The following is a 57,671-nucleotide window of genomic DNA, read 5'->3' as shown; positions in this document are numbered from 1 at the left end:
CTGACGGTTCCAACGAACGCGAGCGAAACCAGAAACCTGATCGCGCTTTTCGAGTTTGATCCTGATGTCGATGAGTTGGGGCACTATTGGGGGCAGTTGGTTACGGATGATTCATCATTAGCCGTCTTGTCGGCTGAGCAACGGACCGCCATTCGGCAGGTTACTCAGCGTGTTACCCAGAACACCAGACTGCTGGACATGTTGTACCGCGAAACGGGACGCGCCGTTGCGACACACGAAAATGCCGCCGAGCGGATCGTCGCGTTGGTCAAGCATCCGGTGGCCCAGGCCTGTGCCAGGGAGATTCTGGAAGCGTCGGACTGGTTCGGCGCGCATCCCGGGCAGAACGTCTCTGCGCAAGATCTCGAGCAACTGCTGGTCACCAGCCTGTTGCTGGATCTTTATCCGTCTCTAGGTAGCACCGGGGACCGCAAGAGTCTCGGTGGTTTCGCTTTATATGCGCCGAGCAACGTAGAGCGGTCGCCGGCCATGGTCCGCGAAGAGCTGCAAGCCTTTCTCTATACCAAGGGCTGGGTTGATCCTGCGGCGGCGCCACTGGCGTGTCATCTGCTGCTGGCGGACATTGCGCCGGAATTTCTGGTCAGGGGCGTGCCATCGTCGATGACGTTGGGCTCGGTTGCCTGGGTAACCTTTTGCCATGGCGTTGCCTTGGCGGAAGCGGTCAGGAAGGGCGCGTCGCGTGTGCTGACGTATGCGCAAATCATGGCGTATGTCGAACTGGAGCCTGTCAGCGAGCCGCTGTCCCGACTGCGGGATTTGGCAATGATCGATCCGATCGTCGACTGGGCCCTGATCAACAGCGTTATCAGCGCAAGCGAGCTGACTCAAGCGGCAAAGGACAGCACCGAGCGGGCCATCACCGCGTTCCAGGCATATGCGGAAAACTTCACCCATCTGGCGCGCGTCTATTCCATCCCGATGCCCAACCGCGAAACCATCGCGCGCGAAGCCTTGCAAGGCGCGGTGCCGGAGTGTGATTTTCTCGACGATAAAGTGCTCTATCAACACCCCGGCCTTTATGCGTCCTCCAACCCCATGTCCATGGTCGAGTTGCACATGTCGGCGGATCTGGAAGGTGGCCAGTGGGATTTTCCTGCGGTCTTTCCCGATAAAGTTATTTCCGGGACCCCTGATTTGTTGGCCGGTATCACCCATTACAAAAGACCAACTCAGTACGACCCCTCCGTCACTAGCCTTTATAGTCGCTTTCCAAGGTTGCGAAGCCTGCCCCCCAACAATGTCGAGTACCATCGCCAATTGCGCGATTATCTCGGCCAGTTGAATAACGCGCTGGCGAGCAACATCAAGTTGGCCCTTTCACACATGCTTCCTCATGATCTGGACGTCTTTCTGAACGGAAAAATCAGCTTTTTTACCGTTCGTCTTCCGGCCACCAGAACCGAGTCTTTCTTTTCAATATCGCCGGTCCCTGTTTCAACGACTTACGAAACCCGGCAAGGTAGCGATGCTGTCAAGGGACGCTTCGGCATTGTCATGTTTGCTACTCACGCAAACACGGCGGTGTGTTATGAGTTGTTTACCTTGCGGGGTGAGTTACGGAGAAACAACACGCTCGCCTCGCTGATCATCTCAACAGGCAAATTGCGAACGGCCGCGAGAATGGATTTCGCCGGGGACCTGAATGCGCCGGAACGACCTGTGCCCCCCGAATGGTTGCCTCTTTCTGTTATTGAATATACCGACGGCGTTTTCGCCGGGAATGACGCCAGCAGCGACATGGCAATTATTGAAAAACTGGGCGAACTCCCCGCGCCACTGCAAGTAACGGCTCGCCAGCAGAGTACTTATATAAATGTTGGCAATCCGCAACTGGCGCGAATTGCGGCGTTCGTTGTGAACAATCATCCGTTGCGCACGTTGGACGAAATCGAGTTGATGGCCACCGTGCCGACAGCGCTTGAAACCGAACGCAAAAAAGGCGAAGAGACTGCCGATTACATCGTGAATCTGGTGGTTCCGTTCAAAAAGTGCATCGAGGATTTGTCTTCCGGAGAGCACAACAAGGTCGTAGACGGGATCTACGGTTGCGTCATGGACGCCATGGCGTTGGGCGGGGCATTCGTGGGGGCGGGCGCCAAAGCGCTGAGCATCTCGTCGAAGGCGATCTCCCTGTCGTCCAAAGGCGCCCGTCTGACCAAACTGGCCTTTGTCACCTCCATTTCCCTCTTCAACCCCGTGGATGATGTACCAACGGTGTTTTATGGTGCCGGCAAACTCATCCATAAGGGCGCGTTACGTTTCAGCAGTCAGGCTGAAGCGCTTCTTGGACTGGCGAAGTCCCAGTTGGGCAGACTCCATGGCAGCCACAAATCCTATGACCTGCTCCGCGCCGCCAGTCACGTCCACACCGGACAGGGTAGCTGGCGGCCACGTGGTGCAGTGGGTGAGACCCTGTCAGTGGTGGCCGCGCGCAACCAACTCCAATGGTATGCCCTCGACCGCCTGGGCAAAGCCTGGGGGCCCAAACTGGAGCACTTTGCCTACATGGCGCCTGTCGCCTTGCCGCGCCCAACCAAGACATTGCCTGTCAGTTACACCCGACAGTTCATTGAACAAAGTCTGCCGCGAGCCCGGACTAAAATCGAAAACGCAATCAATGCCTTGATCCGCCGTGACTTTGAGGCGCAGCGCACGTTGGTCGCGAGGCTGCTGATGGGAAGCGATTCGAATGAAGCAATCAATCAGTTATTGAATTATTTGAGAGCGGTCAGGGCGGACTTCGCGGGCGTTTCCATCAGTAACTTCGTCCTTGATCCACTCAAGGACACCCACCACATTGCCGCTTTCGACACGAACGCTTACCAGCAGTGGAAAGGCGCAACCGGGCAATCCGACGCGAAGTTCGTTGAAATCTACACCGTCAATCTCAACCGTCACTTCATCGGCCAGGGTTTCAACCTTGACGTCGTCGCAGACGACTTGATCCATGAGCTGTTTCACGGACCTGCGCAGATCGGTGATGTCGCCTATGCCCGCGACGCCGGCAACGTTGGGGGTGGCCAGTCGCTGGACGTGGCGTCGCTGTTGAACCTGGCCTCCGGACAGCTTGCGGTGACAGATGGAGGCATTGCCCGTCACGCCCGTTCCAAAGCCTTTGAAAACGCCGACTCACTGGCGGTGGTCACTTCGCTGCTGAGCCAGTTGTACACCGACGAAGGCGGGTTTGACCGCAACATGTCCCTCCTTCGGAGCACGCTGGAAGCAAACCCCGAACGTGCGATTGTCGATCCGGTGCTGATCACGCTGAACAAACCCGTGACTGCGCAGAGGTTTGCACAGGGCACGGCAGCCCCGGCCCGAGCGTTCGATCGAACCGTTTAAAAAGCCAGTTCCGGCCGATCCCGAAATTGCTCCAGCGCCTCGGGATTGGCCAACGCATCGGTGTTCTTCACCTTCTGCCCATGCACCACGTTCCGCACCGCCAGCTCGACGACCTTGCCGCTGATGGTCCGTGGGATATCGGTCACCGCGACAATCTTCGCCGGTACATGCCGGGGTGTGGTGTTGGCGCGGATGACCTGGCGGATCTGCTGCTGCAAAGCTTCATCCAGTTCGACGCCGTCGCGCAACTTCACGAACAGCACCACCCGCACGTCATCCTGCCATTGCTGACCAATGGCCACGCTGTCCAGCACCTGTGGGACCTTCTCCACCTGACGATAGATTTCCGCGGTACCGATGCGCACGCCGCCCGGGTTGAGCACCGCGTCCGAGCGGCCGTGGATCATCATCGCGCCGTGGGGCAGCTGTTCGGCGTAATCGCCCTGGGCCCAGACGCCGGGGAACTGGCTGAAATATGAAGCGTGCAGCTTCTCCTGCTGCGGGTCGTTCCAGAAACCAATGGGCATCGCCGGGAAGTGCCGGGTGCACACCAGTTCACCTTTCTCGCCGATCACAGGCTTGCCGTCGTCATTCCAGACTTCGACCGCCATGCCCAGGCTTTTGCCCTGGATTTCGCCGCGACGCACGGGCTCAAAAGGATTGCTGTTCACAAAGCACGAAACGATGTCGGTACCACCGGACATCGAGGCCAGGCACAGGTCGCTCTTGAGGTCGCGATACACGTAGTCGTAACTCTGCGGCGACAGCGCGGAACCGGTGCAAAGCAGGGTTTTCAGGCTGCTCAGGTCATGGCTTTCGCGCGGTTTGATCCCATGGGTTTCCAGGGTGGCGATAAATTTTGGACTGGTGCCGAAGACGCTGATGCGTTCATCGTCGATCAGGTCGATCAAACGCCGGGGGGCCGGATGGAACGGCGAGCCGTCGTACAGCACCACTGCACTGCCCACGGCCAGGGCAGAGACCAGCCAGTTCCACATCATCCATCCGCACGTCGTGTAGTAGAACAAACGGTCGCCGGGGCCGAGATCGCAATGCAGGCCGTGCTCCTTGACGTGTTGCAGCAACACGCCGCCGGTGCTGTGGACGATGCATTTCGGCACGCCGGTGGTGCCGCTGGAGTAGAGGATGTACAGCGGATGGGCGAACGGCACGGGGACGAAATCCGGCTCGCCACCGATGTCGTAAAAATCATCCCACAGCGTCACGTTGGCTCGGGTGTGGAACTGTTCGATGCGTGCCTGTGGTCGGGCATAGGGCACCAGGATCAACTGTTGCAAGGATGGCAGGCGATCGAGGATTTCATTGACCTTGGCGGTCTGATCGATGTCCTTGCCGGCGTAGCGATAACCGGCGCAGGTGATGAGCACTTTTGGTTCGATCTGGCCGAAGCGGTCGATGACGCCCTGGGTGCCGAAGTCCGGTGATGAGCAGGACCAGATCGCCCCCAGGCTGGTGGTGCCGAGCATGGCCACCAGAGTTTGCCAGGTATTGGGCATGCACGCGGCGACACGGTCGCCGAGGCCGACGCCAGCGGCTTTCAGACTGTTTTGAAAACCGGCGACATGCTCGGCGAGTTCCGCCCAGGTCAGGTGTTCACGCTGGCCGTTCTCGCCAATCGCAATGACCGCCACGGCATCGTCGCGACGGCGCAGCAGGTGCTCGGCGAAATTCAGGGTGGCGCCTGGGAACCACTCGGCGCTGGGCATTTGCGCGCCTTCCACCAGCACTGCGTCCGGCTGATCGTGGAAACGGATGTCGAAGAAGTCGACGATCGCCTGCCAGAAAGCTACGCGCTGATCGATGGACCATTGGTGCAGGGCGGGGTAGTCGTCGAGGTGAATGTGGTGCCGCTTAATGATGAAGCGCCGGAAGGCCTCCATGCGGGTTTTGCTGATGCGCTCGGCGCTGGGTTGCCAGAGGATGTCGGACATGGCTTGCCTCTTCTTCTATTTTCAGATTCATTCGCGGGCAAGCCTCGCTCCTACAGGTTTTGCGTCGTGCCACAAATCCGGCTGCAACCACAAAACCTGTGGGAGCGAGGCTTGCCCGCGAAGAACGATAACGCGGTTTACTGCCGAATTACTGCGCCAACCACCCACCATCAATATTCCACGCCGCGCCGCGCACCTGGCTGCCGGCCTCACTGCACAAGAACAACACCAGTTCGCCCAATTGCGGCGGGGTGACGAATTCCAGCGACGGCTGCTTCTCCGCGAGCAAATCATGCTGCGCCTGTTGCGGCTCGATCCCGGTCGCGATGCGTGCATCAATCTGCTTCTGCACCAGCGGCGTCAATACCCAGCCCGGGCAAATGGCGTTGCAGGTCACATTGGTCGTTGCCGTTTCCAGCCCGACGACCTTGGTCAAGCCGATCACGCCATGTTTGGCCGCGACATAGGCGGCTTTACCCACCGAGCCCACCTGGCCATGCACCGAGGCAATGTTGATGATCCGGCCCCAACCTTTGGTGCGCATGCCCGGCAGGCTCAAGCGGGTGCTGTGGAACACCGACGACAGGTTGATCGCAATGATCGAGTCCCAACGTTCCACGGGAAAGTCTTCTACCGCCGCTACGTGCTGGATACCGGCGTTGTTCACCAGGATGTCGACGCCGCCGAACTCACGCTCGGCATAAGCAATCATGTCGGCAATCTGCACCGGGTCGCTGACGTCGGCCGGGTGATGGCCGACCTTGCCACCGAATTGCTCGACCTCGGCAATCACCTTGGACGCATCGCCGAAACCGTTGAGAATCAGATTGGCGCCAGCCTTGGCCAGGCTCAGGGCAATGCCCAGGCCGATGCCGCTGGTGGAACCGGTGACCAGTGCAGTCTTGCCCGAAAGAGTCGTCATGAATACCTCACACAATGCCAGTGGCGTAGAAAGTACCGATCACCACAAAAACCGCCAGGGTCTTGATCAGCGTAATACAGAAAATATCTTTGTAGGCTTCACGGTGGGTCAGGCCGGTGACCGCCAGCAGGGTAATCACTGCGCCGTTGTGCGGCAGGGTGTCCATGCCGCCACTGGCCATCGCAGCCACTCGGTGTAGCACTTCCAACGGAATGTTGGCAGCGTGGGCCGCAGCGATGAAGTCATTGGCCATGGCCGCCAGCGCAATGCTCATGCCGCCCGACGCCGAACCGGTGATGCCGGCGAGCAGGGTCACGGTAATCGCTTCGTTGACCAACGGGTTGGGAATGCTCTTGAGCCAGTCGGCCAATACCAGGAAGCCCGGCAAGGAGGCGATCACCGCACCAAAACCGTACTCCGACGCGGTGTTCATCGCCGCCAGCAATGAACCGCTGACTGCACTTCGACTGCCCTCGGCCAACTTGCCGCGAATCGCCTGGAAGCCGAACACCAGCACCATGATGATGCCGACCAGCAAGGCCGCTTGCACTGCCCAGATCGCCGTGAGCTTGGCGATTTCGGTGGTGACCGGCGCGGCCATGCCCGGCAGTGCGAGGCTGTGGGTCTTGCCATACCACTGCGGAATCCACTGGGTAAACAGCAGGTTCATGATGCCGACTGCCAGCAACGGCGACAGGGCAATCCATGGATTCGGCAGTTTGATGTCGGCCGCGGTTTCCGGCTCGTTGCGCAGTTCGGTGCCATAACCTTCACCGGCGGCCTGCGCCTTGTTGCGCTGGCGTTGGAGAAACAGCATGCCGGCGCAGACTACGAAGATCGCGCCGATTACACCCAGCCACGGCGCCGCCCACGCGGTGGTGTTGAAGAAGGTGCTGGGGATGATGTTCTGGATCTGCGGGGTGCCGGGCAGGGCGTCCATGGTGAACGAAAACGCACCGAGGGCGATGGTCGCCGGGATCAAGCGCTTGGGGATGTTGCTCTGGCGGAACATTTCAGCGGCAAACGGGTAGACCGCGAACACCACCACAAACAGCGACACGCCGCCGTAAGTCAGCAGGGCGCAGACCAACACGATCACCAACATCGCCTGACGTGTACCGAGCAACCGAATCGCTGCCGCGACGATGGAGCGTGAGAATCCCGACAGCTCAATCAGCTTGCCGAACACCGCGCCGAGCAGGAACACCGGGAAATACAGTTTGATGAAGCCGACCATTTTCTCCATGAACACCCCGGTGAAGGCAGGGGCGACGGCGGAAGGGTCGGTGAGCAAGACGGCGCCGAGGGCGGCAATCGGGGCGAAGAGAATAACGCTGTAGCCACGGTAAGCAGCCAGCATCAGCAGCGCGAGGGCTGCCAAGGCAATGATCACACTCATGGTGTGTCTCCTGGATTGTTATTTTTGTAGGGTGGGACTTTTGTGGGAGAGGGCTTTAGCGAGATTCGTGCCATTTGTTTAAGGCATTGAAATATAAGGATATTTAATTATTTATAAGGTGATTCTGAATGATTTGTCTCTTATTCGAGATTTTTTTGCGGCTGTGAGAGTGCCTTCGCGGGCAAGCCTCGCTCCTGCATGATTTGCGGTCGTCCGCACAAACAAGAGCGCCTTGGTCCCGTAGGAGCGAGGCTTGCCCGCGAAGAGGCCCTATCTACCAATAGAGATCAGTGTCTCTTTAGGGAGACTCGGCAATCCCTAGCGCCACCATCTTCTTATACAAAGTCGACCGCCCCAGCCCCAGCCGCGCCGCCGCTTCAATCACCTTGCCCCCGCATTGCGCCAGGGCAGATTCAATCAATTGCCGGTCAAACCGCTCCCGCGCCTCGCTGAACGTTTCCTGCGCAACGGCCTCAACGACCCTCGGCGCCACACGCGTCACTGGTGTGAACGTCCCGATTGCCGCGCGGATGTCCCCTGCATTCAGCACCAGGTCATCACTGAGCAGCGCCGCGCGTTCCAGCACGTTGCGCAGCTCACGGATATTGCCCGGCCAGGCGTGATGCGCCAGCAGGTCCAAGGCTTCGGTGTTCAGCTCATGCTGGCTGCGAAGTTCCTCAAGGATCGCTTCACTGAGCGCTGGCAAGTCATCAAGACGATCGCGCAGAGGCGGCACGTTGATCGGCAGCACGTTGAGCCGGTAGTACAAGTCCGCGCGAAATTCGCCGCGCTTGATCGCCGCTTCCAGGTCCGTGGAGGTCGCTGCAATCACTCGCACATCACTCTGGATGACCTCATTGGAACCGACCGGCTCGAATTCCTTTTCCTGCAAAACGCGCAGCAACTTGCTTTGCAGCGGCAGCGGCATGTCGCCGATTTCATCGAGAAACAGCGTGCCGCCCTGGGCGATCTGCAACTTGCCGGCCCGGCCCTTGCGATCGGCGCCAGTGAAGGCGCCCGGCGCGGTGCCAAAGAATTCGGCTTCGAGCAACGACTCGGGAATCGCTGCGCTGTTGATGCTGACGAAGGCTTTGTGCGCGCGGGGTGAAGCGCCGTGGATCGCCTGGGCCAGCAGCTCCTTGCCGGTGCCGGTTTCGCCGAGCAACAGCACCGGTGACTCGGCACTGGCACTGCGCCGGGCGCGGCGTTTGACTTCCAGGCTGGCGGCGCTGGTCCCGATGAAGTGGGCGAAGTTGTATTTGGTCTGCCGCGACCGCAGCAACGAGCGGGTAGAGGCCAGTTCTTCCTGCATGCTCAGGTAGCGTTTGAGCATCGGAGACAGGCTGTGCAATTCGTCGAACAGCGCAAAACCAATGGCGCCGATGACGGCGCCCGCGTCGTCGTGGATCGGCAAGCGCATGACCACCAGGGGTTCTTTCGGCGTGTCCTGCATATCCAGCAAAATCGGGCGACCGGTGCGAACCACCTCACGTAGCAAGCTGCCCGGTATCACGCTTTCGCACGCTTTGCCGATGGCCACTTCGGCTGATTCCAGGCCGAAGCGGCGGGCATAGCGCTCGTTCATCCAGACGATATTCGCGTCGCGGTCGACAATCACCGTGCCCTCGCTGGATTGCTCGATGATCTCGAACAGCGAACGGATCGCCAGCAAGCGAACGCGCTGGTAGTCCTTGAGGCTTTCGGTGGTGTTCATGGGTTTCATGTCCAGAATGTGTGTTGTCTTGGCGGGCCTCTTCGCGGGCAAGCCTCGCTCCTGCAGGGTTTGTGTCGAGCCACAAATTCAGCGATAACCACCAAACCTGTGGGAGCGAGGCTTGCCCGCGAAGGCCGCGACGCGGTTCATCGATGTGGACGCGATTATGCCTACCGCGTATGCGCCGCCGCCAACAGCTCTTTGGTGTACGGATGCTGCGGCGAATCGAATACGTCGTGGCTGGCACCGCTTTCTACCACTTTGCCGTCCTTGATCACGATCATGTCGTGGGCCAGGGCACGTACCACCGCCAGATCATGACTGATGAACAGGTAGGTCAGGCCGTGTTTTTCCTGAAGTTGGCGGAGCAGGGCGACCACTTGTTTCTGCACGGTGCGATCCAGTGCCGAGGTCGGTTCATCGAGCAGAATCAGCGCCGGTTTCAGCACCAGCGCCCGGGCAATGGCGATGCGCTGACGCTGGCCACCGGAGAACTCGTGGGGATAGCGATCACGGCTTTGCGGGTCGAGGCCGACTTCTTCCAGTGCACGAATCACTTCGGCTTTGCATTCATCAGCGGTCAATTGGCTATGCACTTCAAGCCCTTCGCTGATGATCTGCGCCACGGACATGCGTGGACTGAGACTGCCGAAGGGGTCCTGGAACACCACCTGCATCTTCTTGCGCCATGGCCGCAACTGCTTTTGCGTCAGACCGTCCAGTGCCTCGCCCTGAAAGCGAATGCTGCCTTCGGAATCGAGCAAACGCAGAATCGCCTGGCCCAGGGTCGATTTGCCCGAACCGGACTCGCCCACGATGCCCAGGGTCTTGCCACGCTGAATGTTGAGGCTGATGCCGTCCACCGCGTTCAGATACGTCTTGCGCTGGAACAAGCCGCCACCGAGGGCAAACTGCACGCGCAGGTTGTCCACTTCCAGAACGTTCTCGCGCTCGTCCCGGGGCAGGGCTTCGCCTTCCGGTTCGGCGTTCAGCAGCACGCAACTGTAGGGATGTTTCGGTTCGGTGAAGATCGTTTCGCAGGTGGCCTCTTCGACGATTTCCCCGGCCTTCATCACGCACACACGCTGAGCGATGCTGCGCACCAGATTGAGGTCGTGGCTGATCAACAGCAGCGACATGCCGAGACGCTGTTGCAGGGACTTGAGCAGAATCAGAATCTTGCGCTGCACTGTCACGTCCAGCGCCGTGGTGGGTTCGTCGGCGATCAGCAACTGCGGCTCGCACGCCAGGGCCATGGCGATCATTACCCGTTGCCGCTGGCCACCGGACAGCTGATGGGGATAGGCCTTGAGCCGCTCTTTGGGTTTCTGGATGCCGACCAGTTGCAGCAACTCCAGAATCCGCGCTTGCGCCGCGTTGCCCGTCAGGCCTTTGTGCACCAGCAGGGTTTCGCCGATCTGCTTTTCGATGCTGTGCAACGGGTTGAGCGAGGTCATCGGTTCCTGGAAGATCATCGCGATCCGGTTGCCGCGTAGCTCACGCAACACCTGGGGCGGGGCACCGAGCAATTCCTTGCCGCGATAGCGAATGCTGCCCGTGGTCCGGGTGCCGGTCTCGGGCAGCAGTTGCAGGATCGAGTGGGCGGTCACCGATTTGCCGGAGCCCGATTCGCCGACCAATGCCAGGCATTCGCCGGGATGGATGTCCAGGCACAGATTGCGCACCACCGTCTGGCCATTGAAGGCCACGCTGAGGTCACGGATTTCGATCAGGTTGGTACTCATATCTACAGTCCGCGTCAGGATCGGGGATCAAAGGCATCGCGCAACGCCTCGCCGATAAACACCAATAAGGAAAGAATCAGCGCCAGGGTGAAAAACGCCGTCAGCCCCAGCCACGGCGCTTGCAGGTTCTGCTTGCCTTGCCCGATCAGCTCGCCCAGCGATGCGCTGCCGGCCGGCATGCCGAAGCCGAGAAAATCCAGGGCCGTGAGGGTGGAGATGGCGCCGGTGAGAATGAACGGCAGGTAGCTCAAGGTCGCGTTCATGGCGTTGGGCAGGATATGCCGGACAATCACTTTTCGATCCGTGAGGCCCAGCGCCCGGGCGGCTTTGACGTATTCCAGATTGCGCCCGCGCAGGAACTCGGCGCGCACCACGTCGACCAGCGCCAGCCAGGAAAACAGCGCCATGATCCCCAGCAGCCACCAGAAATTCGGTTCGACGAACCCCGACAGAATGATCAGCAAGTACAGCACCGGCAGACCGGACCAGACCTCCAGCAAGCGTTGACCCAGCAGGTCGACCCAGCCGCCGTAATAACCTTGCAAAGCGCCGGCGGCGATGCCGATCAAGGCACTGACGAAGGTCAGCATCAACGCAAACAGGATCGACACCCGTGCGCCGAAAATCACCCGGGCCATGACGTCCCGCGACTGGTCGTCGGTGCCCAGCCAGTTGACGCTGGAGGGCGGGCTCGGCGCCGGTGTATTGAGTTCATAGTTGGGCGTGTCATCGCTGAACGGGATCGGCGGGAACAGCATCCAGCCGCCGTCCTTGTGAATCAGCTTTTGCACGTAGTCGCTGCGATAGTCAGCCTGGAACGGCAGTTGCCCGCCGAACTCCTGCTCGGTGTGGCGCTTGAATACCGGGAAGTACCACTGGCCCTGATAACTGACCACCAGCGGTTTGTCGTTGGCGATCAACTCACCGCCCAAGGTCAGCAGAAACAGGCCAATGAACAGCCACAGCGACCACCAGCCCCGACGGTTTTTCTTGAAGCGTTCAAAGCGGCGACGGCCTAACGGCGAGAGCTTGAACATCAGGCGTTCCTCGCGGCAAAGTCGATACGCGGGTCGACCAGGGTGTAGCAGAGGTCGCCGATCAGTTTTATCAAAAGCCCGAACAGCGTGAAGATAAACAGCGAGCCGAACACCACCGGATAGTCCCGCGACACGGCAGCCTCATAGCTCATGCGCCCCAGGCCATCGAGGGAGAAAATCACTTCGATCAGCAGCGACCCGGCGAAGAACACGCTGATGAACGCCTGGGGAATCCCCGACACCACCAGCAACATCGCATTGCGGAACACATGGCCGTACAGCACGCGTCGTTCGCTCAAGCCTTTGGCCCGTGCGGTGACCACGTACTGGCGCGTGATTTCATTGAGGAACGAGTTCTTGGTGAGGATCGTCAGCGTGGCGAAACCGCCGATCACCAACGCCGTCACCGGCAGCACCAGGTGCCAGAAATAGTCGGCGATCTTGCCCACGGTCGACAGCGATTCGAAGTTGTCCGACACCAGTCCGCGCACCGGGAACCAGTTCAGAGAGGTGCCACCGGCGAAGACCACGATCAGGAACATCGCGAACAGGAACGCCGGCATCGCGTAACCGATGATGATTGCCGTGCTGCTCCAGATGTCGAAATGGCTGCCATGATGCACGGCCTTGCGGATGCCCAGCGGGATCGACACCAGGTACGTGATCAGCGTCGCCCATAGCCCGAGGGAAATGGTCACCGGCATTTTTTCCAGGATCAGGTCGGTGACGGTGGCGCCGCGGAAGAAGCTCTTGCCAAAGTCCAGGCGCGCGTAGCTGGTGAGCATCAGCCACAGGCGTTCGTGTGCGGGCTTGTCGAAGCCGTACTGCTTTTCGATGTCCTTGATCAATTGCGGGTCGAGACCGCGACTAGCCCGGGAGGTGCCGGACATGGTCTCCCCGGAGCCGCCGCCGACACTGGCGCCACCGATGCCTTGCAAGTGCGCGATGGCCTGCTCCACCGGACCGCCCGGTGCAGCCTGGACGATGACGAAGTTGACCAGAAGAATGATCACCAGCGTCGGGATGATCAGCAGCAGACGCCGCAGTATGTAAGCCCACATCAATGCGGCCCTCCGGGTGTGCCACGGCGGATTTTTTCCGCCGTCATCTGCTGGTTGGTCAGCGGCGTGGTGCTCACTTCCCACCAGCTTTCGATGGCTTCGTCATTACTGGCTTGCTCGTTGGGCATGCCGAACCGGTTCCACCACACCGTTGAAGTGCCCGGCGGGTAATAGTTGGGAATCCAGTAGTAGTTCCATTGCAGCACCCGGTCCAGTGCGTGGGCGTAACGCAGCATTTCGGGCTGGGTGTTGGCGCGGACCAGGCCGTTGATCAGGGTGTCGACCGCCGGGTTCTTCAGCACCATGTAGTTGTTGGCGCCGGGGTCGTTGGCCGAGACCGAGCCGAAGTAGTTGAACAGCTCGCCACCCGGTGAAGTGGTGACCGGGTAGCCGGTGACGATCATGTCGTAATCGCGGCTCATCAGGCGATTCACATACTGGGACGCGTCGATGCGGCGGATGTTCAGGTCGATGCCGATCTGTTTCAAGGTGCGCTTGTATGGCAGGAGCAATCGGTCCATGCCGTTTTGGCTGACCAGAAAAGTGAAACTCAGCGGCGTGCCCTCGGCGTTGACCAGTTGGTCGCCGTCGGGTTTCCAGCCGGCCTGCTCGAGCAAGTCCAGCGCTTGCAATTGTTTGTCGCGAATCAGACCGCTGCCATCGGTTTTCGGCGCTTCGAAGACCTGGGTGAAGACTTCGTCGGGAATCTGCCCACGCAGCGGTTCGAGAATGGCCAGCTCTCCGGCGTCCGGCAGTTTGCGGGCGGCGAGGTCGGTGTTGGAAAAGAAGCTTTGCTGGCGGATGTACAGGTCGCGCATCATCTGCCGATTGCTCCACTCGAAATCCCAGAGCATGGCCAGGGCCTGGCGCACTCGGCGGTCCTGGAATATCGGTTTTTGCAGGTTGAAGACAAAACCCTGGGCCGATTGCGGAGCTTCTGTGGCCAGATGTGCTTTTTGCAGGCGACCGTCGCTCAGGGCCGGGCTTTCGTAGCCGATGGAGTAACCGGTCGCGGAGAATTCGCGGTTGTAGTCATAGGCGCCGCCACGCAGGACCTGGCGTGCGACGTCGGTATCGCCGAAGTACTCGATGCTGAAATGATCGAAGTTGTAGAGGCCGCGGCTGACCGGCAAATCCTTGCCCCACCAGGTGGCGTTGCGCTCGAAGGTGATGCTGCGGCCGGAGTCGACCTTGCCCACCTTATAAGGGCCGCTGCCCAATGGCGCCTCATAACCACCGCCATTGGCGAAGTCACGGGTCTTCCACCAGTGTTCGGGAAATACCGGCAACGTGGCGATGTCGAGGGGCAAGGTACGGTTTTCGTTGCTTTTGAAGTCGAACCGGACCGTTAGCGGCGCTTCGACTTCGACGCCTTTGACGTCGGCGAACTGGGTGCGATAGCGCAGGCTGCCCTGGGTCATCAGCAGGTCGAAGGTGTAGCGCACGTCCTGGGCGGTGATCGGTGTGCCGTCGGCGAAACGCGCCTTCGGATTCAAATAGAAGCGCAGCGACATACCGTCGTCGGAGCGCTCCATTTTCTGTGCCACCAGACCGTACACGGTATAGGGTTCGTCCAGCGAACGCTGGGCCAGGGGCGAGTAGAGCAAGCCGTCGATCTGCGTGACGCCAATGCCTTTGTCGATGTACGGCAATATATGGTCGAAATGCCCGATCTCGATGGCCGAGCGACGCATCGTGCCGCCCTTGGGGGCTTGCGGGTTGGCGTAGGCGAAATGACTGAAGCCGGCGGGGTACTTCGCCGGTTCGCCGTACACGGTCAACGCATGTTGCGGTGCAGCATTCACACCGACGGCACTCAACAGCAGGGCCATGGCAGTGAACAACAAAGTGGGGAAAGCCAGTCGCATTGTCAGCCTTAGAGCCGGGTGGTCGATAACCGCAATTTGTACGCTAGCGGCGCGTCCCTCGCCAGCCGTATTACGTATCCGAAACACAACGGCCCGCCAAAAGGCGGGCCGCTGTGCAGAATATCAGAGTGCTGATCAGTCCTGACGGCTGGTCACTTCCAGCAGGTGGTAACCGAACTGGGTCTTGACCGGGCCTTGCACCACGTTGATAGGTGCGCTGAAGACGACGGTGTCGAACTCCTTGACCATCTGTCCTGGACCGAACGAGCCGAGGTCGCCGCCCTGGCGGCTGGATGGGCAAGTGGAGTTGGCTTTGGCAACTTCGGCGAAATCAGCGCCGCCTTCGATCTGGGCCTTGAGTTCGTTGCACTTGTCTTCCGAGCTAACCAGGATGTGACGGGCAGTGGCTTTAGCCATGGAAAATTCTCCTTTCAATGTTCAGTAAAGTGCGGAGCCTACCGGATTCAGTGGCCTATTTCTCGACAAAGTTCCGGACAGATTATAGGCCGGCATTTCTCAGGCGCTCGGCATGCTGCACATACAAGGCAATCGGATCGATGCCCCTGCGCAGCGGGCCGGCGGTTTGACAGAGGCTGTCGAGATGATCCAGCGGATAGTCGGAACGGATGACTTTGCCTAAATGGGAGCTGTAGCGGCCCACCATGCCGTCATTTTGCTCTGCCTCGGTGGTGAAGTAGCGAGAGAAGGCCTGGAGGAAACCGTGCAGCGGACTGACCGCCCCCAGCCCTTTATCGAGAAGGTCACCCTGCAATGTGCCGCTCCAGGAGTAATAACGCACGCCGTTCACCAGTTCGCGCCCCTTGCCGCCCCAGGTTTTCGGCAGTCCTTGCGGGTATTTGTCGTTGAACGCGCCCACACCTTCGGTGGTCAAGGCGTTGAGCGCGGCGATGGCGTTCTGCGGCAAACGCTGATGACCGCTGAGCAACGACAGAAAGTCAGCAAACAGCGTGGCAACCGTGGCCGCGACGTGTTCCGGCAGGCGTCCCGGTGTGAGGGCCTTGCGCAGGAAATCGGCCAGTTCCGAGCCGTGGTTCGGGCCGCTGACCGAAGTCACCGACGCGACGATCTCCGGCGCGATGGCGGCGGCGTGACGTGCCGCGAGGGCACCCTGACTGTGACCGATCAGGTTGACCTGGTGGGCGCCGGTTCCTTCCAGCACCCGTTCGATCTGTGCCAACAGTTGGTCACCGCGCACTTCGTTGCTTTGGGTAGCCGAGAGGTGGGGGATGAACACTCTTGCACCGGCACTTCTGAGGGCCTGCTTGACGTCATGGAAGAGTTCGACTTTGCCAATGCGATCAAAGCCGAAGAGGCCGTGGATCAACAGGATTGGATACTGAGTAGTTGCATTCCGTAGCATGTTCATTCCTTTTTCGCGATGGTTCAGAGAGGTGAATATGGGCTCACTCTAAAGCACACCAGCGGCTCGGCGATGTATGAGGAATCCGCTGTAAGTTGATGAAAAAGGTATAGAAAACGTAGGAAAGTTCGAAAGAGCCTGAGGTCCCGTTCGGAATATTTGGACATCTTTTTGTCGCTCGCCGAGCGCATCAATGCAACGGCCTACTGTGTCAACGCCGTTTACCTGTCAACCGATTCGCTTTTCAGACGCCCAGCCCTCGAATCGAGGGCTGGAAGGTCGGCGGTGGTTATGCCGGTCGCTGAACGTCGTTCTGTGCCCGCAGCCGGTCGACGGCCTGTCGCAACAGGTGTTCCGTTCCGGTCCAGCCGAGGCAGCCATCAGTCACTGATACGCCGTAGCGCAGCGATGGGCTCAAGGGCTGGCAGCCTTCGAACAAATGGCTCTCGATCATCATGCCGATCAGCGATTGATCGCCTTGCAGGCGTTGCTCAAGCACATCGTTGAATACGGCGGGCTGACGAGCCGGGTCTTTGCCGCTGTTGGCGTGGCTGCAGTCGACCATGATCCGTGCGGGGATCTTGAGTCGGGTCAAGTCGCTGTTCACTTGGGCGACGCTGTCGCGATCGTAGTTCGGCCCGCGATGACCGCCGCGCAACACCAGATGGGTGTCGGGATTGCCAGGGGTTTGAATGATCGCAGGATGCCCCTGGCTGTCGACACCGAAATGACGATGCGGGTGGGCGGCCGAACGCATGGCATCGCTGGCAACGGCCACGCCGCCATCGGTGCCGTTCTTGAATCCGACGGGCATGCTCAGGCCGCTGGCCATTTCCCGGTGGATTTGCGACTCGGTGGTGCGGGCACCGATGGCGACCCAGCTCAGCAGATCGTCGAAGTAGCCGGCCGCCATCGGTTGCAACAGTTCGGTGGCAATTGGCAAGCCGAGGCGCAGCATTTCGCGCATCAGTTCACGGGACAGGGTCAAGCCGCCGGCCATGTCATCGCTGCCGTCAAGCTGCGGGTCGTAGGCCAGGCCTTTCCAGCCGACCGTGGTGCGGGGCTTTTCGACGTAGGCGCGCATCACCAGCAACAGCTGGTCGCTGACTTCGGCGGCGAGGCGAGCGAGGTGGGTGGCGTATTCGAGGGCGGACTGGGGATCGTGAATCGAGCAAGGGCCGACGATGACCAGCAGACGGGAATCTTCACCGTTGAGGATCGCGCGGACCGCGTCGCGGTGGGCGGCGACTTGCCGGGTCAGGGCGTTGTTGAGGGGCAGTTGCTGCTTGAGTTGCAACGAGCTGGGCAGACGCAGGGTCAGCGCTTCATTGGCGGGACTCAAGGTGGACAGCGGCAGAGCAGAGACGGACGAGTTCATATTCAGGCTTCCTGGGCTGGCGGCGGGTTCGTTCCCGCGCGCTCGGCCCTACTGGGGTGTTCGACAATTGGCCGGATTGGCTGCGTGTGTGTGCTTGCCACCTGTGGGTGACCGATCGGAGGCGGCAGGCTGTCCCGAGCGGAGGCTGCTAAATCGCCAGGCGGAAAAACTGTCGTAACGGTAATAGGTGGCGTAGTTCATTTCGTAAATCCTCTGGTTGTCTGGTGTGTCGCAAAAAAATCAGGAGCTGAAAAAACAAAACCCCCGGTCGGGAAGCCGACCGGGGGTTGAGAATTCTCTGGTGGCGACCCGTTTAAAGTGGGCGCCGTGTGGGTATCAGGCGCGCCAGTGGCTAAACCAATACCCAAAATAAAAGCTGACCGGAGCACAAACGTCAGTCGCCCGGGCAGCCGTAACCGAGCGCGAGGCGCTGGCGGTACGAAGCTGTGAGAGGGCGTTGAACATGGTCTGTCTCCGATGAATGCCCCGAGCTTACTAGAGGCTGGTGCGCGGTTTCAATCAGAAAATGCTATCGATGACCGATCACCTTTTCTATCGCTTGAGTGGTCGAGGTTTGTGACACACTTTGGGCGTCGCTCACGAGTGATGTCACAAGGGCGAACCATGACGACACTGATCGTTGGCACCTGCGGAGGTTTTAATGGCTTTTGACTGGCGCCCGGCAACATCCGGCGACCTTGATTTCGCTCGCGAACTGACCTGTCGCAACATGCTCCGCTATTACATTCAAAATGACCTGCTCTGGCAGGACGAGGCGTTCGATGTCGCCTGGGCCGGGCGCGAGAACTGGTTGATTGTCCGGGACGATGTCTTGCTGGGTTATGTGAGCCTCAGTCGCGACTCCAGGGCTTTGTATATCCGCGAATTGCACGTGCTGGAAGCGTTTCAGGGGCAGGGTGCCGGTTCCTGGGCGATCGATCAGGTATTGGCCATGGCGTGCAAGGAACGGCGTCCAGCATTACGCCTGACAGTTTTTGAAACGAATCCGGCCAAAGCGCTGTACGAGAGAAAAGGACTGAAGGTAGCCGGCCAAGACGAGTGTTTCCTGAGAATGCAGCGTGATCTCGATGAGCTGTATCGCTGAAACACGCTAGCGACAAGCCTTTCAAGATGTATTGAAACTTTTTATATAGCGCTTGCCGCTAGGTCTGCCAGTCGCTTTTTGCTAAGGTGTCCGGCAACCCAATAAGACCATATCGCGAGGTGTCTGCTTGATTAGGGTGCTAGTAGTCGATGACCATGATCTCGTTCGTACAGGCATTACACGAATGCTGGCTGACATCGATGGCCTGCAAGTAGTCGGCCAGGCTGAGTCGGGGGAGGAATCCCTGCTTAAAGCGCGTGAGTTGAAACCCGATGTGGTGCTGATGGACGTCAAGATGCCCGGGATCGGCGGTCTTGAAGCCACGCGCAAGTTATTGCGCAGTCATCCGGACATCAAAGTCGTCGCGGTTACCGTGTGCGAGGAAGATCCGTTTCCTACGCGGCTGCTGCAGGCCGGTGCCGCCGGTTATCTGACCAAGGGCGCCGGGTTGCCGGAAATGGTCCAGGCCATTCGCCTGGTGTTTGCCGGGCAACGCTACATCAGCCCGCAGATTGCACAGCAACTGGCGATCAAATCCTTTCAGCCGACCAACGATTCGCCCTTCGACGCGCTGTCGGAACGCGAGATCCAGATCGCATTGATGATTGTCGGCTGTCAGAAAGTCCAGATCATTTCCGACAAGCTCTGCCTGTCGCCCAAAACGGTCAACACTTACCGTTACCGCATTTTCGAGAAGCTCTCGATCAGCAGTGATGTCGAGCTGACGCTGTTGGCGGTGCGTCACGGCATGGTCGATGCCAGCCTCTGAAAATGACCGAAGTCTTTGATCCAGGCGCTTTTCTGTCGACCGTCAGTGGGCGCCCCGGCGTCTACCGCATGTTCGACAGCGATGCTCGCCTTCTGTATGTCGGCAAAGCCAAGAACCTGAAAAATCGCCTGTCGAGCTACTTCCGCAAGTCCGGTCTCGCGCCCAAGACGGCGGCGCTGGTCGCCCGTATCGCCCAGGTCGAAACCACCATCACGGCCAACGAAACGGAAGCCTTGCTGCTTGAGCAGACGCTGATCAAGGAGTGGCGTCCGCCGTATAACATCCTGCTGCGCGATGACAAATCCTACCCTTACGTCTTTCTTTCGGATGGCCAGTTTCCTCGTCTGAGCATTCATCGCGGTGCGAAAAAGGCCAAGGGCAAGTATTTCGGTCCGTATCCCAGCGCGGGCGCGATTCGCGAAAGCTTGAGCTTGCTGCAAAAAACGTTTTTTGTTCGCCAGTGCGAAGACAGCTATTACAAGAACCGCACGCGCCCTTGTCTGCAATACCAGATCAAGCGCTGCAAGGCCCCGTGTGTCGGGCTGGTAGAGCCCGAAGTGTATGCCGAGGACGTTCGCCACTCAGTGATGTTCCTTGAAGGCCGCAGCAATGCGCTGACCGACGAGTTGTCCGCGGGCATGGAAGAGGCGGCGATCAACCTCGAGTTCGAGCGCGCCGCCGAGTTGCGTGACCAGATTTCGCTGCTGCGTCGAGTCCAGGATCAGCAAAGCATGGAAGGCGGAACCGGCGATATCGATGTGATCGCTGCGTTCGTCAATCCGGGCGGTGCCTGTGTTCACCTGATCAGCGTGCGCGGTGGGCGGGTGTTGGGCAGCAAGAACTTCTTCCCTCAGGTCGGCATCGACGAGGACGTTTCCGAGGTCATGGCTGCCTTTCTCGGCCAGTACTTCATTACCAGTCCTGAGCGCGACCTGCCGAGCGAACTGATCGTCAACGTGGTTCACGAAGACTTTCCGACCCTCATTGCGGCCATTGAAGAGCTGCGCGGTCGCGAGTTGACCATCAGCCATCGGGTACGGGGTACGCGAGCACGCTGGCAACAATTGGCGGTCACCAATGCCGAGCAGGCGTTGGGCGCGAGGCTGGCCAACCGTCAACACGTCGCCGCGCGTTTCGATGCCCTGGCAGAAGTCTTGAACCTGGACGAGCCGCCACAGCGCCTGGAGTGCTACGACATCAGCCACTCCAGCGGCGAAGCCACCGTGGCGTCGTGCGTGGTGTTCGGTCCGGAAGGCCCGATCAAGTCCGACTATCGTCGTTACAACATCGAAGGCGTCACCCCGGGCGACGACTATGCGGCCATGCACCAGGCCCTGACGCGGCGCTTCAGCAAACTGAAGGACGGGGAGGGCAAGTTGCCGGACATTCTGCTGGTGGACGGCGGCAAGGGTCAGCTGTCGATGGCCCGCGACGTGCTCAATGAGCTGGCGGTGCCTGACCTGATTCTGCTGGGCGTGGCCAAGGGGGCGACGCGCAAGGCTGGTTTTGAAACCCTGTACCTCAACGACGCAGCTCACGAATTTACCTTGCGCGGTGATTCCCCCGCGCTGCATCTGATTCAACAGATACGCGATGAAGCCCACCGTTTCGCCATTACCGGGCACCGGGCCCGCCGTGGTAAAACCCGGCGCACCTCGACACTTGAGGGCGTTGCAGGCGTCGGACCGACTCGTCGCCGCGATTTGTTAAAACATTTTGGTGGATTGCAGGAGCTGTCTCGTGCCAGCATCGAAGAGATCGCCAAAGCACCCGGGATCAGTAAAAAGCTCGCAGAGTTGATTTATGCAAATCTGCACAGCGAGTAGAATGCCACCTCACCTCGTAGCCAGTTGTGCCGATGAATATCCCTAATCTGATTACCGTTCTACGCGTCCTGCTCATCCCGATCTTCATTTTACTGTTCTACCTGCCGTACCAATGGAGCTACATGGCCTCCGCTTCGGTCTTCGCATTTGCCGCCGCCACAGACTGGCTGGACGGTTATCTGGCCCGTCGTCTGGAGCAAAGCACACCATTCGGGGCGTTCCTTGACCCCGTGGCTGACAAGCTGATGGTGGCCGTTGCGCTGGTGTTGCTGGTGCAAGAACACGGCAACCTGTGGCTCACGCTGCCGGCGGCCGTCATCATCGGTCGCGAAATTGTCGTCTCGGCACTTCGCGAGTGGATGGCCGAACTCGGTGCACGGGCTCACGTTGCCGTGTCGAACCTGGGCAAATGGAAAACCGCCGCGCAAATGCTGGCGCTGGTGATCCTGCTGGCCAATCCATCGGACTTTACCTTCTGGGTCTTGATCGGTTATGCCTTGCTGCTGGTATCTGCCGGCCTGACATTGTGGTCCATGGTCCAATACCTGCGGGCTGCCTGGCCGCATCTGAAGACCGACGTGGAAAAGAAATAAAACTTTTTTGAATCAAAGGGTTGACGGGGCTTCTGGATTCTATAGAATGCGCCACACCAAGACGCGGGAATAGCTCAGTTGGTAGAGCACGACCTTGCCAAGGTCGGGGTCGCGAGTTCGAGTCTCGTTTCCCGCTCCAGATGTTGTTTTGCAGAGCTCCATTGAGCTCTGCAAATCTAGAAAATAGAGGCTTCGGCCTCTTTTTTCGTTCCGGCGAATTCTACCGAGATCTACCTGCAGCCACGAATTTTAAGTACATCAATAAGTACATTGAAATCCGGGCTTTGCTGATAGCCGTTTCCAGATAGATGACGCATCGCCGGACCCGTACATCTCTCACTCTTTAGCCTTTTTTAAGCGGACGCCCATTCCACAAGAATGCCGTCCCTATTTCGAGTCCTTCAAGGTCCAGGTCATTGCCAATATGTGGTGTCGCAGGAGCGCCAGCGGTTTGGGGATTGTATGCCTCCAGGCTTTCCGAACCTGATCACAGCCTGCTTTGCCAGAGTCTTGCCGGCGTACAGAAAATGATTAGGTGCAGAAAGTGGGGTTAAACGGCTTGGCGTTTCTCCAGCGGTTGCTACAAGAGATTGGGCTTGGGGAAGTGGCTTTACTTAAAGTTTGAAGACTTCCTTTAGCATCCCTTCCAAATGTTTTGGCTTACGGCCCAACAGTTTTTCAAGCGTACGACTGCTCTGGTCAAAAGCGCCATTATCGATGGCGTTACCCCAGCCGCTGATGAATTTCGCGACCGCAGTTGGCCAGCCTTCACTTTCCCGAGCTGCAATGAATGCTTCAGCGGAAATTGGCTGGTACTCAACGGGCATGCCCGTCAATCGAGAGAACCCGTCTGCGACATCCTGGAATGACCACGTCTGTCCTGCATTTAGCAAGCAGGTGCGGTTCTCGTACCCAGTCTGGGTGAGCAAGGCAGCACCCGCTTCTGCAAGCTCTGCGTAGGTGACTGGCCCAATTCGACCTTGGCCTGCTGGGACGCTGAAGCCTTCATTTGCCGCATTGGCACCGATGAAGAAGGGCAAGTCGTCGGCGTATAACGGATGTTGAATAATCGTGTACGTGAGACCCGACTTTTCAAGAAGTCGCTCGGTAGCAATATCGCTCTCCGTCACCCCTTCAATAGGTGCCAGCTCATCGTTGATCCGTTGAATACTGGTGTAAACCACATGGCGAACACCCGCCCGGCCGGCAGCAACGATCACGTTTGTATGGTGGGCAACACGATCACTGAACGCAACGGCTGATACCAGGTAGATTTTTTCAACTCCTTCGAATGCCGCCACCAACGAATCGTAGTCGGTGTAATCCCCGTAGCGCACTTCTATGCCTAAGGCAGCCAGAGGCTCAGCCTTTTCAGTATCACGTGCCATTGCCACAACATTTGATGCCGGGATTTTTTGTACCAGTGAACGCAAGACTGCATTGCCCAATCTGCCTGTCGCGCCAGTAACTAGAATTTTTGTCATGAGTCTTTGCTTTCCAATCGTAATGATCCGGTAGGCACAATCATGACCAAAGCATCAGGGATAAATTAGTCTCCAATCGGTAGAATCACCTTCAACCAAAAGTTGGAGATGACCATGGAAACCCTCGGCAATCTGGAATCGTTCGTTCGCGCCGCGGAGGCCAGCAGCTTTTCCGAAGCAGCCAGGCGTATGGGGATTTCCGCTGCTGCCGTGAGTAAGAATGTGGCACGGCTCGAAGCCAATTTAGGCACCCGACTCTTCCAGCGCAGCACAAGAAGCCTGACCCTCACTGAGGCAGGAGAATTGTTCTACCAGCAAGTCTCGGGCAGCGTCGAAACCATCCAAGGTGCTATCGCGCAAATAGGTGATGCCCGAGAAGTCCCGGCAGGGCGATTACGGGTCAATTTGTCTCCGTCTTTCGCTTACGATTATGTCCTGCCACTACTCAAAAGTTTCAAACAGCGTTACCCCGAGGTAGTTCCGGACTGGCACTTGGAAATCCGTCGCGTCGATTTGATTGGTGAAGGTTTTGATGTGGCCATTGGTGGCGGTATTGAATTATCTTCGGGAATCGTAGCGAGAGAGTTGGCCAAACTTCATCTTGTCGCTGTTGCAGCTCCGCAGTGGTTGGAGGGGCGGACAATGCCCGTTGTTCCTGGCGATTTGCAGGGGGTGGATGGCATCGTAATGCGTTCGACCAGCACAGGGCGTTTGCTCAACTGGACACTTCGGGATGCTGGAGAAGGGCGGTTTGATGTCAACCTGAAACCGACGGCGATAATGAACGATCCAGAAGCATTGTGTAGCTGTGCATTGATGGGGTTGGGTGTCGGGCTGGTACCGATGGAGCGCGCGTGGCCTTGGTTGCAACGCGGTGATCTGGTTCGTTTGTTACCGGATTGGTATGTGGATCTAGGTGTCGTTTCGGTGTACTTCTCGTCCCGAAAAGCTTTGCCGGCCAAAACACGAGTGTTCGTGGATTTTCTGCTGGAGCATTTTCAAGGATCGCTCAGCCAGCGTTTCCGTGCCGATTGAGCGCCCAACCTCGGTTGGGCGCCTTCTGACTCAGCCAGTGTGATGACTCTTTGCAAGGCCGTAGATGGATGTGTCGATGCCTTCGAAGCGCGCCTTTAACTGCAACGCCAGATACAGCGAATAATGGCGTGACTGGTGTAGGTTGCCACCGTGGAACCAGAGGTTTTCCTGCTGTGTGGGCTTCCACATGTTGCGCAATTCGCCCTCATAAGGACCAGGATCATTCGTGGTTCCAGACCCCAGTCCCCAGCAACGGCCGACCTTGTCAGCGACTTCCTGGGAAATCAGCTTCGCCGCCCACCCATTCATTGAGCCATAGCCCGTGGCGTAGACGATCAGATCTGCAGGTAGGCGGCTGCCATCGTTGAGGACGACGGCATCTGCTTCGATGCGTTCGACACCCAGGCCTGGCGCGCTTTTGAGCTTGATCGTGCCGTTAGCGATGAGTTCGCAGGCGCCGACGTCGATGTAGTAACCAGAACCACGGCGGACGTACTTCATGAAAAGGCCAGATTCGTCATCACCGAAATCGAGCATGAAGCCGGCCTTGGTCAAACCCTCGTAGAAGTCCTTGTCACGCTCCTTGATCGCCTCAAAGATCGGTTGATGAAAGCTTGGCATTACCTTGTAGGGGATCGAGGCGAACAGCATGTCGGCCTTGTCGGTGGTCAAACCCGACTCCAAGGCATCTTCGGAGTAGAGCCCGCCGAAGACGAGATCCATTAAGCTGTCAGAGCGCACGATGTGAGTACTGGAGCGCTGCACCATGGTCACCTCGACACCGTTCTCCACCAAGTCGGCGCAGATATCGTGAGCAGAGTTGTTGGCACCGATGACAACCGCGCGCTTGCCGCGCCAGGCGTCCCCGCCTGGGTGGCGGCTGGAATGGTGCTGCTGGCCATTGAAAATCTCAGCACCCGGGTAAACAGGAACGTTGGGGACGCCAGACATGCCAGTGGCGAGGATCAACTGGGTGGGCTGTAAAGTCACACGCTCGCCATCGCGCTGCACTTCAACCTTCCAGGTGCCACTTTGCTCGTCAAAGTTGGCACTCACGCATTCGGTACGCGGCCAATAATTGAGCTCCATGACTTTGGTGTACATTTCCAGCCAGTCTCCAATCTGGTCTTTTGGGGTGAAGACTGGCCAGTGATCGGGGAAGGGCAGGTAAGGCATATGGTCGTACCAGACAGGGTCGTGCAGGCACAGCGACTTGTAGCGACCGCGCCACTGATCTCCAGGACGCTCGGCTTTGTCGACGATCAGAGTTGGCACGCCCATTCGCTTGAGCCGCGCAGCGAGCCCCAGCCCACCTTGGCCGCCACCAACGATCAGGCAGTAAGGTTGGGTGGTAATGCCTAGCGAAGCTTCTTCATCTTGGCGACGCTCTAACCAGTTGCGTTTGTCGGCGTGGGTGTGACCATGACTTGCACCCATTGGACGACGGCGGCCACTGGGTTCTTCAAAGCCTTTGAGCTCGCGCATGGCTGTCAACAGCGTCCAGCACACACCGTCTTTTAGGCGAACGTAGCCTTTACCTCGCGCCGCTTCGGTTTCCAGGCTGATCCAACCTTCGAGCACACCGTCATTCAGCGTCGCTTCACCTTCCAGTTTCCATCGCTCAGGACGAGTCTGGTCGAGGCGTGCTTCGAGCATGTCTCGGATGGCAGGCTTGCCTTCGAGTGTCACCAGGTTCCAGCTGAAAAGTAGCAGGTCACGCCAGTGACACTCTTCGGCAAACAGTTCCAGTACGCCGTCCACATCACGTTGGGCGAGACGCTCGCCGAGGTTTTCGACCCAGGCCGCGAGTTGAGCAGTTGGCGTGTGCAGAGGTGTTTCAACAGCGATGTTCATGGGGCTTCTCCGATCTTGTTGTTTTTGTACAACTTGCCCCTGAGCAAGGCTCGGGCCACCTTCGCGAAAGCCCCATTGCAGAGCGGCTGCTGCGGTGTTGCTCAGGCTTGGATTCGCAGATCTGTCACGATTCTGGAAATGGTGGATGACAGAGTGTCACTCGGTGCAAAAAGCGCTGGTTGCGATCTTTTCATATAAGCTGCGAACAGACCCGTGTCCTAACCGTAACGGAGAACAAGAATAATGAAGCCGGCCTTGATCAACGCCCATGCACAACAAGTGCTGCAAGCCGTGCAGGGTACTCACGCCACCCATGGCCCTATTGCTGACTTGGCCATCACACGATCCTGGCGCCGGTGCCTGGATCAATATCAGCTCGATCCTGCCAGTCGCCGCGCACCTAACGTGGTTGAGCATCCACGCTTGCAGGATCACCGCGCGCCACTGGAACACATCATCGCTGTGGCTCACTGGCAGATGAGCAACCTGCACCAACAGCTCGGAGGTGATGGCCACGTGGTGCTACTCACCGACGCTCGCGGTGTGGCGATCGACAGCGTGTTCAATGACTCCGAACGAGCCGAATTGCAGCGTTCCGGACTGTGGCTCGGTTCGGTATGGAGCGAGGATTGTGAGGGAACCAACGGTGTCGGCACCTGCCTGGTCGAGCGACAGCATGTCACTATCCGTCGTGATCAACATTTCCGTGGCAAGCATGCCGGCTTAACCTGTTCGGCCAGCCCAATATTTGATGCGAGCGGAGAGTTGCTCGCCGTTCTTAACCTCTCTTCTGTGCGAGAAGAACAAGGTCTTCAGCAGCACTTCAAAGCAATGGCATTGACCAACCTGACAGCCCATTTGATCGAGAGCTGTTATTTCCTGGGGCATGATCCGCAGCGATACTTGCTGCGCTTCCACCCGGAGTCCGGCTACGTCGGGCTATTGGGGGAGGGGTTGCTCAGTTTCGACGAGAGCGCTTGTATCTGTTCAGTCAATCATGCGGCGCTCGAGCTGCTGGGCCTCAGCCGTGAGCAGGTGGTTGGGCAATCTCTGACGATGCTGTTGGAGACACCTCTCGATCAGGTGATGAGTCAGGCCAGCTCGCAGCCAAGTGTCTGCTGGCCAATGCGGCTGCTGGACGGACGCCAGCTCTACGGACAGTTGCGAGAACCCTTACGCCGAGTGCCTTCCGGCACTCCTGCAATCCCCAAAATTGACGACGGGCAAGTGTGTCTCGAAGATCCGCGCTTGCAACGCGGCTTTGCTCGCGCATTGCGTGTTTTGGAGCGTGACGTACCCGTGTTTTTACAAGGTGAAACCGGTACAGGCAAAGAAGCTTTTTCTGCTGCGCTGCATCGCGCCAGCTCCAGGGTTAGCCAGCCGTTTGTAGCGATCAATTGCGCGGCCATTCCAGAAACGCTGATCGAGAGCGAGCTGTTCGGCTATCACGGCGGCAGCTTTACTGGCGCACGCAAGGACGGAATGATCGGTAAGCTGGAGCAAGCCCATGGCGGCATTCTATTTCTCGATGAGATCGCCGATATGCCCCTGGCGTTGCAGACTCGCCTGCTGCGGGTGCTGGAGGAACGTCAGGTGGTGCCCCTAGGCGGAGCGACGGCACGTCCTCTCGATATTCGCCTTATCAGTGCCAGCCACCAGGATCTGCACACCTGTGTGGTCGAAGGGCGTTTTCGCGAAGACTTGTTTTATCGCATTGCCGGTTTCTCCGTGCAGCTCCCACCGTTACGTGAGCGTTCAGACAAGGGTCGTTTGCTCGACCTTCTACTGCGCGAAGAGACAAAAGATGCAAGGATTCGGCTCGAGGCCGGAGTTAGAGAGCGTTTGCTGACGCATCCTTGGCCGGGTAATGTCCGGCAGCTGCGTACGTGTTTGCGCACACTGATAGCGTTGTCGATGGAGGCACGTGTCACTCTGGAGGACTTGGCGGAGTTGCTACCGGCCGTTCCAGCCGTGTTAGCCGAAAACCCACTTGGAGTGTCCGAACGGCAGACACTGCTAACGTTGATTGAGGCGGAACATTGGCACATCGCTCATGTCGCCGCCCGCCTGGGGATCAGCCGTAATACGCTCTACCGCAAACTGCGCCAGCATGGTATTTCGCGCCCCGGTTGAATGCCGAACCGCTGTGTCTGACTGACGTCTTGAAGGATACCGGCCAAGTGATGTCGGTTTGAGCGGGCTACAACCCTGACCGGGGCGCCGATAGTCGTGTCGAAGGCGTGCTCAAATTGGCCACTGGCATCACCACTCAGATATTGACCTTGAACCGGCAGTTATTCGGCTTCATGAAGCGAGCTGAACCACTCCGCATACGGAGTATTCGTCACCCGGTACCTGTTGAGGTCAGGACTATCATCTTCCCACCAGACAGGGCCCCGTTCACCGAGCGCTACCTTGGCCTTTTGCACCTTTTCCCGAGCCAGCTTCGTTTGCGATGCGTCTCCCGAAGCCTTAGCTTTCTTCACCTCACGTCGAGCTGCCATGAGCTCATCTACGAGACTCTGCCGCACATCCTCCTTAAGCGATGGATTAGAACATCGCCACAGCTGCCCTTTGACAACAAAGTAACGACCGTCAGGTGTTACTGGGTTCATTCCACACCTCCGATTTTCCAAAGGGCGCTCGTTCAATGAAGTCACAATGGATGACTACCTAAGTTCTCGGGTAGGACGGCGGTTACGTTGTTTAACCCCAAGCAGTATCCCTGCTATTAGCACTGTGCCCGTCGCGCTTTTTCGTCAGCCTTGATAGCTGATGTGCGATACGTCAGCAAAACGATACAGGTGACCACAATCACCCCACCCAGAACCTGCCCCGCACTGAGCATCTGATCCAGCACAATCCAGCCCATCAGCAGCGTCGCCAGCGGCTCGATGTTCATCACCGGCGCATTGCGTGGCATGTCCAGCCGAGGCACCAAAATAAACAGTGCGATAAAACCCGTGCCGTACAGCACCACCAAGGTGGCAAGGGCCAACCATCCGGTTGACGTCGCGGGCAGATTTAGTCCGCCTGGAAGGGCGCCAGCCAACCCCGCAAGATTGACGCTGCCGAATACGATAAAAATGGTCAACAGACTGCGCACCGAACCACGTACCTGAGACAACTTGTGGTCAGTAATCCACAGCGCGCATGCGAATACGCTGGCGGCGCAGAACGCGAACACGACGCCCAGCAACCATTCTTGGCTGACGTTGGTCGTGGTCGACACACGCCTGGGGACATCCAACACAAACACCAGCCCAACCAGAATCAAACCCATCAACGTAGCGGTGCGTGCAGTCGGTCTCGGGCCACCCACTACCCAGGTGAGCAACGCCAGCAAGATAGGAAACACGTTGGCCACCAGCAACGCCAGCGCCACTGGGATCCGTGCTACAGCGGAGTACAGACACAGGCTCTGCACGGTAATCAGAAGGCCCAACAGCAACTGCCAGTGCCAGGTACCCGGCGGCGGACGCAGACTTTGTTTTTGCCACAACACCAGGATGGCGAGCACCAGCAAGGTCCCGCCAGAACGCATCAAAATCGCCAACAACACACCCGCGCCATCATCAAAAGCGACCCGTGCCGCCACATGGTTACCGGCGAACGCGCAGCCCATGCACAAAAGTATGATCACGGCGAGATGGCGGGGGAAGGGCGGCGGTATGGTTTGGGCATACGTAGGGCGGGGCATGGCAGGTCTCGAAGAGTGATAGGCCGACTCAGGTGGCGGGGGCATTTTTATAATGTTGTCGTACAACTGGATTGGTTTGTATCGTATTCGAGTAGGCCGGGCAAGAGGGTTTCGAGCGTTGCAGGCTCTGGTATTGCGTTGGAGGGGTGATTTTTGCTTCTTTGGTTAATGATTGGAGATCGTATGACTAGGGTGCGCAGGCCTATTCCGACCATATTTTTGCTGGTTATGGCGATAAAAATGTTCGGCCAGACGAGAGCCTTTCAGGCCCTCTCCAATTGGCATACATCTTTAAACTAGCTATTCGCTTGAGGACTTGCTTGTCCGTTGCTTACCTTGAACCGATCCACGCTGCTCGACGCAAAGCGTGAGTTCCATGATGGCGGCCTCAAAGGCAAGCTGGTTCTGATAGATCTTGAGTAGCAGGGAAGGGAGCAGATCTGAATTTGGCATCGCGAATCCTCCGTCGAAGAGATCGGCGTAGCAGCACGAAAGTTTTTAGGACTGGAAGATCTTTCTAGTAGGGCAGAGCAATCCGCAGACCGCACAGGTTTTGATCGGTAGTTCACTCTTCTTCAAAACGACTCCCCCGCATCGATTTTGGCGAGCAGTTTCTGGCCACGATCCCAGAGTGCTTGCTGCTTGGATTCAGTCATACGATCGAGGTTTTTATAGACCATGCCCATGCGCTGGTTGCTGCGCAAAAGGTCGCCGTGACGCATTAGAAAATGCCAGTAAAGCGAATTGAAAGGGCAGGCGTCGTCCGTCGTGCTTTCACTGACTTTGTACGCGCAGTTACGGCAGTAGTCGGACATACGCTTTATATATTGGCCACTCGCGCAGTAAGGCTTGGAGCCCAGGTAACCACCATCGGCATGCATGACCATGCCCAATGTATTGGGTAGCTCGACCCAGTCGAATGCGTCCATGTAGATCGCCAGGTACCAGTCGCAAATCTGGCTCGGTGCGATGCCCGCCAGCAACGCAAAGTTGCCGGTGACCATCAACCGTTGGATATGGTGGGCGTAGGCATATTTCAAACTTTGGCCGATCGCCTGGCCCATGCAGTTCATCTTGGTGTCGCCTGTCCAATAGAACTCTGGAAGCGGCCTGCTGTTGCCAAACAGATTGCCGCCGGCGTAGTCGGGCATTTTCAGCCAGTAGACGCCGCGTACATATTCACGCCAGCCAATGAGTTGACGGATAAAGCCTTCGGCAGCGTTTAATGGAATGCTGTGCGCCCAGTAAGCAGCCTCGACGTCGCTGCACAATTGACGCAGATCCAACAGGCCAATATTCAGCGCGGCGCTGATCCGCGCGTGGAACAGGAAGGGTTCATCACTGGCCATCGCATCCTGGTAGTCGCCGAAGGCTGCCAGACCCCAGTCAAGGAAGTAGTCCCACAGCGCTTGGGCATCGGCGTGAGTCACCGGGTAGTCAAAGGTGTCGAGGGCGCCGTAGTGGCTGGAAAAGTTTTTTGCAACCAGCGCCAGCACGTCCTGAGTGATGGCATCGGCCGAAAAACGGAGGGGTGAGGGGGCTCTAACGCCTTTAGGCAGTGCCTTGCGATTTTCGGCATCAAAGTTCCAGGCGCCGCCGACCGGGCTGCCATCGCCGTTGAGCAACAAGCCACTCTTGCGTCGCATCTCGCGGTAGAAGAACTCCATGCGCAGCTGCTTTTTGCCTTCGGCCCAGGATGCAAATTCGAATCGGGTGCAGTAAAAACGGGTATCGGTATGCCACTGAATCGCCAAGCCGCAATCTTTGAGCGACTGCTCCAGGCGCCAGTCACCGCATTCTGTCAGGTGCAACTCATCCGGCTGCAGCAGCGACTGCCAGCGCCGTAACTCGCCCGGCACCGAGCCGCTATTTTGCGGATCATCGAGCGTGACGTATTGCACGCGAATGCCACGCTGCTGCAATGCCTCAGCAAAATGGCGCATGGCACTGAAGATCAGTGCGATTTTTTGCGGGTGATGGGGCACATGACTGGCTTCCTCCATCACTTCGACCAGTAAAACCGTATCACGCTCGCTGTCCAGCCCCTTCAATGAGGCCAGGTCAAAAGACAACTGGTCGCCCAAAACCAGGCATAGTCGGTGAGTCTTATTCATTCGACAGAGTCCAACGGAAGGTGACTCACCAAGGCGCAGTCAGCGAGAAAGGAATGCGTAACGGCTCAATGCGCCCTTCACGTGAGCCGCACATCTCGTCATGGACGCACTGCTGCACAAGCACGCAGGGGAATGGCGGGACAAACTGCAACAACTCACGCAGGTGATTGATGGAGCGAAGGTGCATAGGCTTCGCTGTATCGTCCAGCAACGTGAACTGGCCGTGATCCAGCCCGACTCGCGCCAGATAAAAACCGCCTTCCAGAGACAGCAGCTCCAACTCTCGTACTTCGCCATTGGCGGCCCGTTCGGTCAACGCTTGCAGATTCAAGGTTCACTCCCTGCCTACCACGGTAGGCGTTCTCCGTTATAAGCAAAGAAATTGCCGCTGTCGGCAGGCGCCAAGCGATCAATCAGTGATAACAATTCGCGGGCAGCGAGGCTTGCAGGCCTGGCGGCAGAAGCGCCTTTAAAGGGCTGGGACAGGCCCGAAATGACCGTGCCTGGATGAAGACTCAGCAAACGGGTCTGAGGGCGTGTTCGGGCTAGTTCAATCGCAGCCGTTTTAATCAACATGTTCAACGCTGCCTTGGAGGCGCGATAGGCATACCAGCCGCCCAGACGGTTATCGCCAATACTGCCCACCTTGGCGGAGAGCACTGCCATTGCGCCGCGAGGGTCAAGCAAGGGCAAGAAGTGACGCAAAATCAGTGCAGGCCCGAGTGTGTTGACTTGGAATATCGCCTGAAGCGCATCCGCTTCAATAGAGGTGTAACTTTTTTCAGGTTTGATGTCTTCGCGATGAAGCAGACCGGCAGCATGCAAAATCAACTGATACGGGGCTTCTTCGGCTAATTCGGCGGCTGCGCTGGCGATGCTGTCGGGCTTTTCCAGATCCAATCCTGGAGCACTATTGCGCCCCAGCTCACGAACAAACGAGCATCGTGGATCTTCGTTGAGCAACTCACAAAACGCCGCGCCGAGCGCTCCACTGGCGCCTATCACCAAGGCGCGGTAGCCGTAGCCGAGTGAGTTCATCTCAAAGGAACTGTTCATTTTGCCTCTCCCACACCTTGTACGGATTTTGGGCCTTAACTGCGTCGCCCAATCAGTTGCAGGAACTCGAGACGCGTAGCGGATGACTCGCGAAAGGCCCCCAGCATCACTGAGGTCGTCATCACAGAGTTTTGCTTTTCCACGCCCCGCATCATCATGCACATGTGCTTTGCCTCAATGACCACGGCCACGCCGGCCGCATCGGTGATGTGATGGATGGCATCAGCAATTTGTTTTGTGAGGTTTTCCTGGATCTGTAAGCGGCGGGCGAACATATCGACGACTCGGGCGACCTTTGATAGACCCAGTACCCTTCCTGTGGGGATGTACGCGACATGAGCCTTGCCGATGACGGGCAGCAGGTGATGCTCACACAATGAATACAGCTCGATATCGCGCACGATGACCATTTCATCGTTTTGCGATTCGAACAGGGCACCGTTGGTCACGTCTTCCAGACTCATCGTGTAACCGTTGCAAAGGTATTGCATCGCCTTGGCTGCGCGCTTGGGCGTGTCCAGCAGTCCTTCACGCTCAGGGTTCTCGCCTACGGCGACGAGAATTTCACGGTAATGCTTGGCTATTGATGGGTTCATTTAGATTCCTCGCAGCCATGCTGCGCTTCATGTTTCGGCAATCCTTGGCAGTAGGAGAGTGCCTGCTGCGCACCAGAAAACACGTTGTGCACCCGATCAGCTATGACCCAGTTCCTTCGTCGGGCCAATGTCAAAGCGAAGCGTTCTAGGGCTGCTTTGTTTTCAACGTGGGCCGCTCGTCTGGTGCGGGTTTTGACTCCGGCACCCCGCAACGGTCATCCACACAGCGACGGCGGCCATCAGGGTGAGGAAGCCATGCCAAATGGGGGCGTAAGCGGCAGAAGCAGCGATAACCTAAAGCAAGCAGCGGTCGGATGGCACGCCATGTCAATGGCGCAGCCCAAAACCCCAGGCCTGCGGCTCGCCAGCTCCACAAGGTGGCGTCCAGACCGGTTACCCAGCGGCCATCGGCGAAACGGGCGTGCAGCGAGGACTGCATTTGCTCGAAAGTGAACCCGAGTGCCTTGGCGTCGAACGCACCGCTGCTGATGTCAATAAAAAGCAGTCGACTCTCTGTGGCGTGTCGATTCAGGATTTTGATTTCACGCGCACACAGTGGACATTGACCGTCGAAGTACAGCGTCAGTGGCCAATCCTTTTTATTGTACATTTCTAGCGATCTTGTATAGGTTTTGTACAAGATATGCTGAAAGAAAAGGACTGACAATGGGCACGATTCATTTGGCTGTTACGCTCAAACTGGAAGAGCGGCTGGTGTTCATTCGAAGGCTGCACTTTTCCCCGAGCATTTTGAGCAGGTTCGTCAATGGGAGTCCGGAATTTGCACATCAGGTCAAGGCGCAATTGCCAGGCTAGATGGACAGCATTGAAACCGCGCTCAGGAGCCTGGCGCTCATGTGCTACGTGTAATGTGCGATACCGTAAATCCGCCGAGCTTCATGAATCGCCTTGGTGAATCCCCCCGAAAATCAGGGCTTGCTGCAGTTGGTGCCGGTCATTAACCGCAACGACGACGACCACCGGGCCAAACACCTCGTGCTTAAGTAACTCGTCATTGTTGATCAGTAGCTCAGCGTCGGCTTCGAATAGCTGTGGATGAGCCTGGCTGCCTTCTTGATGATGGCCTGCTCGATGGTGAATTTGACCAATTCCAGACGGATCCACCGCAAATGGCGTCTGCCTCTGTCCTACTCTTGAATACTCAGTGCTTGCCAGCTGAACCTCCCTCGACAAGATCAACGACCCTATATTGCTTGGGCGGTTATGTTCGGCATTGAAAGAGGGAGGCTTCGGCCTGAGAGAAAGGGCTTATGTCCAATGCGGTCGTAAATGATTTCATCCCGCAGCGGATCAGCGTCGTCCGGTCCGGGTGCTCACGTCTATCCATACGGCCAACACCAAAATGCTGCCTTTGACGATCATCTGCCAGTAACTGTCGACGTCAAGCATGGACATGCCGTTGTCCAGGCTAGTAATGACCAGCGCGCCGAGGAGGGCACCGTAGACCGTACCGGAGCCCCCGCGCATGGAGGTGCCACCGATAAAGCATGCAGCGATGGCGTCGAGTTCGCCCATGCTGCCGGCCGAGGGCGAGCCGGCGGCGAGGCGCGCCGTGTTCACCACGCCGGCGAGCGCGCACATTACGCCCATGATGCCGAAAATCCAGAGCTTCACGGCTTGCACATTGATACCGGACAGGCGCGTTGCTTCCATGTTGCTGCCCACGGAATAGACGCGTCGACCGAATACGGTCTGACTGGTCACGTAGCTGAACACACCCAGCAGAATCAGCAGAAGCAGAACCGGCACGGGGATGCCGTCATAGCTGTTGAGCGTTTGGACGAATCCGGCCAGCACTGCACCGATCAACAGCACTCGAAAAACGTCACGCGCCAGTGAATGTGGCGCCAGACCATGGAGCGCGCGATTGCGCCGTTGTTTCCAGGTCAGGAACAGCGTCAATGCGAACAGCAGAACGCCCAGGGCCATGCCCATCGTGTGTGGCAAATAACCCTGGCCAATGTAGACAAACTCCGGCGACACCGGTGCGATGGTCGTGCCGCCGGTAATCCCCAGTAAAATGCCGCGAAAAGCCAGCATGCCCCCCAGCCCCACGATGAAAGACGGGATGCGCAGGTACGCGGTCATGTAGCCGTTGGCAAGACCGATCAGCAGTCCACACAGGGCGACAAGGCTGAGATTCGCCAGCAGCGGTATGTGGTAGATCACGTCGAGGATGGCCGCCACCCCACCGAGCAAGCCCAGCAATGAGCCGACCGACAAATCGATCTCGCCACTGATGATGACCAGCACCATGCCGCAGGCAAGAATCCCGGTGATGGACATCTGCCGCAGCAGATTGGACAGGTTGCGCGGTGTTAGAAATCCGCCCTCGGTCTGCCAGCTGAAGAACATCCATATCATTGCCACGGCAACCAGCAGCGCGAGCATTTTGTAGCGGGTAAAAAGTTGTTTGACCTGATTCATTACGCGGGTATCCGATCATTATTGTTATAGCCACCAGATTGACTGAGTGCGGCGGCGAGCACCTGTTCCTGGGTGAGTTCGCGGTTGATGAAGTCGCCACGCAACTGCCCCTCGCCGATGACCAATACTCGGTCGGACACACCTAGCACCTCGGCCAGCTCCGAGGAAACCATGATGATCGACACGCCTTCGGCCGCCAGCGCTCCCATCAACTTGTAGATTTCGTACTTGGCGCCGACATCCACACCCCGGGTGGGCTCATCGAGGATCAGGACCCGGGGTTTGGTCAGCAGCATCTTCGCCAACACGGCTTTTTGCTGATTGCCGCCGGAGAGACTGGTAATCGGCAGGAACGGGCTCGCGGTATTAAGGTGCAAGCGCGATATTTCCCGATCGATGCAACCCAGCTCGGCTTCGGCATCAATGCGGGTCAGTTTCGAGTAACCGTCCAGCACGGCCAGGGTGATGTTCTGGCCGACGCCCAGGTCTGGAATGATGCCTTGGCGCTTGCGGTCCTCGGGCACCAGGCACAGGCCGGCACGGATTGACTTGAGCGGTGTGCGGGTGTCGATGGGTTGGCTGTCCAGCCAGACCTCGCCTTCATGGCGGCCGGGGTAGGCGCCAAACAGCGCGGTCACCAGTTCTGTACGGCCGGCGCCGACCAGGCCGGCAATTCCGAGGATTTCCCCACGTTTGAGAACGAACGAAATATCGTCGACCCGTTTGCGTTTGGGGCTATCGACGTCGTAGCAGGTGATGTGACGGGCCTCGAAAATCACGTCGCCGATGTCGTGCGGCTCGGTAGGGTAGAGGTTGCTCATTTCCCGCCCGACCATCTGGGTGATGATCTGCGCAATGTCCATGTCCGCCATGGCGGTCGTGGCGATGTGCTTGCCGTCACGGATCACTGAAATGGTGTCGCACACGGCGGCTACTTCGTCGAGCTTGTGGGAGATGTAGACGCAGGCAACACCCTTGGCCTTGAGGTCGCGGATGATGTCCAGCAACACTTCGATTTCTGAGCGGGTCAGGGCCGATGAAGGCTCGTCGAGGATCAGCAGGCGCGCTTGCTTGTTCAGTGCCTTGGCAATTTCCACCAGTTGCTGATAGCCGCCGCCGTACTGCGAAACCGGTAGCGACACGTTCATGTCCGGCACTTTCAGTTCACGCATCAAGGCTTCGGCACGGTGGATCATCGCCGGGTAATTCATGCGTCCACCGGGCAGCGTCAGTTCATGGCCCATGAAAATGTTCTCGGCCACCGACAGGTCGGGAACCAGCGTCAGTTCCTGGTGAATGATGACGATACCGGCGGCTTCGGTTTCGCTGATGGATTGGGCCTTGAGCGGTTGACCATCCCAGAGAATTTCGCCGTCCCAAGTGCCATGGGGGTAGACCGCCGAAAGGATTTTCATCAGCGTGGACTTGCCGGCGCCGTTCTCGCCGCACAGTCCAACGCACTCACCCGGCCTGACTTTGATGTCGATTCCATTGAGCGCTTTGACACCGCCGAAGGTTTTGACGATACCGTTCATTTGCAGCAGATAATCGGGCATGGCAGAGACTCATGAGCGTGAGGTATGTGGCTGACACTGCAGGAACCAGGGGCTGGCCGGGCTCCCGCAGCGGGCCGTTGAGACGTTACGCTCTGCTGTTCATTTCCCGGCAATCTGTGCCTTGGTGTAGAACCCGTCCTGCTCCAGCAGGTCAATGTTGTTCTTGGTCAACGGGGTTGGCGTGAGCAGGATGGTGTCCACTTTTTTGCTGCCATTGTCGTACTGCGAGCTATAGGCGGGTTTCTCGTTACGCGCCAGTTGTACCGAGAGTTTGGCGGCTTCGGAGGCGATGAGTTTCAGCGGCTTATACACGGTCATGGTTTGAGTGCCATCGATCACTCGCTTGACCGCTGCAAGGTCCGCGTCTTGCCCAGAAATCGGCACCTTGCCAGCCAGTTGCTGAGACGCCAATGCCTGGATGGCGCCGCCTGCCGTGGCGTCGTTGGAGGCAACGATGCCATCGATTTTGTTGTCGTTGCGGGTCAAGGCGTTTTCAACAATGCTCAGCGCTTCGGTCGGGCTCCATTCCTTCACCCATTGTTGGCCAACAATCTTGATGTCCCCCTTGTCGATGGCCGGTTGCAGGACTTTCATCTGCCCTTCGCGCAGCACTTTTGCGTTGTTGTCGGTGGGCGCGCCACCCAGCAGAAAGTAATTGCCCTTGGGCGCTGCGTGCAGCACGCCGCTGGCCTGCATTTCGCCGACCTTTTCGTTATCGAATGAAATGTACGCATCGATATCGGCGTTGAGAATCAGACGGTCATAGGACACAACCTTGATTCCGGCCTTCTTCGCTTCGGCGACGGCGTTGGTCAGGACGGTGGCATTGAACGGCACGATGACGATCACATCGACGCCGCGGGAAATGAGGTTTTCGATTTGCGAGATCTGCTTTTGCTCGTTGCCATCGGCCGATTGCACGAAGACCTTGGCGTCCATTTTATCCGCTGCCGCGACAAAGTAATCGCGGTCCCGTGACCAGCGCTCCAGCCGCAGATCATCAATGGAGAAACCGATTTTCGGGTGGGCGGCATCGGCCATCACCGGCAACGACAGCAGAGCCAAGGCGCCGGCCAATAGCGTGCGTTTTACGTTCTTCATGGTGGTGCGTCCTTTTATTGTTGTTGGAAAGACACTGCCTGATGATGAGTATCGGGCTGGTAGGACTGTAGAGAGTCGGCAGGCGTTGCGGACACAGATTTGTCGCGTAAATGTCACAGCCCCGCTGCCGGCTGACTTCGCTGGCGATCAGCGATAGATGAACCGGTTGACGACATTCTCGAGCATCTCCTGCCTGCCGCTGACGGCTTGCGGGTTCAGCTCGTTAGCGAATGCATGTTCGGCCAGTGACTGGAGATTGAAGTCACCCGTCAGCACCGCCTGCCCGAACGGCTGCTGCCAGCCGGAGTAGCGTTGATCCTTGAGTTGCTGCAGTCGGTCGTCCTGAACCATGGCGGCTGCCCGTTCCAGAGACAGGGCAAGAACGTCCATTGCACCGATATGGCCATGGAACAGATCAATCTCATCGAGGCTCTGGCGGCGGACCTTGGAGTCGAAGTTGAATCCGCCATTCATGAACCCGCCGGCCTTGAGAATTTCATAGGTCACCAGGGTCATTTCTTCGACGCTGTTGGGGAACTGATCGGTGTCCCAACCGTTTTGCGGATCACCGCGGTTGGCGTCGATGCTGCCGAAAATCCCCAGCGAGACGGCCGTCGCAATCTCGTGATGAAAGCTATGGCCTGCCAGGGTTGCGTGGTTGGCCTCGATGTTGACTTTGATTTCCTTTTCCAGACCGAACTGCTGGAGAAAGCCGAAAACGGTCGCGCTGTCGTAATCGTATTGGTGCTTGGTCGGTTCCTGCGGCTTGGGCTCGATCAGCAGGTCGCCTTTGAAGCCGATCTTGTGCTTGTGCTCGACCACCATGCGCATGAAGCGGCCCAGTTGTTCGCGTTCACGTTTCAGATCGGTATTGAGCAAGGTTTCGTAACCTTCGCGACCGCCCCACAACACGTAATTGGAGCCTTTCAGGCGTTGGGTGGCGTTCATGGCGCTGAACACCTGGGCGGCGGCGCAGGCAAACACTTCGGGGTCCGGATTGCTGGCGGCACCGGCGGCAAAGCGTGGGTTGCTGAAACAGTTGGCGGTTCCCCACAGCAGCTTGATTGCGCTGTCTTCCTGATGTCGCTCCAGGTGATCAACCATTTGCGCGAAGTGGTTGCGGTACTCCTTCAGCGAATTGCCCTCCGGGGCGACATCCGTGTCGTGGAAGCAGTAATAGTCGATACCCAGTTTGGAGAAAAACTCGAACGCGGCGGCCGCCTTGTCAATGGCCACCTCCATCGGGTCGCCGGTGTGTTGCCACGGGCGCTTGAAGGTTGCTGCACCGAACACATCGGACCCTGGCCAGACGAAGGTGTGCCAATAACAGGCAGCCATGCGCAGGTGTTCACGCATGGGTTTGCCGAGGATGACTTTGTCGGCGTCGTAGTGTCGGAAGGCGAGGGGCGAGTTGCTGTCAGGGCCTTCGTAGCGAATCTGGTCGACGTTGGGGAAGTACGGCATCAGGCAAATGTCCTTGTTGTTCTTGGCGGTGTCCCGATACTAGCAACGGCCCCGTTACCGCTGATTACGAAAATCATCAACACAGGGTGCGATTTTGAGTATTGAGATTCGTCGACCGGGCGCCTAGTCTGTGCCAATCGCCGTCCAGGACGGCTTGCCTCCAGACCATAATAAAAACAATGAAAACCGTACCTCCCGTGCACCGCATCGCGCTGCTGTTCAACGGCAGCAAGATCTATGACCGCGGCATCATCAGCGGCATCGGCAATTACCTGAGCAGCACGCGTGCCTCTTGGGACCTTTTTCTGGAGGAGGATTTTCTCTGTCGCCTGAAAGGCATCGAACGATGGCAGGGGGATGGGATCATTGCCGACTTCGACGATCCGCTGATCGGTGAGGCGTTGGCCGGCATCGAGTTACCCGTGGTGGCGGTGGGCGGTTCTTACGAGGATGAGCGCGCCTATCCGAAAGGTATCCCGTATGTGGCCACCGATAACGACGCCTTGATTACCCTTGCCTACAAGCACTTGATCGAGGCAGGGCTGACACGTTTTGCCTGCTTCAGCCTGCCGGAAGCGCAGGCCAACCGTTGGGCGCAGGAACGGGAAAAATCCTTTCGACGATTGATGCAACGCGATGGTCTGCACGCTGAGGTCTATCGGGGCATGGGCACCAGCGCGCCACTCTGGGACAGCGCCGTCGAGCAGCAGATCGACTGGCTACAGAGCCTGCCCAAACCCATTGGTATCATCGCCGTCAGTGACGCCCGCGCCCGGCAGTTGCTGCAAGCCTGCCTGACCGCCGGAATCGCCGTCCCGGAGCAGGTGGCACTGATTGGCATCGACAACGACCCGTTGACCCGCTGCTTGACCCGGGTCCCCCTGAGTTCGGTCATCCAGGGCACCGAAACCATGGGGCGCACCGCTGCGCGATTGCTGCACCAGATGCTGCACGGCATGCCCTCCACCGGCATGCACATCCTGATACCCCCGGATGCGATCAACGTGCAGGTCTCGAGTTTGCACCAACCTTTGGGCAACCCATATGTCATGCAAGCCCTGCTGTTCATTCGGCAATATGCCTGCCAGGGCATCAAGTCCGCGCAAGTGGCGGCCTACGTGGGGGTGTCTCGCTCATCGCTGGAATCGCACTTTCGCGATGTGCGAGGCTGCAGCGTCCACGACGAGATCCTGGGTTTCAAATTGGCAGCCGCCACCAACGGGCTGGAGAACACCGATTCAGCCATCGCCGACATCGCGCGCAGTTGCGGCTTCAAATCGGCGCAGTACCTGCACACCGTTTTTCGCCGCGAGTTTGGGTGTACGCCCCGTGAATACCAGCAGGGCGCCAGATAGCGACGCGAAGCGTGTTTGGTCAATTGCTGTGGGTTGCGACTGCGACAGTCAATTGCCTCCCTTTTTTTGCAAGGTCGACGATACCGCCGCCCGCTGTCAGTGTTCTCATTGCCTTATCCGAGTGGCGCTGTGACCGGAGCGATCACTCCATGCGCCGCGAGGATGAGATCGGCTGCTCGCTCGCCAATGACGACGCAAGGAGCCATGGTGTTGCCAACGGTGATTCGCGGCATGATCGAGGCATCGGCGATCCGCAGTTTCTCGATGCCATACACGCGGAGTTGATGGTCGACCACCGACATCGCATCTCGGCCCATTTTCGCGGTGCAGGACTGGTGCCAGTAGGACACTGCAGAACTGCGGATGAACTGCTCCATGGCGCGGTGATCTTTTGGCCCGGGGACCACCTCGCGCTTTACCAACCCATTGAAGGCTTCGCTGTTTCCGATTGCCCGGCAGAGGTCGATCGACGCAAACGCCGACGCTATGTCCTCGGGTGCGCTCAGCGAGTTCGGGTCAATCAGCGGTGCATCCAATGGCCCGGCGCCCGATAGGCGCACGCGCCCTCGACTGACAGGCCTGGCCAGCCCTGCGAACGTCGTCCAACCCTGTTGCGGCGGCAGGATACCCACTTCAGCCGGGGAGGGCACCGCAAATTCAAGCTGACAGTGCAGCAGGTCTGGGGCGTCCAGGCGACTGTCGCTTTTCCAGTACACAGTGGTTTCACAACCACCGCCGCCCACAGCTTGGGGTCGCAAGTATTCCCAGGTACAGGCAAAGGCAATATGGTCCTGAAGATTCTGACCCACGCCGGGAAGGTGACTGATCGGAACGATGCCATGGGGGCGCAGTTCGCGCTCCGGGCCGATTCCTGACTGCATGAGCACCTTGGGCGTATTCACCGCGCCCAGGGACAAGACGACTTCGGCTTCGGCATAGAAGCAGTGGCGTTGCCCTTCGATTATCACTTCGACACCGGCCGCCCGTGAGCCGTCAAGAAGGACACGGGCCACCAATGCGCCGGTGAGGACCGTCAGATTCGGTTGGTGCAGCCGTGGCCGGATATAGGAATCGTAAACGGACTCGCGCCTGCCCTGATTAATGCGCAGATCGGTGATCGCGGCCCCGCCCGGGCCTTCCATCATCGCGCCGTTGGGACTGTCATATCGGGGAATACCGAGACGGCTGGCCGCTTCCAGTATTGCCTTGGCGAGGGGCTGAGGCGTAGCTGGCTGCTCGACATGCACGGGGCCACCAGAACCCCGCCGTGCGGCATCCGGGCTGCCGTGCCAGTTCTCGATCCTCCGGTAATAATCCAGTACCGAATCGTATCCCCAGGCAGCGTCGCCGGACTCGGCAGCGAAGTGATCCCAGTCCGATCGATGCCCGCGTGCCCAGACCATCACGTTGATGCTGGATCCACCCCCGAGCCCCTTGCCCATGTTCAAGGAAAGACGACGACCGTTGAGGTGGGGATTGGCTTGTCCTTCGAATGCCCAGTCGCGCTCCGAACCGAGGTTCAGCGGCCACTGCGCGGGTTCTACAACCTCTGGGCCGTTGTATTCGCTGCCTGCTTCAATCAATAACACGCGTGCGTTGGACTGTTGGGCAAGGCAGGCAGCAACCACGCAGCCCGCCGTGCCTGCGCCACACACGATGAAGTCGTAGTTGCGCTCACTCAGATGATTCATGCGTCCGTTCCGTATCGATGCAGCGGTTGAGTTCTGGGTTATTAGTGGCGCCGCACGCAGCAATCACTGCTCGCCGACTTTTTTCACTGCCTCGAGAATCACCTTGGCCACTTCGGCTGGCTGCGACTGCTGGGGGACATGGCTGGTGCGCAGCTCCGCCAGGGTGGCGCCGATACGCTTGGCGGCAGAGCGCTGGACATCGGGATGGATCATCCGGTCCTCGGTGGCGAGCAGATACCACGACGGTTTGGTCTTCCAGGCCGAAACGGTCGTTTTATCCTCGAACGCGGAGGCTTTGATGGGGCCTTGCGTCGCGGTCATCACGGCGGTCTGCGTCGCAGGGAGGTCCTGGGCGAAGTCCTTGGCCATACCTTCTGGCGTCAAGTAGAGGAAACCGTTGCCGTCAGCCTTGATCTGGCTGATGCCCGGAGGCGTGGGCGCGCCTTTTCCTTGCTCGCCGCTTGTTTGACCGGCATCAGGCGCAAAGGCGGCGACGTACACCAGGGCGCGGACTTTTTCGTCGCTGCCGGCCTGAGTAATCACGGTGCCGCCCCAGGAGTGACCGACCAGAACGACCGGGCCTGGCTGATTGTTCAAGGTTCTTTGCGTCGCGGCGACGTCGTCGGCAAGCGAGGTGAGCGGGTTTTGCACGACCGAAACTGCAACCCCTTTGGCCTGAAGAAGCGGCACGACCTTGGCCCAATCGGAGCCGTCGGCGAATGCACCGTGTACGATGACCACCGAAGGCGTTGTATCTTTGGCCTGACTGACACCCGCGACCAATGTGCTTGCAAGGGCAAAGGCGACGGTGGCGGCTTTCGATCTGAATGTTTTCATTGCATCAGCTCCTGTGTGGGAGCTCAAATTCTGCTGACTGGCCTGCTTCGTGGGCATCGGTCATTTATCCGACTCAAGGCATTTTTTCATGGATAGCGCGTTGCACCTGGACATCTCATTGAGCGGAGCGTTGCGGGCGATCGGCCAGGTCGGGGACCTCAGCATGGGACAGCCTCTCGGGCATTCCCGACGCGTTGCCGCACTGGCGCGGAGTTTGGCGCAGGCCGCACACGGCGAGGGCGAGCATCAGAGGGTAGCGGAGCAGGTCGCCTTGCTGCGCTGGTCAGGTTGCACCGCCAACGCCGAAGGGTTTGCAAATTTGCTGGGTGATGACGTCGATGGCCGCCGTGCGATGCTCGATCTGACCCTGAGCAAAGAGAAAATGAATGCGGTGCATCAGGCGGTCCCGCTTGCCGTGGTGCACTGCGAGGTCTCTGGCGAAGTCGCGAGAACCCTCGAACTGGGTGCCGCTGTCGAGGCCGGCTTGTGCGGCGTATTCGAAACCTACGATGGGACTGGCCGACCGCTGGGCTTGACCCATGAACACATTCCGGAGGTCGCCTATCAGGTGGTGCTTGCAGGTGATCTGGATATTCTCAGTCGAGCACATGGCCTCGACGCGGCGCTGCGCTGGATTCGCGACCAGTCGGATCGGCGTTATCCCGCCTCCCTCGCGTCGTTGCTCATGGATAACGCCAGGGAGTGGCTGGCAGACCTGGAAGGCCTCTCGCAACACCCGGCCGACGCGCAGGCCGAACGTTCGGTCTCGCTGACATTAGTGGGGGACGTGATTGACTTGAAGCTACCCTGGCTGGCGGGGCATTCGCGGCGGGTGGCGCATGTTGCGATGGAGGCTGCACGTTCTTGGGGGCTAGATGAACCTTCCCTGACTGCGATCGGCAAGGCAGCGCTCGTTTACGGTCTCGGCCGGGCAGCCGTTTCCAACCAGCTCTGGAATACCGCCGGGGCGCTTTCTTATAGCGCCGTGGAGCGGGTGCACCTCGTCCCCTACTGGACGCAGCAGGCGCTGAGGCCTATCAGTGAGCTGGCCGTGTCTGCGGAGATTGCAGCCCATGCTTACGAACGGCTGAATGGCAGTGGTTATTTTCGAGGCGTGATGGGTGATGCACTGTGTGCCGAGCATCGACTGTTCGCCACCTCCGTGGCCTGGGTCGCACTAAGGGAAGCCCGGCCATGGAGGACGGCCTATGGCGAATCGGAGGCGGCCAGACTGCTCGCACAGGATGCCGCCGGTGGCTTGTTCGACAAGGATGTTTGTGACGCGGTTATCGCCGCTGCCCGTGGCGAGCGTCGGACTCATCAGCCGAAGGGCTCGTTACTCACCGCACGCGAGTGTGACGTGCTCCTGGAAATCAGCCGCGGCGCTAGTAACAAGCAGGTGGCGCGACTGCTGGACATCAGTCCGAGCACTGTTCGCACCCACATGGAAAGCATATTTCGCAAATTGGAATGCTCGACCCGAGCCGCCGCGACCCTGAAAGGATTGACGCTGGGTTTGATCGCCTGATGCCGAGTAGCGCCAGGTTAATCAGTGCGTGAGGCTCGTTTGTACAATCGATGGGCGACGTTTACGCGGGTCCATCTTTGGCGGGCGGATTGGCGCGAGCCAGGGCGATGAATGCCTTGATCGCGGCGGAGGGGTTGCGGCGGTTAGGGTAGTACAGGCAGAGCTTGTCTCTGGGCGGCGTCCAATCGTCCAATACCCGCTCGAACTGTCCGGCCTCGATTTCATCCCGAACGTCCTGCTCCATGAAAAAGCCGAGCCCCATGCTTTCCTGCACCGCTGCTTTGACGACGCTCGGTTCATCAAGCGTGAGCGGCCCGCTCACATCGAGCCTGGTCACTTCTCCATCTCGCTCGAAATGCCACGGGAAAATCGCCCCATTGGGCAGACGGACACGCACGCACCGATGGTTGAGCAGATCAGGCGGTGTTCGTGGCCTGCCGTATTGGTCGAAGTACGCCGGTGTACCGACCACGGCGTACCGTTGCGGCAGGCCGAGGGGGATCACGATCATATCGCTCGGCACGAGGCTTGCGGAACGTACGCCGAAATCGAAGCCATCAGCGACGATATCCACCAGGCGGCCTTCGGTGACAAGGTCGATGTGTACCTTCGGATGATGCCGCAAGAATTCCACCACCAATGGCAGGAGTGCTGCGCGAGCAGCGCTGGCGAACGCATTGATGCGCAGCGTACCCGAAGGGCCGGCATTGTGGGATCGCACCGCGTCGAGCGCCGCGCGCAAATCCTGCAGGGCCGGCCCCACCTGCTCCAGAAAAATCCTGCCGGCCTCGGTGACGGCCACGCTGCGGGTCGTGCGATTGAACAACCGCGTTTCGAGGCTTGCTTCCAGTTTAGCGATGGTGCTGCTTAACGCGGTGGTTGAGACATTCAGATCGATGGCGGCTTGTCGAAACGAAGCCCTGCGGGCAACCGCTATAACGGCGTCCAGCTCGCTCAGGCCTAAACGAGGGTCTGACATGAATTGTCCTGGATTATGGGATAGGTCATAAAGTTTATCCCAGTTGAGCAAACTATCAGTCAGGTCGCAAGATCACTCCAGGTAATCCATCCAGGGGATCAACAAATGAGCCTTCAGCTTCCCGTCGCCGTTGAGACGTACTTCGATGTCAGCAATGGCGGCGACCTATCACAACTTGCGAGCTGCTTCTGCTCGCATGCCAGGGTGTTCGATGAAAACAAAACGCATGTAGGCATTCAGGCCATCGACGTCTGGCAGAAGGAGGTCCGGCGGGCTTTCTCTTTTGAAGTCCAACCTCTGCAGGCAATGCAGGGAGAGGGCAGGCTGACCGTCATTGCACGGCTTACCGGCCATTTTCCCGGTAGCCCGGTTCAGATGAGTCACGTCTTCACGTTGGAGAGCGATCGCATAGCCTCCTTGGAGATCACGCCATGCTGAACCTTGGCTTGAGTGGTAAGCGAGTCCTCGTCACCGGAGGTACCAAGGGCATCGGGAAGGCCGTGGTCGACCTGTTTCTGGCCGAGGGCGCGAAGGTGATTACCTCTGCTCGGGAGCCAAACAGTGCCCTGCCGGATGGCCTGTTGGTTCTGGCCGATCTTTCGACCCGGGAAGGCTGTGATGCCGTCATCGCCGCGACCCGACAGCGACTGGGCAGTGTGGACATCATCATCCATGTCCTGGGTGGTTCGTCGGCACCTGGCGGCGGCTTCGCTGCACTGGACGAAGAGCAGTGGCAACGTGAGCTCAATCTGAATCTGTTTCCGGCCGTGCGCCTGGATCGTGCCTTGCTCCCGGATATGCTGGAGCGAAAGGAAGGGGTCATCCTCCACGTGACCTCCATCCAGAGTCGGCTGCCTCTGCCGGACGCTACGACAGCCTACGCAGCGGCCAAGGCTGCGCTTTCGACTTACAGCAAGAGTTTATCGAAAGAGGTTTCGCCCAAAGGCGTCCGTGTTGTCCGGGTTTCGCCGGGCTGGGTTGAAACCGAAGCCTCGGTCGCATTGGCCGAGCGACTCGCGCAGGAGGCAGGGACTGACTATCAAGGCGGCAAGCAGATCATCATGGAAGCACTAGGGGGCATCCCGCTCGGGCGCCCATCGACGCCGTCAGAGGTTGCCGACCTGATTGGCTTTCTGGCTTCGCCTCGAGCCTCATCTATCACGGGCAGTGAGTTTGTCATCGACGGCGGAACGGTGCCGACCGCCTAGCCGTCTATTTCGCGCGAATATGCCGAATGCCGAATGCCGAAACCAGCGACCAGCGCGTGTTCACTGCCGGTGGACATTTGGCGAATGTCCGCTTGGCCGTTAGCTGCATTTCATCATTGGCAGCTACCGACCCCGGCATTCGCCCCCTCGGAATCGGGCATCAGGACGGGACAATTTGCCTGATTGAGCTACTGTCTAATCACATTACCGCAGGCCACAGCGCTATGAGCAATTCGGATTCTTTGCCTCCCGTCCCTGAACCGGGCCGGATTGCACGTCGCGGTGTCGGTAACGAAACCGGGTGGGGTCGCTGGCTTCCTGGACTTCGCACGCTACGCGGGTACCGGGTTGCCTGGTTGCGTCACGACATCATGGCCGGGTTGGTGCTCACCACGATGTTGGTGCCCGTTGGCATCGCCTACGCCGTGGCATCGGGCGTGCCCGGCATCTACGGCCTCTATGCGACCATCGTTCCTCTGATCGCTTACGCGTTGTTTGGGCCCAGCCGAATTCTGGTGCTTGGCCCGGATTCTTCACTGGCCGCCGTTATTCTCGCGGTCGTCCTGCCCCTTTCGGGCGGCGATCCACAACGCGCCATCGCACTGGCGGGCATGATGGCGATCGTTTCAGGAACGGTGTGCATCCTGGCGGGCATCATGCGCTTAGGGTTCATTACGGAGTTGCTGTCCAAACCGATCCGTTACGGGTACATGAACGGCATCGCGCTGACTGTACTCATCAGCCAATTACCCAAGCTCTTCGGTTTTTCGATTGAGTCAGACGGCCCGCTGAGAAACATATGGGCCGTCGTCACCGCGGTGATGGAAGGAAAGACCAACTGGACCGCGTTCATGATCGGCGCAGCCACCTTGATCGTGATCCTGCTACTCAAGGATTACAAACGCGTGCCGAGCATCTTGATTGCAGTGGCAGGCGCCACTGTCGTTGTCGGTATGCTGGACCTTGGTACACGCGCGGGGGTGTCGGTACTCGGTTCGCTTCCACAAGGTTTACCGGAGTTGACCATCCCCTGGATCACCCGAGCCGATATTATCCCCGTGCTCATCGGCGGCTGCGCCGTCGCACTTGTGTCGTTCGCCGACACCAGTGTGCTCTCTCGTGTCTATGCAGCACGGACCAGAACCCACGTCGATCCGAACCAGGAGATGGCAGGGCTCGGTTTTGCCAATCTGGCGGCCGGATTTTTTCAAGGCTTTCCGATCAGTAGCAGTTCCTCTCGTACCCCTGTCGCCGAAGCTGCGGGCGCCAAAACCCAGTTGACCGGCGTTGTCGGCGCATTGGCCGTGGCCCTGCTGCTGATGGTGGGGCCGGACCTGTTGCAGAGTTTGCCCAGCAGTGCATTGGCAGCGGTGGTGATCGCGTCGGCCATCGGTCTGATTGAAGTCGCTGACCTGCGACGCATTTATCGCATCCAGCGCTGGGAGTTCTGGTTGTCGATCGTCTGCACTGTCGGCGTGGCGGTGTTCGGCGCAATCGAGGGCATCGGCCTGGCCATCGTGGTCGCCGTCATCGAGTTTCTGTGGGATGGTTGGCGGCCGTATTCCGCAGTGCTGGGACAAGCCAAGGGGGTCAAGGGCTACCACGATATCCAGCGCTATCCCGACGCAAGCCTCATCCCCGGCCTGGTGCTGTTTCGCTGGGATGCGCCGTTGTTTTTCGCCAACGCCGAGCTGTTCAATGACCGCGTGCTGGACGCAGTGGCGGCATCGCCAACGCCCGTGCGCTGGTTAGTCGTTGCAGCGGAACCCGTCACCAGTGTCGACGTCACTTCTTCCGACATGTTATTGGAGTTGGACGAAACCCTGCGCGCCGCAGGCATCAAGTTGTGCATGGCCGAGATGAAGGACCCGGTCAAAGACAAGCTGAAGCGATTCGGTCTTTTCGCGCGACTTGGCGAAACGGCATTCTTTCCCACCATTGACGATGCCGTCGACAGCTACCTGGTGATCCATTCGAGGGATGGGGCAGGGCAGGACGAGACACGCTGAGTGGCGATCGTGCTCGAGCGACTGCTATTGGGCCTGCAGCAGTCGCTTGCGAGTTGCAGAATCGGCGATAAGCGGTCCGCCTGCGTCCAGGGTGATGCATCTGCATGCAGATAGGATCTCTGCCTATCGGCACTCCGACTTCCGCTACGACCTACCGATTTGAAATAACTTGCAAACCTTGCGTGATTGAGAAACCCCACACGCCTCTCTAGATTTGAACTCGCAATGCCGGGCCCCTCTGACAGCTAACCGCTGCCATGTCGGAGTTGCAGTTTGTATAACTTCGACACCTAGAGGAGGGGCTTATGACTGCCCTGGTACCGTTCTTCCTGGCCGAGTTTCTCGGCACCGCCACTTGGTTGTGGCTCGCCTTTATCAGCATCGTAATAGGCCTGTTGGTGTTCGACCTCGGGGTGTTGCACCGTGAGCAGCGAGAAATCGGTGTTCGTGAAAGTCTGCTGCTGTCAGCCGGCTATATCACGGCCGGTTTGCTGTTCGGCCTCTGGGTCTGGCAGATCAAAGGCGGTGACGCCGGGATGGATTTCTACACCGGCTTTCTGATCGAGAAATCGTTGTCGATGGACAACGTATTCCTGATGGCGATGATCTTCAGCTTTCTCGCAATCCCCCGTAAGTATCAACACGAGGTGCTGTTCTGGGGCATTCTCGGTGTCATCGTGCTGCGTGCGATCATGATTGGCCTGGGGGCGGCGCTGATCGCCGAGTTCAGCTGGATTCTCTATGTGTTCGGCATTTTCCTGCTGCTGACCGGCGTGAAGATGCTGTTCAGCAAGGTCGATGCCCACCCGAACCTCAGCGAAAACCTGCTGGTGAAGTTTCTGCGCAGACACATGCGGGTGACCGAGCGACTGCATGAAGGGCGCTTCTTCGTCCGCCAGGCGGACGCCAGCGGCAAGTCCGTGGTCTGGGTGACGCCGTTGTTCCTGGCCCTGGTGCTGATCGAGTGTGCCGACCTGGTGTTCGCCGTGGACAGTGTGCCGGCGATCTTCGCCATTACCCAAGACCCCTTCATTGTCTACACCTCCAACATCTTTGCCATCCTTGGTCTGCGTGCGTTGTATTTCGCTTTGGCGGCGATGATTCACCGTTTCGCCTACCTCAAGTACGCGCTGGCACTGGTGCTGGTGTTTATCGGTGCCAAGATCTTCCTGGTCGGCATCATTGGCAAGATTCCGGCGGTCATTTCCTTGAGCGTGACCCTGGGGTTGCTGCTGAGCGGTGTGCTGCTGTCGCTGTGGAAAACCCGCGATCAGGCCTCTGCTGGCCCGCAGGTGTAAATCCCCAAAGGTGGCGGCTAGCACCGCTTGTTCGCCTCAGTTTCAACCGAAACTGACGCCCAAATCGGTCGACCACTCGGCGTCAGTGTCGGTGTCCTGGGCCGGGTTCAAGACGGGCGGTTCTGGCAAGAGCAGTGGCAAGGCGCACATAAACGTAGCGCCTTGTCCCTTGATACTCGTGGCCCAGATCCTGCCGTCATGAAATTCGATGATCGAGCGGCAAATAGACAGCCCCATGCCCAGCCCTTCAGCCTTGGTGGTATAGAACGGGTTGAACAGTGACGGCAAATCGGCGACATCAATGCCTTCGCCGCTGTCATTGACTTCTATGATCACTTCGTTGCGCTCAACCCTCGTGCAAATGTTCAGCGAGCGCGCTCCTTCACACAGATTGCCCATGGCCTGGCAGGCGTTCATGACGAGATTGATGATGACTTGTTACAACTGCACGCGATCGCCATTGATGCGAGCGTCGGCGGCATCCAGCAACAAATGCTGTTTGATGTGTTTATGACTCATCTCATGCTGAACCAGCAGCAGAGTGTCAGTCACGATTTTGTCGAAGGCATGATGTTGACGTTGTGGGACGCACTTCTTCGACAACGCACGGATGCCAGTGATGGCGTCACTGGCGCGCATCGAACGTTGCGCCCCGGTCAGAAAAGCCTGATTGCGGCGCAATTCATTGGTCGATGGTCACTATTCGGATCGAAAAAACATGCGCCGACATGAACAGCAGGGTGATGTAGAGCACGGCATGCGCGAGATCCGAGTCAATCAAAAGATTGATGACGGAGATAGTGGCGATTGTTGAACCGCAGGTCGGGGCGAATGTAGCGCAGGATCAACAAGCCAAACCCCAGCGCCAGGAAGCCTTAGACACCGAACAGGGCAGCGTGGGCATGTAGCGGGGTGGTGTTCAAACCTTGTATGTAGAACAGCGCGATTGGCGGGTTGATCAGGGAACCGAAGACTCCGGCACCGAGCATGTTCCAGAAGGCGCAGGCCACGAAAAACTGTAATGGCCAACGCACGCGTTCCATCCACGGGGCGCGGTCGCGCAGACGCCAGTTTTCCCCAGGCCAACTCAGTTTCCCACTCAAGTCGTGGGTTTCGACTACAGTGGTAAGACTCTGCATAAAGCCATAACAAGACGGAGAGTTTTCCATGCGAGTAACCAGTCGCTTTAGCCTCTTTGCGGCCACCGCTGCGTTGACAGTCTCGTGCGCAGCTAACGCCGCACCTGTGTTCATAAACATCCTTACAGGTGGTACTAGCGGGGTTTATTACCCCATTGGGGTTGGGCTGTCACAGATATACAGCGATGGGATACCGGGTGCGAAGACTTCTGTCCAGGCGACCAAAGCCTCGGTGGAAAATCTCAACCTTTTACAAGCTGGTCGTGGGGAGCTCGCTCTGGCGCTTGGGGACTCTGTGGCTGATGCAAAAAACGGAGTGGAAGATGCCGGATTCAAGGCCCCGCTGACAAAGTTGCGAGCAATTGCAGGCGCCTATCCGAACTACATTCAAATTGTTGCGAATAAAGAGTCCGGCATCAAAACCTTGGCGGATTTGAAAGGGAAAACCATCTCCGTCGGCGCCCCGAAGTCCGGTACCGAACTGAACGCACGTGCGATTTTCAAAGCGGCGGGATTGACGTACGAAGACATGAGCAAAGTCCAATACCTACCCTTCGCGGAGTCGGTAGAGCTGATCAAAAACCGTCAGTTAGATGCCACGCTTCAGTCCTCGGGTTTAGGCATGGCGGCCATCCGCGACCTTTCCTCAACCATGCCATTGAACTACGTCGCGATCCCTCCTGATGTGGTTACGAAAATCGGCAATGCCGCTTATCAGCCTGCACAAATTCCAGCCAACACCTATGACGGACAACCTGAGCCAGTGCCTACTGTGGCGATCACTAATATTTTTGTGACACGCGAGGACGTCTCTGAGGATGTTGCCTACCAGATGACCAAGCTGATGTTCGAAAACCTCACTCGCCTGGGTAATTCTCACTCAGCCGCCAAGGACATCAAGTTGCAAAATGCTGCCAGGAATCTACCCATTCCACTTCACCCCGGTGCCGAGCGCTACTACAAGGAAGCTGGAGCGCTGTAATCCAAAAATGCGCCACGGGGATGGTCGCTAGAGCGATAGAGCGGTTCGTACCCTTCTATGTAGTTTTGAGGCAGGTACCCAATGAGCGAAGATCATCATGGCATCGCCGCCAACCCACGCGACTGGCCGAAGACGCTGTTCTACGTGGCGTTGTTGTTTTCTGTTTTCCAGATTGTTACCGCTGCGTTTGCGCCTGTTTCCAGCCAGGTGCTGCGCGCGGTGCACGTTGGTTTCCTGCTGTGGGTGGTGTTTCTGAGTTACCCGGCGTACGGCAGAGCACGTCCTTGGCAGCCGCTGGCCTGGATATTGAGCCTCGCGGGGATTACCACTGCTTTGTATCAATGGTTCTTCGAGGCGGATTTGATCCAGCGTTCAGGTGACCTGACTACAGCTGACATGGTGGTTGGGCTGGTATTGATCGCCTTGGTGTTTGAGGCGGCGCGTCGGGTGATGGGGATCGCTTTGCCTGTCATCTGTGGATTGTTTCTGGCCTACGGTCTATTGGGTGAATACCTGCCAGGCGACCTGGCTCATCGAGGCTACGGATTCGATCAAATCGTCAACCAGTTGTCATTCGGCACCGAAGGTCTCTACGGCACACCAACCTACGTTTCCGCTACCTATATTTTCCTGTTCATTTTGTTCGGGTCCTTTCTCGAACAGGCCGGCATGATCAAATTGTTCACAGATTTCGCGATGGGACTGTTTGGCCACAAACTCGGGGGGCCGGCAAAAGTATCGGTCGCGTCATCGGCTTTGATGGGGACGATCACAGGCTCAGGCATTGCGAACGTTGTCACAACCGGGCAGTTCACGATTCCATTGATGAAGCGCTTCGGCTACAAGGCAGCATTTGCTGGCGGCGTAGAGGCGACGTCGAGCATGGGCAGCCAACTGATGCCGCCTGTGATGGGGGCTGTCGCGTTTATTATGGCGGAAACAATTAATGTCCCGTTTGTAGAGATCGCCAAAGCTGCGTTAATTCCAGCCATCCTGTATTTCGGTTCGGTGTTCTGGATGGTTCACCTTGAGGCAAAACGCTCCGACCTTAAGGGGTTACCCAAAGACCAATGCCCCAGCGCATGGGGTGCGGTAAAGGAAAGTTGGTATTTGCTGATTCCGCTTTTTGTCCTGGTCTACCTGCTGTTTTCCGGACGTACTCCGCTGTTCTCCGGAATGGTGGGGCTGGCGCTAACAGCCATCGTTATTCTCGGTTCGGCAATCATTCTTCGGGTGTCCAGTTTCGCGTTGCGGTGTGCGTTCTGGATCGCGCTTGGTGTCCTCTGCGTCGGTTTTTTCCAGTTGGGTATTAGCGTGATCTTTGCGGTGATCGCCACGTTAGTGGTCATCTGCTGGTTCATTCAGGGAGGCCGAGCAACCCTGAGTATTTGCCTGCATGCGTTAGTCGAAGGTGCTCGCCATGCTGTACCGGTCGGGATTGCTTGCGCGCTAGTGGGAATCATCATCGGCGTAGTGTCATTGACGGGGATAGCCTCGACTTTCGCTGGTTACATACTGGCCATCGGCAGGGATAATTTGTTGTTGTCACTCATACTGACGATGATTACCTGCCTTGTGTTGGGCATGGGTATCCCGACGATTCCCAACTACATCATTACCAGTTCGATTGCAGCACCTGCTCTGCTTGAGTTGGGTGTGCCGCTGATCGTGTCGCACATGTTCGTTTTCTATTTCGGAATTCTTGCAGACCTTACGCCACCGGTTGCTTTGGCATGCTTTGCCGCAGCGCCCATCGCCAAGGAAACAGGATTCAAGATCAGTCTGTGGGCGGTTCGTATTGCATTGGCTGGCTTTGTCATTCCGTTCATGGCGGTCTACAACCCTGCGCTCATGATGCAAGGCGACAATTTGTGGATGACGGCTTATATGTTGGTGAAGACAGTGTTGGCCGTTGGCCTCTGGGGAATGGCGTCCACAGGTTATCTGCAACAGAAGATGCCGATTTGGGAGCGTGTATTGAGTTTCGCCGCAGGTGCTTTGTTGGTCGTTGCGCTGCCGTTGACTGACGAAATCGGTTTCGTGCTGGGTGTGTTGATAATACTTCAGCATGTCTGGCGATCTCGTCGTGTCAGACCGGCCATCGCATGATTGGCTTGTGCCTGGGTTTGGCCGGCGTCGCCTGGGCCCAACTCCCTGTTTCAAGCTTTACACTGGCTTGGAACCACTCAATTGAAAAAATTCGTTGGGAAGAAGACTACCGCGTCTCGGAGCAGGGACTTGTGCTCACCGAGGCCAGGGTCAAAGGGAATGGCGCGGGTATGGAGATTCCCCCGGAGGCCAGGTTGGAAAAAGGCAGTTGGCACTATCAACGTCACCTGCCGCCTTTGCAGCCTCTGAGTCTGGGACGCACCCCGCAAGCAGGTGACTACCAGTTATGCTTCCAACAGCAATGTCATGAGATGAGCGAGTGGCTAGGGCCACCCGTCAGCAACCCGGCCTCAGTGGATCTATGGAGTTGCTGGACGGACTCAGGACAACACTAAGTGGCCGGGGTAGCACAAACGTGAAAGCCCTGTCCGGATACGAACGTCCAGTACCCGGACAGGGGAGGCATCAGCTCATGCCCAGCCAGTTTGGTAAAGCCAGGGAGATCCAAGGCACGTAGGTAATCAGGATCAGGAACAGGAGCAGTATCATCAGCCAAGGCATGGCGGCTCTGATCGTTGCCGGCAGAGTCATACCTGTCACAGCAGAGGTCACGAACAGGTTCAGACCCACGGGCGGCGTGATCAAGCCGATCTCCAGATTCACCACCATAATGATGCCCAGGTGAATGGGATCGATACCCAGCTTCATGGCGATGGGGAAGAGGATCGGTGCCAGGATCAGGATGATGGCCGAAGGTTCCATAAAGGCCCCTGCAATCAACAGCACAATGTTCACCACCAGCAGGAACATCATCGGTGTCAGACCCGCCTCTATCACCCACACGGTGATCTGTTGCGGTAGTTGCTCGGTGGTCAAAACGTGCGCGAAGAGCATGGCGTTGGCAATAATGAACATCAGCATGATGCTCAGCTTGGCCGAGTCCAGCAGGACCTTTGGCGTTTCGCGGAACGTCAGGTCTTTGTAGACGAACAAGGCGATGAAGGCCGAGTACACGGCCGCCACCGCCGCAGCTTCGGTGGGGGTAAACATCCCGGAGTAGATACCTCCCAGGATGATGAACATCAGCAGTAGACCCCAGATCGCCTTGCGTGCCGTGCCAAGCCATTCACGGAACGTCGCGCGCGGCATGGCGGGCAGCTTTTTCTTCACGGCGACGATGTAGATCGCCACCATCAGCGCCAACCCCAGCAGCAGGCCTGGTAACACGCCCGCCATGAACAGTTTGCCGACAGACGTTTCGGTCGCGGCGGCGTAGACCACCATGACGATCGAGGGTGGAATCAGGATGCCCAGGGTCCCAGCGTTACAGACGATCCCCGCGCCGAAGGCCTGCGGATAACCGGAGCGGACCATGCCGGCAATGGCAATTGAACCCACCGCCGCCACAGTGGCTGGGCTCGATCCTGAAAGGGCAGCGAACAACATGCACGCCAACACGGCAGCGATAGCCAGACCACCACGGATATGACCGACACAGGCATTGGCAAAGTCAATCAGCCGCCGAGCGACGCCACCGGTGGTCATGAAGGCCCCCGCGAGCAGAAAGAACGGGATGGCCAGCAGCGTGTAGTGCTCCGACGTTTCGAACAACTTGATCGCCAGTGAGCGCACCGAGTCCGGGCTGAAAAAAACGATGGTCAGTGAGCCTGCCAACCCCAGGGAGATAGCAATGGGAACGCCGATCAACATCAGCACGAACAATGATGCAAAGAGGAAGGCAATGGTCATGACTTGTCATCCTCGTGTTCGGTCAGCTTCAACGCATCTGCGGCTTCATCAGCCAGGCCCAGGCCGGTCTGCCTGTTTTGCAGGATGCGCACGAGAATTTCAGCGAAACGGATGAAAACCAAGGCGAACCCTACGGGGACGATCAACCCGATGTGCCATTGCATGATCCCGTATTGGCCCAGGTCTTCGGCGCCAATTTGGGCAACCATCAGGGTCTGGATCCAGCCAAAACTGGCGATGCTGAGCAGCCCGGCATAAGTCAGGCA

Annotated in this window: 48 protein-coding genes, 1 tRNA gene and 1 pseudogene (2 of these 50 only partly in view); 18 read left to right on the top strand and 32 right to left on the bottom strand. The window is 58.3% G+C overall.

Annotation, left to right across the window (positions count from 1 at the left end; translation table 11 throughout):
* Positions 1–3,363 carry the 3' portion of a hypothetical protein gene (locus tag AC1ROI_RS02275; RefSeq protein ID WP_102594996.1) on the top strand. 498 nt of this gene lie to the left of the window's left edge, so only the last 3,363 of its 3,861 coding nucleotides appear in the window; its start codon lies beyond the left edge, outside the window; its stop codon occupies positions 3,361–3,363.
* Here the strand turns inward: AC1ROI_RS02275 and AC1ROI_RS02270 are convergent.
* The 11 genes from AC1ROI_RS02270 to AC1ROI_RS02220 form a co-directional block, all read right to left on the bottom strand.
* Positions 3,360–5,315 carry an acetoacetate--CoA ligase gene (locus tag AC1ROI_RS02270; protein ID WP_102594995.1) on the bottom strand — a complete coding sequence of 652 codons (1,956 nt, stop codon included), beginning with the start codon at positions 5,313–5,315 and terminating at the stop codon, positions 3,360–3,362. The genes AC1ROI_RS02275 and AC1ROI_RS02270 overlap by 4 nt on opposite strands.
* A 148-nt stretch (positions 5,316–5,463) precedes the next feature.
* On the bottom strand, positions 5,464–6,237 hold the full coding sequence (gene hbdH / locus AC1ROI_RS02265) for a 3-hydroxybutyrate dehydrogenase (RefSeq protein ID WP_010460859.1): 774 nt from the start codon (positions 6,235–6,237) through the stop codon (positions 5,464–5,466).
* A 7-nt stretch (positions 6,238–6,244) separates the two neighbouring features.
* Positions 6,245–7,636: a GntP family permease gene (locus AC1ROI_RS02260; protein ID WP_010460857.1), complete on the bottom strand. Its 1,392-nt coding sequence runs from the start codon at positions 7,634–7,636 to the stop codon at positions 6,245–6,247.
* 298 nt (positions 7,637–7,934) lie between these two features.
* Positions 7,935–9,350, bottom strand: coding sequence for a sigma-54 interaction domain-containing protein (locus AC1ROI_RS02255; protein ID WP_010460855.1), 1,416 nt, complete (start codon positions 9,348–9,350; stop codon positions 7,935–7,937).
* Between the two features lie 170 nt (positions 9,351–9,520).
* Positions 9,521–11,095, bottom strand: coding sequence for an ABC transporter ATP-binding protein (locus tag AC1ROI_RS02250; RefSeq protein ID WP_083376592.1), 1,575 nt, complete (start codon positions 11,093–11,095; stop codon positions 9,521–9,523).
* Positions 11,096–11,109: 14 nt separating this feature from the next.
* A complete protein-coding gene (locus AC1ROI_RS02245; protein ID WP_010460851.1) occupies positions 11,110–12,132 on the bottom strand; it encodes an ABC transporter permease in 1,023 nt (340 codons plus the stop codon).
* Positions 12,132–13,193, bottom strand: a complete 1,062-nt coding sequence (locus tag AC1ROI_RS02240; protein ID WP_010460849.1) for a microcin C ABC transporter permease YejB — start codon at positions 13,191–13,193, stop codon at positions 12,132–12,134. Before AC1ROI_RS02240 ends, AC1ROI_RS02245 begins: the two co-directional genes overlap by 1 nt.
* The gene (locus AC1ROI_RS02235) at positions 13,193–15,061 is read right to left on the bottom strand and encodes an extracellular solute-binding protein (RefSeq protein WP_077747706.1); all 1,869 of its coding nucleotides are present in this window, start codon (positions 15,059–15,061) and stop codon (positions 13,193–13,195) included. The genes AC1ROI_RS02240 and AC1ROI_RS02235 overlap by 1 nt, the downstream gene beginning before the upstream one ends.
* A gap of 135 nt (positions 15,062–15,196) precedes the next feature.
* The gene (locus AC1ROI_RS02230; RefSeq protein WP_007912303.1) at positions 15,197–15,478 is read right to left on the bottom strand and encodes a peptidylprolyl isomerase; all 282 of its coding nucleotides are present in this window, start codon (positions 15,476–15,478) and stop codon (positions 15,197–15,199) included.
* 82 nt (positions 15,479–15,560) lie between these two features.
* Positions 15,561–16,442, bottom strand: a complete 882-nt coding sequence (locus tag AC1ROI_RS02225; RefSeq protein WP_102599421.1) for an esterase/lipase family protein — start codon at positions 16,440–16,442, stop codon at positions 15,561–15,563.
* 289 nt (positions 16,443–16,731) lie between these two features.
* On the bottom strand, positions 16,732–17,820 hold the full coding sequence (locus AC1ROI_RS02220) for a 3-deoxy-7-phosphoheptulonate synthase (RefSeq protein WP_102594128.1): 1,089 nt from the start codon (positions 17,818–17,820) through the stop codon (positions 16,732–16,734).
* A gap of 661 nt (positions 17,821–18,481) precedes the next feature.
* Here AC1ROI_RS02220 and AC1ROI_RS02215 point away from each other — a divergent pair.
* From AC1ROI_RS02215 to AC1ROI_RS02195, 5 genes are all read left to right on the top strand, one after another.
* A complete protein-coding gene (locus tag AC1ROI_RS02215; protein WP_010460839.1) occupies positions 18,482–18,925 on the top strand; it encodes a GNAT family N-acetyltransferase in 444 nt (147 codons plus the stop codon).
* A 127-nt stretch (positions 18,926–19,052) separates the two neighbouring features.
* Positions 19,053–19,694, top strand: a complete 642-nt coding sequence (gene gacA / locus AC1ROI_RS02210; RefSeq protein ID WP_008015884.1) for a response regulator transcription factor GacA — start codon at positions 19,053–19,055, stop codon at positions 19,692–19,694.
* Positions 19,695–19,696: 2 nt separating this feature from the next.
* Positions 19,697–21,520 carry an excinuclease ABC subunit UvrC gene (uvrC, locus tag AC1ROI_RS02205; RefSeq protein WP_010460831.1) on the top strand — a complete coding sequence of 608 codons (1,824 nt, stop codon included), beginning with the start codon at positions 19,697–19,699 and terminating at the stop codon, positions 21,518–21,520.
* 32 nt (positions 21,521–21,552) lie between these two features.
* Positions 21,553–22,113, top strand: a complete 561-nt coding sequence (gene pgsA / locus AC1ROI_RS02200) for a CDP-diacylglycerol--glycerol-3-phosphate 3-phosphatidyltransferase (protein WP_010460829.1) — start codon at positions 21,553–21,555, stop codon at positions 22,111–22,113.
* 63 nt (positions 22,114–22,176) lie between these two features.
* Positions 22,177–22,252: transfer RNA gene (locus AC1ROI_RS02195), tRNA-Gly, on the top strand.
* A 475-nt stretch (positions 22,253–22,727) separates the two neighbouring features.
* Here AC1ROI_RS02195 and AC1ROI_RS02190 read toward each other — a convergent pair.
* On the bottom strand, positions 22,728–23,597 hold the full coding sequence (locus AC1ROI_RS02190; protein WP_102594129.1) for an NmrA family NAD(P)-binding protein: 870 nt from the start codon (positions 23,595–23,597) through the stop codon (positions 22,728–22,730).
* 114 nt (positions 23,598–23,711) lie between these two features.
* Between AC1ROI_RS02190 and AC1ROI_RS02185 the strand changes: the two genes are divergently transcribed.
* Positions 23,712–24,632 (top strand): LysR family transcriptional regulator, encoded by a 921-nt coding sequence (locus tag AC1ROI_RS02185; RefSeq protein WP_102594130.1) that lies wholly within the window; start codon positions 23,712–23,714, stop codon positions 24,630–24,632.
* Between the two features lie 30 nt (positions 24,633–24,662).
* On the opposite strand, the gene AC1ROI_RS02180 is transcribed toward AC1ROI_RS02185, so the two are convergent.
* On the bottom strand, positions 24,663–26,486 hold the full coding sequence (locus tag AC1ROI_RS02180) for an NAD(P)/FAD-dependent oxidoreductase (RefSeq protein WP_102594131.1): 1,824 nt from the start codon (positions 26,484–26,486) through the stop codon (positions 24,663–24,665).
* 243 nt (positions 26,487–26,729) lie between these two features.
* Between AC1ROI_RS02180 and AC1ROI_RS02175 the strand changes: the two genes are divergently transcribed.
* A complete protein-coding gene (locus AC1ROI_RS02175; RefSeq protein WP_102594132.1) occupies positions 26,730–28,619 on the top strand; it encodes a sigma-54-dependent Fis family transcriptional regulator in 1,890 nt (629 codons plus the stop codon).
* 161 nt (positions 28,620–28,780) lie between these two features.
* On the opposite strand, the gene AC1ROI_RS02170 is transcribed toward AC1ROI_RS02175, so the two are convergent.
* From AC1ROI_RS02170 to xylA, 12 genes and pseudogenes are all read right to left on the bottom strand, one after another.
* The gene (locus AC1ROI_RS02170) at positions 28,781–29,101 is read right to left on the bottom strand and encodes a hypothetical protein (protein WP_077747713.1); all 321 of its coding nucleotides are present in this window, start codon (positions 29,099–29,101) and stop codon (positions 28,781–28,783) included.
* A gap of 116 nt (positions 29,102–29,217) precedes the next feature.
* Positions 29,218–30,186: an EamA family transporter gene (locus AC1ROI_RS02165; RefSeq protein WP_102594133.1), complete on the bottom strand. Its 969-nt coding sequence runs from the start codon at positions 30,184–30,186 to the stop codon at positions 29,218–29,220.
* Between the two features lie 575 nt (positions 30,187–30,761).
* The gene (locus AC1ROI_RS02160) at positions 30,762–32,300 is read right to left on the bottom strand and encodes a cryptochrome/photolyase family protein (protein ID WP_102594134.1); all 1,539 of its coding nucleotides are present in this window, start codon (positions 32,298–32,300) and stop codon (positions 30,762–30,764) included.
* Positions 32,301–32,325: 25 nt separating this feature from the next.
* Positions 32,326–32,631 carry a DUF6482 family protein gene (locus AC1ROI_RS02155; protein WP_010460813.1) on the bottom strand — a complete coding sequence of 102 codons (306 nt, stop codon included), beginning with the start codon at positions 32,629–32,631 and terminating at the stop codon, positions 32,326–32,328.
* Positions 32,632–32,645: 14 nt separating this feature from the next.
* Positions 32,646–33,356 (bottom strand): SDR family oxidoreductase, encoded by a 711-nt coding sequence (locus tag AC1ROI_RS02150; RefSeq protein WP_077747716.1) that lies wholly within the window; start codon positions 33,354–33,356, stop codon positions 32,646–32,648.
* A gap of 35 nt (positions 33,357–33,391) precedes the next feature.
* The gene (gene folE / locus AC1ROI_RS02145; RefSeq protein ID WP_102599420.1) at positions 33,392–33,952 is read right to left on the bottom strand and encodes a GTP cyclohydrolase I FolE; all 561 of its coding nucleotides are present in this window, start codon (positions 33,950–33,952) and stop codon (positions 33,392–33,394) included.
* A gap of 145 nt (positions 33,953–34,097) precedes the next feature.
* The gene (locus tag AC1ROI_RS02140; RefSeq protein WP_077747867.1) at positions 34,098–34,562 is read right to left on the bottom strand and encodes a thiol-disulfide oxidoreductase DCC family protein; all 465 of its coding nucleotides are present in this window, start codon (positions 34,560–34,562) and stop codon (positions 34,098–34,100) included.
* A gap of 320 nt (positions 34,563–34,882) precedes the next feature.
* Positions 34,883–35,053 (bottom strand): annotated as a pseudogene (locus AC1ROI_RS02135) (aldehyde dehydrogenase (NADP(+))); the annotation flags it as partial.
* A gap of 210 nt (positions 35,054–35,263) precedes the next feature.
* On the bottom strand, positions 35,264–36,400 hold the full coding sequence (locus AC1ROI_RS02130) for a sugar ABC transporter permease (protein WP_083376604.1): 1,137 nt from the start codon (positions 36,398–36,400) through the stop codon (positions 35,264–35,266).
* The gene (gene xylG, locus AC1ROI_RS02125; protein ID WP_102594136.1) at positions 36,400–37,956 is read right to left on the bottom strand and encodes a D-xylose ABC transporter ATP-binding protein; all 1,557 of its coding nucleotides are present in this window, start codon (positions 37,954–37,956) and stop codon (positions 36,400–36,402) included. The genes AC1ROI_RS02130 and xylG overlap by 1 nt, the downstream gene beginning before the upstream one ends.
* A gap of 99 nt (positions 37,957–38,055) precedes the next feature.
* Entirely contained in the window at positions 38,056–39,057 is a 1,002-nt protein-coding gene (gene xylF, locus AC1ROI_RS02120; protein WP_102594137.1) for a D-xylose ABC transporter substrate-binding protein, read from the bottom strand.
* A gap of 147 nt (positions 39,058–39,204) precedes the next feature.
* Positions 39,205–40,521, bottom strand: a complete 1,317-nt coding sequence (xylA, locus tag AC1ROI_RS02115; RefSeq protein ID WP_102594138.1) for a xylose isomerase — start codon at positions 40,519–40,521, stop codon at positions 39,205–39,207.
* Positions 40,522–40,700: 179 nt separating this feature from the next.
* Between xylA and AC1ROI_RS02110 the strand changes: the two genes are divergently transcribed.
* Complete coding sequence (locus AC1ROI_RS02110) at positions 40,701–41,876, top strand: XylR family transcriptional regulator (protein WP_083376607.1); 1,176 nt, start codon at positions 40,701–40,703, stop codon at positions 41,874–41,876.
* Between the two features lie 113 nt (positions 41,877–41,989).
* On the opposite strand, the gene AC1ROI_RS02105 is transcribed toward AC1ROI_RS02110, so the two are convergent.
* Together AC1ROI_RS02105 and AC1ROI_RS02100 are read right to left on the bottom strand one after the other, a co-directional pair.
* Entirely contained in the window at positions 41,990–43,567 is a 1,578-nt protein-coding gene (locus AC1ROI_RS02105; RefSeq protein ID WP_102594140.1) for a GMC family oxidoreductase, read from the bottom strand.
* A 63-nt stretch (positions 43,568–43,630) separates the two neighbouring features.
* Positions 43,631–44,404 carry an alpha/beta hydrolase gene (locus tag AC1ROI_RS02100; RefSeq protein WP_077747721.1) on the bottom strand — a complete coding sequence of 258 codons (774 nt, stop codon included), beginning with the start codon at positions 44,402–44,404 and terminating at the stop codon, positions 43,631–43,633.
* A gap of 88 nt (positions 44,405–44,492) precedes the next feature.
* Here AC1ROI_RS02100 and AC1ROI_RS02095 point away from each other — a divergent pair, with 88 nt between their 5' ends.
* Positions 44,493–45,932: an HD domain-containing phosphohydrolase gene (locus AC1ROI_RS02095; RefSeq protein ID WP_102594141.1), complete on the top strand. Its 1,440-nt coding sequence runs from the start codon at positions 44,493–44,495 to the stop codon at positions 45,930–45,932.
* A 61-nt stretch (positions 45,933–45,993) separates the two neighbouring features.
* Here the strand turns inward: AC1ROI_RS02095 and AC1ROI_RS02090 are convergent, their stop codons facing one another.
* Entirely contained in the window at positions 45,994–46,911 is a 918-nt protein-coding gene (locus AC1ROI_RS02090) for a LysR family transcriptional regulator (protein WP_102594142.1), read from the bottom strand.
* Between the two features lie 105 nt (positions 46,912–47,016).
* Here AC1ROI_RS02090 and AC1ROI_RS02085 point away from each other — a divergent pair, with 105 nt between their 5' ends.
* From AC1ROI_RS02085 to AC1ROI_RS02070, 4 genes are all read left to right on the top strand, one after another.
* Positions 47,017–47,349 carry a nuclear transport factor 2 family protein gene (locus AC1ROI_RS02085; protein ID WP_102594143.1) on the top strand — a complete coding sequence of 111 codons (333 nt, stop codon included), beginning with the start codon at positions 47,017–47,019 and terminating at the stop codon, positions 47,347–47,349.
* A complete protein-coding gene (locus AC1ROI_RS02080) occupies positions 47,343–48,119 on the top strand; it encodes an SDR family oxidoreductase (RefSeq protein ID WP_102594144.1) in 777 nt (258 codons plus the stop codon). The genes AC1ROI_RS02085 and AC1ROI_RS02080 overlap by 7 nt, the downstream gene beginning before the upstream one ends.
* A gap of 224 nt (positions 48,120–48,343) precedes the next feature.
* Complete coding sequence (locus tag AC1ROI_RS02075; RefSeq protein ID WP_102594145.1) at positions 48,344–50,128, top strand: SulP family inorganic anion transporter; 1,785 nt, start codon at positions 48,344–48,346, stop codon at positions 50,126–50,128.
* Between the two features lie 305 nt (positions 50,129–50,433).
* Entirely contained in the window at positions 50,434–51,426 is a 993-nt protein-coding gene (locus AC1ROI_RS02070; protein WP_102594146.1) for a TerC family protein, read from the top strand.
* Positions 51,427–51,468: 42 nt separating this feature from the next.
* On the opposite strand, the gene AC1ROI_RS02065 is transcribed toward AC1ROI_RS02070, so the two are convergent.
* Positions 51,469–51,843 carry a sensor histidine kinase gene (locus AC1ROI_RS02065; RefSeq protein ID WP_102594147.1) on the bottom strand — a complete coding sequence of 125 codons (375 nt, stop codon included), beginning with the start codon at positions 51,841–51,843 and terminating at the stop codon, positions 51,469–51,471.
* Between the two features lie 18 nt (positions 51,844–51,861).
* Here AC1ROI_RS02065 and AC1ROI_RS02060 point away from each other — a divergent pair, with 18 nt between their 5' ends.
* A complete protein-coding gene (locus AC1ROI_RS02060; protein WP_146012973.1) occupies positions 51,862–52,158 on the top strand; it encodes a hypothetical protein in 297 nt (98 codons plus the stop codon).
* 143 nt (positions 52,159–52,301) lie between these two features.
* Here AC1ROI_RS02060 and AC1ROI_RS02055 read toward each other — a convergent pair whose 3' ends face one another.
* Positions 52,302–52,565, bottom strand: coding sequence for a cbb3-type cytochrome c oxidase subunit I (locus AC1ROI_RS02055; protein ID WP_256580114.1), 264 nt, complete (start codon positions 52,563–52,565; stop codon positions 52,302–52,304).
* A gap of 28 nt (positions 52,566–52,593) precedes the next feature.
* Between AC1ROI_RS02055 and AC1ROI_RS02050 the strand changes: the two genes are divergently transcribed.
* The 3 genes from AC1ROI_RS02050 (at position 52,594) to AC1ROI_RS02040 (ending at position 56,051) form a co-directional block, all read left to right on the top strand.
* Positions 52,594–53,547, top strand: a complete 954-nt coding sequence (locus tag AC1ROI_RS02050; protein WP_102594149.1) for a TAXI family TRAP transporter solute-binding subunit — start codon at positions 52,594–52,596, stop codon at positions 53,545–53,547.
* Between the two features lie 81 nt (positions 53,548–53,628).
* Positions 53,629–55,656, top strand: a complete 2,028-nt coding sequence (locus tag AC1ROI_RS02045) for a TRAP transporter permease (protein ID WP_083376617.1) — start codon at positions 53,629–53,631, stop codon at positions 55,654–55,656.
* A complete protein-coding gene (locus tag AC1ROI_RS02040; protein ID WP_010460768.1) occupies positions 55,653–56,051 on the top strand; it encodes a DUF1850 domain-containing protein in 399 nt (132 codons plus the stop codon). Before AC1ROI_RS02045 ends, AC1ROI_RS02040 begins: the two co-directional genes overlap by 4 nt.
* A gap of 70 nt (positions 56,052–56,121) precedes the next feature.
* On the opposite strand, the gene dctM is transcribed toward AC1ROI_RS02040, so the two are convergent.
* Complete coding sequence (gene dctM / locus AC1ROI_RS02035; protein WP_102594150.1) at positions 56,122–57,405, bottom strand: C4-dicarboxylate TRAP transporter large permease protein DctM; 1,284 nt, start codon at positions 57,403–57,405, stop codon at positions 56,122–56,124.
* Positions 57,402–57,671: the 3' end of a TRAP transporter small permease gene (locus AC1ROI_RS02030; RefSeq protein WP_102594151.1), read on the bottom strand. Its footprint extends 363 nt past the window's final position; only the last 270 of its 633 coding nucleotides appear in the window; its start codon lies off the right edge, out of view; it ends in the stop codon at positions 57,402–57,404. The genes dctM and AC1ROI_RS02030 overlap by 4 nt, the downstream gene beginning before the upstream one ends.

This window comes from Pseudomonas sp. GW823-FHT02C02 (assembly GCF_058797635.1).
The sequence above is the reverse complement of the archived record's forward strand: the minus strand, read 5'-3'. Positions and strand labels throughout refer to the sequence as shown.

What these genes read in the sequence shown, in the direction of transcription:
- AC1ROI_RS02270 (WP_102594995.1), bottom strand. Translation starts at nt 5,315, where the DNA reads ATGTCCGACATCCTCTGGCAACCCAGCGCCGAGCGCATCAGCAAAACC.
- hbdH (WP_010460859.1), bottom strand. Translation starts at nt 6,237, where the DNA reads ATGACGACTCTTTCGGGCAAGACTGCACTGGTCACCGGTTCCACCAGC.
- AC1ROI_RS02260 (WP_010460857.1), bottom strand. Translation starts at nt 7,636, where the DNA reads ATGAGTGTGATCATTGCCTTGGCAGCCCTCGCGCTGCTGATGCTGGCT.
- AC1ROI_RS02255 (WP_010460855.1), bottom strand. Translation starts at nt 9,350, where the DNA reads ATGAACACCACCGAAAGCCTCAAGGACTACCAGCGCGTTCGCTTGCTG.
- AC1ROI_RS02250 (WP_083376592.1), bottom strand. Translation starts at nt 11,095, where the DNA reads ATGAGTACCAACCTGATCGAAATCCGTGACCTCAGCGTGGCCTTCAAT.
- AC1ROI_RS02245 (WP_010460851.1), bottom strand. Translation starts at nt 12,132, where the DNA reads ATGTTCAAGCTCTCGCCGTTAGGCCGTCGCCGCTTTGAACGCTTCAAG.
- AC1ROI_RS02240 (WP_010460849.1), bottom strand. Translation starts at nt 13,193, where the DNA reads ATGTGGGCTTACATACTGCGGCGTCTGCTGCTGATCATCCCGACGCTG.
- AC1ROI_RS02235 (WP_077747706.1), bottom strand. Translation starts at nt 15,061, where the DNA reads ATGCGACTGGCTTTCCCCACTTTGTTGTTCACTGCCATGGCCCTGCTG.
- AC1ROI_RS02230 (WP_007912303.1), bottom strand. Translation starts at nt 15,478, where the DNA reads ATGGCTAAAGCCACTGCCCGTCACATCCTGGTTAGCTCGGAAGACAAG.
- AC1ROI_RS02225 (WP_102599421.1), bottom strand. Translation starts at nt 16,442, where the DNA reads ATGCTACGGAATGCAACTACTCAGTATCCAATCCTGTTGATCCACGGC.
- AC1ROI_RS02220 (WP_102594128.1), bottom strand. Translation starts at nt 17,820, where the DNA reads ATGAACTCGTCCGTCTCTGCTCTGCCGCTGTCCACCTTGAGTCCCGCC.
- AC1ROI_RS02215 (WP_010460839.1), top strand. Translation starts at nt 18,482, where the DNA reads ATGGCTTTTGACTGGCGCCCGGCAACATCCGGCGACCTTGATTTCGCT.
- uvrC (WP_010460831.1), top strand. Translation starts at nt 19,697, where the DNA reads ATGACCGAAGTCTTTGATCCAGGCGCTTTTCTGTCGACCGTCAGTGGG.
- pgsA (WP_010460829.1), top strand. Translation starts at nt 21,553, where the DNA reads ATGAATATCCCTAATCTGATTACCGTTCTACGCGTCCTGCTCATCCCG.
- AC1ROI_RS02190 (WP_102594129.1), bottom strand. Translation starts at nt 23,597, where the DNA reads ATGACAAAAATTCTAGTTACTGGCGCGACAGGCAGATTGGGCAATGCA.
- AC1ROI_RS02185 (WP_102594130.1), top strand. Translation starts at nt 23,712, where the DNA reads ATGGAAACCCTCGGCAATCTGGAATCGTTCGTTCGCGCCGCGGAGGCC.
- AC1ROI_RS02180 (WP_102594131.1), bottom strand. Translation starts at nt 26,486, where the DNA reads ATGAACATCGCTGTTGAAACACCTCTGCACACGCCAACTGCTCAACTC.
- AC1ROI_RS02175 (WP_102594132.1), top strand. Translation starts at nt 26,730, where the DNA reads ATGAAGCCGGCCTTGATCAACGCCCATGCACAACAAGTGCTGCAAGCC.
- AC1ROI_RS02170 (WP_077747713.1), bottom strand. Translation starts at nt 29,101, where the DNA reads ATGAACCCAGTAACACCTGACGGTCGTTACTTTGTTGTCAAAGGGCAG.
- AC1ROI_RS02165 (WP_102594133.1), bottom strand. Translation starts at nt 30,186, where the DNA reads ATGCCCCGCCCTACGTATGCCCAAACCATACCGCCGCCCTTCCCCCGC.
- AC1ROI_RS02160 (WP_102594134.1), bottom strand. Translation starts at nt 32,300, where the DNA reads ATGAATAAGACTCACCGACTATGCCTGGTTTTGGGCGACCAGTTGTCT.
- AC1ROI_RS02150 (WP_077747716.1), bottom strand. Translation starts at nt 33,356, where the DNA reads ATGAACAGTTCCTTTGAGATGAACTCACTCGGCTACGGCTACCGCGCC.
- folE (WP_102599420.1), bottom strand. Translation starts at nt 33,952, where the DNA reads ATGAACCCATCAATAGCCAAGCATTACCGTGAAATTCTCGTCGCCGTA.
- AC1ROI_RS02140 (WP_077747867.1), bottom strand. Translation starts at nt 34,562, where the DNA reads ATGTACAATAAAAAGGATTGGCCACTGACGCTGTACTTCGACGGTCAA.
- AC1ROI_RS02130 (WP_083376604.1), bottom strand. Translation starts at nt 36,400, where the DNA reads ATGAATCAGGTCAAACAACTTTTTACCCGCTACAAAATGCTCGCGCTG.
- xylG (WP_102594136.1), bottom strand. Translation starts at nt 37,956, where the DNA reads ATGCCCGATTATCTGCTGCAAATGAACGGTATCGTCAAAACCTTCGGC.
- xylF (WP_102594137.1), bottom strand. Translation starts at nt 39,057, where the DNA reads ATGAAGAACGTAAAACGCACGCTATTGGCCGGCGCCTTGGCTCTGCTG.
- xylA (WP_102594138.1), bottom strand. Translation starts at nt 40,521, where the DNA reads ATGCCGTACTTCCCCAACGTCGACCAGATTCGCTACGAAGGCCCTGAC.
- AC1ROI_RS02110 (WP_083376607.1), top strand. Translation starts at nt 40,701, where the DNA reads ATGAAAACCGTACCTCCCGTGCACCGCATCGCGCTGCTGTTCAACGGC.
- AC1ROI_RS02105 (WP_102594140.1), bottom strand. Translation starts at nt 43,567, where the DNA reads ATGAATCATCTGAGTGAGCGCAACTACGACTTCATCGTGTGTGGCGCA.
- AC1ROI_RS02100 (WP_077747721.1), bottom strand. Translation starts at nt 44,404, where the DNA reads ATGAAAACATTCAGATCGAAAGCCGCCACCGTCGCCTTTGCCCTTGCA.
- AC1ROI_RS02095 (WP_102594141.1), top strand. Translation starts at nt 44,493, where the DNA reads ATGGATAGCGCGTTGCACCTGGACATCTCATTGAGCGGAGCGTTGCGG.
- AC1ROI_RS02090 (WP_102594142.1), bottom strand. Translation starts at nt 46,911, where the DNA reads ATGTCAGACCCTCGTTTAGGCCTGAGCGAGCTGGACGCCGTTATAGCG.
- AC1ROI_RS02085 (WP_102594143.1), top strand. Translation starts at nt 47,017, where the DNA reads ATGAGCCTTCAGCTTCCCGTCGCCGTTGAGACGTACTTCGATGTCAGC.
- AC1ROI_RS02080 (WP_102594144.1), top strand. Translation starts at nt 47,343, where the DNA reads ATGCTGAACCTTGGCTTGAGTGGTAAGCGAGTCCTCGTCACCGGAGGT.
- AC1ROI_RS02075 (WP_102594145.1), top strand. Translation starts at nt 48,344, where the DNA reads ATGAGCAATTCGGATTCTTTGCCTCCCGTCCCTGAACCGGGCCGGATT.
- AC1ROI_RS02070 (WP_102594146.1), top strand. Translation starts at nt 50,434, where the DNA reads ATGACTGCCCTGGTACCGTTCTTCCTGGCCGAGTTTCTCGGCACCGCC.
- AC1ROI_RS02065 (WP_102594147.1), bottom strand. Translation starts at nt 51,843, where the DNA reads ATGAACGCCTGCCAGGCCATGGGCAATCTGTGTGAAGGAGCGCGCTCG.
- AC1ROI_RS02055 (WP_256580114.1), bottom strand. Translation starts at nt 52,565, where the DNA reads ATGCAGAGTCTTACCACTGTAGTCGAAACCCACGACTTGAGTGGGAAA.
- AC1ROI_RS02050 (WP_102594149.1), top strand. Translation starts at nt 52,594, where the DNA reads ATGCGAGTAACCAGTCGCTTTAGCCTCTTTGCGGCCACCGCTGCGTTG.
- AC1ROI_RS02045 (WP_083376617.1), top strand. Translation starts at nt 53,629, where the DNA reads ATGAGCGAAGATCATCATGGCATCGCCGCCAACCCACGCGACTGGCCG.
- AC1ROI_RS02040 (WP_010460768.1), top strand. Translation starts at nt 55,653, where the DNA reads ATGATTGGCTTGTGCCTGGGTTTGGCCGGCGTCGCCTGGGCCCAACTC.
- dctM (WP_102594150.1), bottom strand. Translation starts at nt 57,405, where the DNA reads ATGACCATTGCCTTCCTCTTTGCATCATTGTTCGTGCTGATGTTGATC.